The sequence below is a fragment of the Sphingobacterium sp. UBA5789 genome, from assembly GCF_002418355.1.
Classification (GTDB): domain Bacteria; phylum Bacteroidota; class Bacteroidia; order Sphingobacteriales; family Sphingobacteriaceae; genus Sphingobacterium.
The window spans coordinates 345-58,015 of sequence record NZ_DIDX01000005.1 but is presented as its reverse complement, the minus strand read 5'-3'; the positions used below and the strand labels follow the sequence as shown (position 1 = coordinate 58,015).

At 38.0% G+C, this 57,671-nt stretch carries 46 protein-coding genes (1 of these 46 only partly in view); 15 read left to right on the top strand and 31 right to left on the bottom strand.

Translation table 11 applies throughout. The features are described from left to right. Positions 1-475: the beginning of a SusC/RagA family TonB-linked outer membrane protein gene (locus B4B65_RS16115; protein WP_293916888.1), read on the bottom strand. It extends 2,591 nt beyond the left edge of the window; only the first 475 of its 3,066 coding nucleotides appear in the window; its start codon is at positions 473-475; its stop codon lies off the left edge, out of view. Positions 476-1,153: 678 nt separating this feature from the next. Here B4B65_RS16115 and B4B65_RS16110 point away from each other — a divergent pair. The 4 genes from B4B65_RS16110 (at position 1,154) to B4B65_RS16090 (ending at position 6,574) form a co-directional block, all read left to right on the top strand. Next, positions 1,154-3,502 carry a TonB-dependent receptor gene (locus tag B4B65_RS16110; protein WP_293916886.1) on the top strand — a complete coding sequence of 783 codons (2,349 nt, stop codon included), beginning with the start codon at positions 1,154-1,156 and terminating at the stop codon, positions 3,500-3,502. A gap of 2 nt (positions 3,503-3,504) precedes the next feature. After that, positions 3,505-4,686, top strand: coding sequence for a PepSY-associated TM helix domain-containing protein (locus B4B65_RS16105; RefSeq protein ID WP_293916883.1), 1,182 nt, complete (start codon positions 3,505-3,507; stop codon positions 4,684-4,686). 760 nt (positions 4,687-5,446) lie between these two features. Next, the gene (locus B4B65_RS16095) at positions 5,447-5,980 is read left to right on the top strand and encodes a Crp/Fnr family transcriptional regulator (protein WP_201679940.1); all 534 of its coding nucleotides are present in this window, start codon (positions 5,447-5,449) and stop codon (positions 5,978-5,980) included. A gap of 48 nt (positions 5,981-6,028) precedes the next feature. Beyond that, positions 6,029-6,574 (top strand): DinB family protein, encoded by a 546-nt coding sequence (locus B4B65_RS16090; protein ID WP_293916880.1) that lies wholly within the window; start codon positions 6,029-6,031, stop codon positions 6,572-6,574. 97 nt (positions 6,575-6,671) lie between these two features. Here B4B65_RS16090 and B4B65_RS16085 read toward each other — a convergent pair whose 3' ends face one another. The 13 genes from B4B65_RS16085 to mobA all read right to left on the bottom strand — a co-directional run bounded on the left by B4B65_RS16085 (position 6,672) and on the right by mobA (position 23,019). Beyond that, a complete protein-coding gene (locus B4B65_RS16085) occupies positions 6,672-7,481 on the bottom strand; it encodes an endonuclease/exonuclease/phosphatase family protein (protein WP_293916878.1) in 810 nt (269 codons plus the stop codon). Between the two features lie 2 nt (positions 7,482-7,483). After that, a complete protein-coding gene (locus B4B65_RS16080; RefSeq protein WP_293916876.1) occupies positions 7,484-8,353 on the bottom strand; it encodes an endonuclease/exonuclease/phosphatase family protein in 870 nt (289 codons plus the stop codon). Between the two features lies 1 nt (position 8,354). Then, positions 8,355-9,947, bottom strand: a complete 1,593-nt coding sequence (locus tag B4B65_RS16075; protein ID WP_293916874.1) for a RagB/SusD family nutrient uptake outer membrane protein — start codon at positions 9,945-9,947, stop codon at positions 8,355-8,357. A 14-nt stretch (positions 9,948-9,961) separates the two neighbouring features. Then, entirely contained in the window at positions 9,962-13,231 is a 3,270-nt protein-coding gene (locus B4B65_RS16070; RefSeq protein WP_293916873.1) for a TonB-dependent receptor, read from the bottom strand. A 74-nt stretch (positions 13,232-13,305) separates the two neighbouring features. Continuing rightward, a complete protein-coding gene (locus B4B65_RS16065; protein WP_293916871.1) occupies positions 13,306-14,355 on the bottom strand; it encodes a FecR family protein in 1,050 nt (349 codons plus the stop codon). 413 nt (positions 14,356-14,768) lie between these two features. Continuing rightward, positions 14,769-15,818, bottom strand: a complete 1,050-nt coding sequence (locus B4B65_RS16060) for a serine/threonine-protein kinase (protein ID WP_293916869.1) — start codon at positions 15,816-15,818, stop codon at positions 14,769-14,771. Between the two features lie 3 nt (positions 15,819-15,821). After that, complete coding sequence (locus B4B65_RS16055) at positions 15,822-16,289, bottom strand: hypothetical protein (protein WP_078679694.1); 468 nt, start codon at positions 16,287-16,289, stop codon at positions 15,822-15,824. 20 nt (positions 16,290-16,309) lie between these two features. Beyond that, positions 16,310-17,971, bottom strand: a complete 1,662-nt coding sequence (locus tag B4B65_RS16050) for an LlaJI family restriction endonuclease (RefSeq protein ID WP_293916863.1) — start codon at positions 17,969-17,971, stop codon at positions 16,310-16,312. Then, a complete protein-coding gene (locus tag B4B65_RS16045) occupies positions 17,968-19,647 on the bottom strand; it encodes an McrB family protein (protein WP_293916861.1) in 1,680 nt (559 codons plus the stop codon). The genes B4B65_RS16050 and B4B65_RS16045 overlap by 4 nt, the downstream gene beginning before the upstream one ends. Before the next feature lie 5 nt (positions 19,648-19,652). Further along, positions 19,653-20,957 carry a DNA (cytosine-5-)-methyltransferase gene (dcm, locus tag B4B65_RS16040; RefSeq protein ID WP_293916859.1) on the bottom strand — a complete coding sequence of 435 codons (1,305 nt, stop codon included), beginning with the start codon at positions 20,955-20,957 and terminating at the stop codon, positions 19,653-19,655. Positions 20,958-20,972: 15 nt separating this feature from the next. Beyond that, positions 20,973-21,191 (bottom strand): helix-turn-helix domain-containing protein, encoded by a 219-nt coding sequence (locus B4B65_RS16035; protein WP_143882971.1) that lies wholly within the window; start codon positions 21,189-21,191, stop codon positions 20,973-20,975. A 126-nt stretch (positions 21,192-21,317) separates the two neighbouring features. Then, the gene (mobB, locus tag B4B65_RS16030; RefSeq protein WP_293916855.1) at positions 21,318-22,580 is read right to left on the bottom strand and encodes a conjugal transfer protein MobB; all 1,263 of its coding nucleotides are present in this window, start codon (positions 22,578-22,580) and stop codon (positions 21,318-21,320) included. A 4-nt stretch (positions 22,581-22,584) separates the two neighbouring features. Further along, positions 22,585-23,019, bottom strand: coding sequence for a conjugal transfer protein MobA (gene mobA / locus B4B65_RS16025; RefSeq protein ID WP_293916853.1), 435 nt, complete (start codon positions 23,017-23,019; stop codon positions 22,585-22,587). Between the two features lie 548 nt (positions 23,020-23,567). Here mobA and B4B65_RS16020 point away from each other — a divergent pair. The 3 genes from B4B65_RS16020 (at position 23,568) to B4B65_RS16010 (ending at position 25,045) form a co-directional block, all read left to right on the top strand. After that, entirely contained in the window at positions 23,568-24,068 is a 501-nt protein-coding gene (locus B4B65_RS16020) for a DUF3408 domain-containing protein (protein WP_293916851.1), read from the top strand. Between the two features lie 384 nt (positions 24,069-24,452). Next, the gene (locus B4B65_RS16015) at positions 24,453-24,749 is read left to right on the top strand and encodes a helix-turn-helix domain-containing protein (RefSeq protein WP_293916848.1); all 297 of its coding nucleotides are present in this window, start codon (positions 24,453-24,455) and stop codon (positions 24,747-24,749) included. Further along, positions 24,746-25,045 carry a helix-turn-helix domain-containing protein gene (locus B4B65_RS16010; protein ID WP_254527230.1) on the top strand — a complete coding sequence of 100 codons (300 nt, stop codon included), beginning with the start codon at positions 24,746-24,748 and terminating at the stop codon, positions 25,043-25,045. Before B4B65_RS16015 ends, B4B65_RS16010 begins: the two co-directional genes overlap by 4 nt. A 147-nt stretch (positions 25,046-25,192) precedes the next feature. Here B4B65_RS16010 and B4B65_RS16005 read toward each other — a convergent pair whose 3' ends face one another. From B4B65_RS16005 to B4B65_RS15980, 6 genes are all read right to left on the bottom strand, one after another. After that, complete coding sequence (locus B4B65_RS16005) at positions 25,193-25,831, bottom strand: dual OB domain-containing protein (RefSeq protein ID WP_293916843.1); 639 nt, start codon at positions 25,829-25,831, stop codon at positions 25,193-25,195. Beyond that, entirely contained in the window at positions 25,828-26,295 is a 468-nt protein-coding gene (locus B4B65_RS16000) for a DUF488 family protein (RefSeq protein WP_254527233.1), read from the bottom strand. The genes B4B65_RS16005 and B4B65_RS16000 overlap by 4 nt, the downstream gene beginning before the upstream one ends. After that, positions 26,288-27,085, bottom strand: a complete 798-nt coding sequence (locus B4B65_RS15995; RefSeq protein WP_293916838.1) for a DUF488 family protein — start codon at positions 27,083-27,085, stop codon at positions 26,288-26,290. The genes B4B65_RS16000 and B4B65_RS15995 overlap by 8 nt, the downstream gene beginning before the upstream one ends. Next, the gene (locus B4B65_RS15990; RefSeq protein ID WP_293916836.1) at positions 27,072-28,526 is read right to left on the bottom strand and encodes an HAD-IIIC family phosphatase; all 1,455 of its coding nucleotides are present in this window, start codon (positions 28,524-28,526) and stop codon (positions 27,072-27,074) included. Before B4B65_RS15990 ends, B4B65_RS15995 begins: the two co-directional genes overlap by 14 nt. 208 nt (positions 28,527-28,734) lie before the next feature. After that, positions 28,735-29,985, bottom strand: coding sequence for a site-specific integrase (locus tag B4B65_RS15985; protein WP_293916834.1), 1,251 nt, complete (start codon positions 29,983-29,985; stop codon positions 28,735-28,737). A 258-nt stretch (positions 29,986-30,243) separates the two neighbouring features. Then, on the bottom strand, positions 30,244-30,801 hold the full coding sequence (locus tag B4B65_RS15980; RefSeq protein ID WP_201679949.1) for an RNA polymerase sigma factor: 558 nt from the start codon (positions 30,799-30,801) through the stop codon (positions 30,244-30,246). 369 nt (positions 30,802-31,170) lie between these two features. Here B4B65_RS15980 and B4B65_RS15975 point away from each other — a divergent pair, with 369 nt between their 5' ends. The 8 genes from B4B65_RS15975 to B4B65_RS15940 all read left to right on the top strand — a co-directional run bounded on the left by B4B65_RS15975 (position 31,171) and on the right by B4B65_RS15940 (position 42,648). Further along, entirely contained in the window at positions 31,171-32,217 is a 1,047-nt protein-coding gene (locus tag B4B65_RS15975; protein ID WP_293916831.1) for an NAD(P)-dependent alcohol dehydrogenase, read from the top strand. A 348-nt stretch (positions 32,218-32,565) separates the two neighbouring features. After that, on the top strand, positions 32,566-33,159 hold the full coding sequence (locus B4B65_RS15970) for an RNA polymerase sigma factor (RefSeq protein WP_293916829.1): 594 nt from the start codon (positions 32,566-32,568) through the stop codon (positions 33,157-33,159). A gap of 78 nt (positions 33,160-33,237) precedes the next feature. After that, complete coding sequence (locus B4B65_RS15965; RefSeq protein WP_293916827.1) at positions 33,238-34,443, top strand: FecR family protein; 1,206 nt, start codon at positions 33,238-33,240, stop codon at positions 34,441-34,443. A gap of 276 nt (positions 34,444-34,719) precedes the next feature. Then, the gene (locus B4B65_RS15960; protein WP_293916825.1) at positions 34,720-38,274 is read left to right on the top strand and encodes a SusC/RagA family TonB-linked outer membrane protein; all 3,555 of its coding nucleotides are present in this window, start codon (positions 34,720-34,722) and stop codon (positions 38,272-38,274) included. An 11-nt stretch (positions 38,275-38,285) separates the two neighbouring features. Further along, positions 38,286-39,734 (top strand): RagB/SusD family nutrient uptake outer membrane protein, encoded by a 1,449-nt coding sequence (locus B4B65_RS15955; RefSeq protein ID WP_293916823.1) that lies wholly within the window; start codon positions 38,286-38,288, stop codon positions 39,732-39,734. Between the two features lie 2 nt (positions 39,735-39,736). Further along, positions 39,737-40,606, top strand: a complete 870-nt coding sequence (locus B4B65_RS15950) for a putative zinc-binding metallopeptidase (RefSeq protein ID WP_293916821.1) — start codon at positions 39,737-39,739, stop codon at positions 40,604-40,606. Between the two features lie 10 nt (positions 40,607-40,616). Beyond that, on the top strand, positions 40,617-41,630 hold the full coding sequence (locus B4B65_RS15945) for a DUF4302 domain-containing protein (RefSeq protein ID WP_293916819.1): 1,014 nt from the start codon (positions 40,617-40,619) through the stop codon (positions 41,628-41,630). A gap of 202 nt (positions 41,631-41,832) precedes the next feature. Then, on the top strand, positions 41,833-42,648 hold the full coding sequence (locus B4B65_RS15940) for a hypothetical protein (RefSeq protein WP_293916817.1): 816 nt from the start codon (positions 41,833-41,835) through the stop codon (positions 42,646-42,648). A gap of 109 nt (positions 42,649-42,757) precedes the next feature. Here B4B65_RS15940 and B4B65_RS15935 read toward each other — a convergent pair whose 3' ends face one another. The 11 genes from B4B65_RS15935 to B4B65_RS15885 all read right to left on the bottom strand — a co-directional run. After that, a complete protein-coding gene (locus B4B65_RS15935; protein ID WP_293916815.1) occupies positions 42,758-44,167 on the bottom strand; it encodes a BT_3987 domain-containing protein in 1,410 nt (469 codons plus the stop codon). Between the two features lie 27 nt (positions 44,168-44,194). Beyond that, a complete protein-coding gene (locus B4B65_RS15930; RefSeq protein WP_293916813.1) occupies positions 44,195-45,346 on the bottom strand; it encodes a DUF1735 and LamG domain-containing protein in 1,152 nt (383 codons plus the stop codon). A gap of 7 nt (positions 45,347-45,353) precedes the next feature. Then, positions 45,354-46,409: a glycoside hydrolase family 18 gene (locus B4B65_RS15925; RefSeq protein ID WP_293916811.1), complete on the bottom strand. Its 1,056-nt coding sequence runs from the start codon at positions 46,407-46,409 to the stop codon at positions 45,354-45,356. A 12-nt stretch (positions 46,410-46,421) separates the two neighbouring features. Then, positions 46,422-47,999, bottom strand: coding sequence for a RagB/SusD family nutrient uptake outer membrane protein (locus B4B65_RS15920; RefSeq protein ID WP_293916809.1), 1,578 nt, complete (start codon positions 47,997-47,999; stop codon positions 46,422-46,424). A 17-nt stretch (positions 48,000-48,016) separates the two neighbouring features. After that, positions 48,017-51,367, bottom strand: a complete 3,351-nt coding sequence (locus tag B4B65_RS15915) for a SusC/RagA family TonB-linked outer membrane protein (protein ID WP_293916807.1) — start codon at positions 51,365-51,367, stop codon at positions 48,017-48,019. 84 nt (positions 51,368-51,451) lie between these two features. After that, the gene (locus tag B4B65_RS15910) at positions 51,452-52,555 is read right to left on the bottom strand and encodes a FecR family protein (protein ID WP_293916805.1); all 1,104 of its coding nucleotides are present in this window, start codon (positions 52,553-52,555) and stop codon (positions 51,452-51,454) included. Between the two features lie 62 nt (positions 52,556-52,617). Continuing rightward, positions 52,618-53,220: an RNA polymerase sigma factor gene (locus B4B65_RS15905; protein WP_293916802.1), complete on the bottom strand. Its 603-nt coding sequence runs from the start codon at positions 53,218-53,220 to the stop codon at positions 52,618-52,620. Between the two features lie 278 nt (positions 53,221-53,498). Next, a complete protein-coding gene (locus B4B65_RS15900) occupies positions 53,499-54,017 on the bottom strand; it encodes a hypothetical protein (RefSeq protein ID WP_293916800.1) in 519 nt (172 codons plus the stop codon). Positions 54,018-54,690: 673 nt separating this feature from the next. Next, positions 54,691-55,635 (bottom strand): gliding motility-associated C-terminal domain-containing protein, encoded by a 945-nt coding sequence (locus tag B4B65_RS15895; RefSeq protein ID WP_293916797.1) that lies wholly within the window; start codon positions 55,633-55,635, stop codon positions 54,691-54,693. A 20-nt stretch (positions 55,636-55,655) separates the two neighbouring features. After that, positions 55,656-56,732 carry a hypothetical protein gene (locus B4B65_RS15890; RefSeq protein WP_293916795.1) on the bottom strand — a complete coding sequence of 359 codons (1,077 nt, stop codon included), beginning with the start codon at positions 56,730-56,732 and terminating at the stop codon, positions 55,656-55,658. Between the two features lie 48 nt (positions 56,733-56,780). Next, the coding region (locus tag B4B65_RS15885) for an immunoglobulin domain-containing protein (RefSeq protein ID WP_422663655.1) at positions 56,781-57,671 on the bottom strand (891 nt) is incomplete at its 5' end.

Sequence of the window (57,671 nt, the reverse complement as noted above, 5' to 3'; positions counted from 1 at the left end):
CAAGCCCCTGTATCTTTTCACTTAGACTAACGCCTCCCTGAAATTCCAGAGCCTTGCCTTTAACCTCGGTGATTGCACCTGTTTCGGAAGAACGACGCTTTTGCGCATACCCGACAACAACGACCTCATCCAGTTGATCCTGATTTTGAGATAAGACAATAACTGCGGGTGAAGACCGAATCACTACTGTACGCTTAGTATATCCGACTACACTGACAATTACAGTTGCTGGAAGTTTCTGGCCTGTGACCAGTTTAAAATTTCCAAGTTCATCCGTCTGTACCTGATGCGTTACAGCCTCAAGCTGTACTGTAGCTCCCGGTATAGGATTGCGTGTCAGCGAATCAATCACCTTGCCGGCGATCGAAGCATTGATCAATGGAGTAGATTGACCATATGCAGTGACATGGATTCCACAAAGGAAAACCATGCAAAGAAGTGTACTAAAAACACGGTTTCTAGTATTATTTTTCATATTTTTGATTGGTTTTAATATAAAATTTCAATAACAAGCCACAACGCCAATTGAACACTTGTTGTTGATAAGAGACCATCAGGGAGGTAGTCAATACTTCCCTGATTTTTGAATATAGCTATCCAATGATGCCTCTGAAGACACCTTAGATCATTGCCAGTAAACGATGGAAAAAGTTAGTGCATTAACACATGCACATCGGGCTGCACATTCGCAATACAGGGTTAAGGAATAACGTAGAGAATGAGGTAAAGGTTTGTGTTTTCATGTTCTTAGATAAAGGTAAATTTTAATTCATTTTGCTGTGTCTTGAAATGTTACTGAACACTGCAGGCTTGAACTACAGGAGGTCAGAAACACTGTTCAATATTTAAATAGTCATAATACAAGTACAAACATACAATAAAATCTACTAAATCAATAGACTTTATTAATTATTTTTAATTAACCCTGTTTTCAGCGGTCTTTTGAGGACTTTTAGGGATTTGAAATTTTCTTGGAATAAGCTATATCCGACCTATATTCCTTTCAGATAAAAATCCGCTGTTAAAGAGCTTTTTACAGAAATATCTGACTTTCCATTCCTAATTATTTCAAAATTAATGTTGCAACATACTCCTTAATATCATACTTTTACAGCTTTATTTAAATTAAGTCCAAATAAGAACATATTTAAAAATGTCCCTTCCCCTATCCAAACTACAAGTCAGATTTTTCAGATACAGTCTGCTTTGCTTGGTGATCTTTCAACTAAATCACACTTTTGCTCAAGCACAATCCATACAACTTCTTCTCCGGGATGAAAGTAATCGTCCGCTTCCGCATGCCACAGTATACCTCAACAAAAAAGCCACAGGATCTACTGCCCGGGACGGCTCATTTAACATTCCTGTACAATCTTCCAATACACTTCAGCTGACCATCTCTTCGCTCGGATATCAAACTTATACAGGTATTTTACGCACAGATACACTTTCGAATCCTTTTATTGTCGTATTGAAAGACAGCAGATCACTCGATGAGGTAGTTGTCACTGCAGGTAGAAAAGCAGAAAGCATAGATGAAATACCATCTTCTGTATCTATTCTGACCCGTAAGGAAATAGAGACACAGATCAATATCACGTCCAATTTAGCTTCTATACTTGGCAATACGATACCGGGATTGGGAACATCCAACAACAAATCAACTAATTCGGGACAGACTCTGCGGGGACGCGCAGTATTGGTGCTGATTGACGGGATCCCTCAGTCTACTCCATTGATGAATGGCAGTCGAGATCTCCGAACCATAGATCCAAGTGTAATCGAGCGCATTGAAGTAATCAAGGGAGCAACCTCTATATATGGTAACGGATCCGGTGGAGGTATCATTAATTACATCACCAAGAAAAACACTGATAATGTACCTTTCTCCGGACAGACATTTGCAGGAACGTCCTTCAATCCGGTACATCCGGGTCAGACGATGGGCTATCGCTTTGCACAAATGTTTTCAGGCAGGAGCAACAAATTCAGTTATACAATAAGCGGATCTGCAGATTACACAGGCCTGCAAAGGGATGGAAAAGGCCTTCCTATCGGACAGCAGGATGGCATGTCTAATTCTTATCAGTACAATGCTTTTATAAAACTGGGATACGACCTGGACAGTAATACTTCTATAAGTGCACTCTACAATCTGTACAACAGTACACAACATACACGCTATATCAATCAGGCTGGTGTATACGGAGAATCTCCTGCCATCGGTGTACGTGGAGAAGAACCCGGTGAAAATGCCGGTACTCCATACAACCACAACATTATGGTGAACCTGACAAAGCGTAATATTTTCGGGCACACGCAACTGGATCTCAGCGGATATTACAATTCATTCAGCTCCATGAACAGATATGTACCTTCGGGAACAGCATGGTACGGACCGGGGCAGACAAAGATCAACTCCGAGAAAAAAGGAGTCCGAATTAATCTCAACACTCCTTTCCGTATCGGAAATATCCCGACAGAAGTAACATATGGACTGGATTTACTGAATGATGTCACAAATCAAAACCTGACAGATGGCAGAATTTATATTCCGGATATGAATATGGTTAACTTTGCACCATACGCACAATTGAAAATGGATGTACTGGAAAACCTGATTTTTAAAGGTGGGGTACGCTACGAAAATGCAACTGTCAAGGTAAAAGATTTCAATACTATTGCAACCGGGCCTGATGGTCAGGGAAGTATAGCTGTAGCAGGAGGAAAGATCCCCTACAAAGCGACTATGTTTAATGCCGGCCTCCGCTATACGAAATATGACATCTTTAATCCTTTTGTGAGTTTCTCTCAGGGTTTTGCTATCAATGAACTCGGGCGTATACTCCGTCGTGCAAAAGCAAATACATTAGATCAGCTGGAGACAGACCCTATTATCACGAATAACTATGAGGTAGGATTTTCAAGTCAGTATAACTGGCTTCATTTATCAGCGGCCTACTACATCAGTACATCCAAACTTGGAGTCAATCTGGTAGATGTGGGTGGTTTTCTGATGGCACAACGTGAACCTGAAAATGTAAAAGGATATGAACTTGCTGCAGAAGCAAGGCTTTCACCGCAATGGACACTGGGAGCAAACTATGCTTTTGTAGAAGGGAAAGCCAAATTTGACGACGGACGTAAAGTATATCTCAACGGATCTCGTATAGCTCCTCCCAAAGCCACAGCTTATGTATATTACAGACCGGCTTCACAATGGAATCTTCAACTCTTTTGGGTACACACTGGTTCGAGAGACCGCTTCCCTCTCAATGACAAAGGAAAATATAACAACAGTGAAGGCCTGATCAAACCTGTAGATTTATTCAATCTGTCCGCAGCATACACGATCAATACCAAATGGAGTTTGGGTATGGGTGTAGAAAATCTTTTCAACACGACTTATTACCCGACAGTCAGCCAATATCGCGCCATAGACGCCGAATATGCCAGAGGGAATGGTATGCAGGCAAATATTAATGTCCATTACAAATTTTAATTATGTTGCGTTCAGCAGTTCTGTGGATACATAAATGGATGGGAATTCTTAGTGGCATAGTGGTACTCTCTTTGGGTCTTACCGGATGCCTCTATGTCTTTCAGGAAGAATTGAAACTGCTTTTCTATCCACAGAAATATTTCTTAGAAAAGAAACATAATGATGCACCTATGCCACTGAGCACGCTTATTGCCCATGCTCAGGCGGCATTACCGCCATCACACCGTATCACGCGTGCGGATCTCTATCCTGATCCGTCCCGTACCTGGGTATTCAGAGCATCCAAAACAAATGAAAATGCATTTGGGCACTGGAATTATTACAGTTACTATGACCGTGTATTTGTGAATCCCTATACCGGAGCAGTCACAGCAGTAGAAGATTCGAAGAATGAATTCTTTCAGCTGGTTCTCCAAATGCACATGAATCTCTTACTCGGAAAAAAATATGGACATCCGATAGTTGGCTATGCTACCGCAGTATTTGTACTGTTGCTGATCAGCGGACTCATTCTGTGGTGGCCGAAAAGATGGAAAGGAAAAACATTAAAACGCAGCATATGGATAGACCGGAAGGCCAAATGGAAAAGACTGAACTATGATCTCCATAATGTACTTGGGTTTTACAGTCTTTTTATCGGGCTCATAATAGGTATAACAGGATTGGTATTTGCATTTCCAGCGTTTGAGAAATCCTATGTAAACTTTTTCAATCATCTGGGGAAGAATGAAATTAAACAGAATAAGCCAACTTATCCCCTTGTGTCCGGACCACAAGCCTCAGCAATGGATAAAGCTCTCTACTTTGCAATCAAAACATATCCAACTGCGGATATGATGTCTTTGCGTCTTCGTAATGAGGCAGACAAACCCGTGGACATACAGATCCGATTACAAAAAGATAAAACAAGCAAGTTCAAATGGTATTATTTTGATGCTGTGACAGCACAGATCGTCAATATAAAGAGTGATGACAATCTCTCGGGAGGAGAGAAACTGCGCTCCATGAATTATGATCTTCATGTGGGAAGCATAGGTGGTTTGCCAACTAAAATTCTGGCCTTCTTTATTTCTCTGTTCTGCGCTTCTTTACCTGTTACAGGATATATTCTTTGGTGGCAGAAATCATCTAAATCCAACAAAAAATCCAAACGCAAAACAACGAGACACAGACAACCTGCCTGACAGTTAGCTCAGGTACTCCTTCGGTTGAGCCGGCTCAATGTTTCCCGTGATACGCCCAGGTACTGAGCAATTAATATTTTGGAGACCCGTTGGAATAATTTAGGATATTCAGACAGTAAGAGATCATACTTTTCAGCAGCAAATGTTTACTGTGGTTAAGAGAACTGTAAACAGAATAACGGATTTAAAAAAAGTCTCGTATCGTTATTCTTTCTACAAAATTCCGAATAGCTTTTCAAATCAACATGTGACCTATATCACAACTTTTGATTGCTTATTTCCAAAATTATTGACCATAAATTGAAAAATACAAAAATTTAGAGACAAATACATCAAAAAAAACTATAAACCACACAATAAACACAAAAAAACAGAATAAAAAATCATAAAAAACCAAAAACAATGGATTTTAAATTTAAAAAAACATCAATTTTTATTAAAATCAATAAAAAATTCAAAATATTATTATTTTTTTGATGTAAAATTTGCAATTTAAAATATAATTACTACCTTTACAGCTCCTCATATTACAATTTATAATTGGTTATTAAAAGGTTTTCATTCTCCCCCGTTTGAAAACCTTTTTATTTTCGAAATAAAATAGCATATCCAGTTTAAAAAATACTAAAACACTAAAAAAAGAAATAGAATATATCCAGCACACATTCATTTAGCACAAAAATTAAATCAAAATCTCATTTTTTAATCTAATTGAATACTTTTACGTTATAAATACTTACTATTTCCAGCACTTTGGCACATGAAAGTAGATAACATAGCAAATAAACTGAAGAATGCTAATCTGTTTGATAAGACTGTTATTCTCCGGCGTCATGAATTTCTCTGCTTAAAAGACGCTATTGACCAGCATATATACTGGATAGACAGTGGCGGTCTGCGTATTTTTATGATGGATGGCGAAGAAGAGCGAAATATCAGATTTGGATATTCCGATAATTTAATTGTTTCATTAGATTCATTTTTATCGGGCAATCCGACCGATTTCTATATTCAGGCAATCCGAAAAACCACAGTCAGAATAGCAAACAAATCATCTTTACAACAGTTTATACAATCTGCCCCGGATAACTTCATCCTGTGGAATCAGATATTGGAAGATTTGATATTACAACAGGTAGAACGGGAAAAGGATATTCTGATCAGTTCTCCGCGGGAGCGATACGAGCGCATATTAAAAAGAAGTCCCCGTTTATTTCAGGAGATTCCGAACAAGTACATTGCCAACTATCTGCGCATGAGTCCGGAAACATTATCCAGACTTCAGAAATCTTGATTTCAGTCAAGATTTTTTTAATCCGAAAAGAGGAGCTTTGAACAAGATATGAAAATAGAATCCTCCACATTGATTAATGATCTGATTGAGCTCACCACTCAACATATAGCATTGGCGCAACAGCTGCAAGATAATTCTCCTGAGGAACTCAACAAACGACCCTATGAGGGATCCTGGAGTACGCTGGAATGCATAGAACACCTCAACAGGTATGCAGACTTTTACCTTCCGGAAATTGAACAACGCATAAAATCCAACACTGCCCCTTCCCGAAAAATTTTTCAAAGTGGTCTGCTTGGTAATTATTTCGCTAATACTATGCTGCCCAAAAGTAAACTCAATAAGATGAAGACTTTTAAACAAATGAATCCTATCGGAAGTCAGCTTACTGCAGATGTGATCCGTATATTTATCCTGCAACAGCAGCGTCTCATCCAAATTCTGAACACTGCAAGACAAGCTGATCTTCAAAAAATAAAAACAAGCATCAGCATTTCCCGATGGATTAAGATCAGACTCGGAGACACCTTCAGGGTACTGATCTACCACAATGAAAGACATATGCAACAGATCAAAAGAATTGGGATATTGTAAAAATACTCTTTGATCTGTCAAAAATAAAAAACAGAGTCTGTTCTTCAACAGACTCTGCCTTTTTTTAATATTATAAAGAATAATCTTTACCTTTTTCTTAGTAATTATATATCGCCACTACAGGAAGGTGATCTGAAGCATAACTCCCTGTAAGTGCAACTGCTGACAATAAACTATACTGCTGAACAGCAAGCTTGTTAGACGCAACAAAATCTATTGCCTTTGTCGGATTACGTACAGGAAAAGAATTGGGACAACCATTGACACAGGACAAGGTATATTGTTTACGCAATTCGGTCAATTCTACCGAATTACTTTCAGCGTTATAATCTCCGCCAATCATAATCGGTTTATTGAGCTGCACACTCAGTTCATTGAGAAAAGTTGCCTGTGCTGTACGGTTAGGAACATTCAGATCCAGATGAGTAGACGCAAACTCCAGCGTTTTTCCATTTCCCAGATCTATTGTTGCCATTGCCACGGTTCTTTTCTCTCCGGCAGTTGGCATAGGAAGTTCTAGTCTCCTTGTGTTTGAGATCGGAAATTTACTCAATATAGCAACTCCATATTCACCTCCGTTATAATCTAATGATTTAGAAAAATAATAGTTCATATTCAATAGCTCCGCTAATTTCTTTGCCTGATCTACTTTACCTGAACGAGGCACATTGACATCCACCTCCTGCAAAGCAACGAGATCCGGATTTTTCTGTTTGATGGTGTTTGCGATATTTTCCAGATTGACAACTTCCGAGTTTTCCGGTGCTCCATGATGGATGTTATACGTGATAACCGTCAGTTTACTTTTTTCTATTTTCGGCTCTGGGATTTCCTTCTGATCGCTGGAACAGGCCAGTGATGCAATACTGACAAAGCAGGTAAGCATCAAAATTTTAAGTTTATTCATAATTATTGTTCGATTTTTAGTTTAAAAGAAGCGGTCATCGGCAGGAAAGTATTTGCAGATTTCGGAAAGGCCAGATAGTTGGACAAAGCCAGTTTCCCGCCTGCACCTTTGAAAGTGATATAATCATATATACCAGTAGGACTGGCTTTCGGTGAATTCATCGGACAGCCTGCACCCAGACAGGCAAAAGTGAATGAGCCTTTTAAGTAGCTAAGCACTTGCCCGTTCGCACTCTCCTGCTCATTAAAATTACCCACCAGGATCACAGGTTCAGTAATCTTTTCTGTCATATTCAGGAGATCTACTACCTGCAGATTTCGGTTGTTCACGACAGAAGGATCCAGCTCTGTGCCTGCAAAATAAACATCATGACCTTTCTCTACTTCTACACGGATCATCACCGCACTACGCAGTTCCGCCGTATTACCATCTTCACGTCTCAGGATTTGTGCAACCTTTTCTTTGATCGGAAATTTGGAAAGAACTGCATTCCCGAACCCTCCGGTCTGGTAATCAAAGTTCTTTTTAAAAAACACTTCCATACCCAATGAATCTGCCATAACCTGAGGTCTGTTAACCTTCTCTACCCGTGTTGTCGCACTATCTATCTGCCTCAGAAACAACAGGTCCGGATTATACTCTTTGATATAGGTGATCATGGTCGCAAAGTCAGGAATCGTACTGAGACGCATATTGACAGACATCACTTTCAATGTTTTTGTCGGAGCATTACTTCCCGAATCTATAGGATTAGGGGTTTCTTTTTCCGGCAGAATATCCCAGTCTCCTGCACTGTAGGACTTACGACAGGAAGAAAGAGAAACTAATATAAAAAGGCTAAGTAAGCCATATAATATCGTGTTGCTTTTCATATTAATAATTTGGATTTTGAACTATATTAGGATTAGCAATAATTTCATTTTCAGGTATCGGCCACAGTCCTTCACGGGATCTGTTATACTTGCGGGTCTGTACTTTTACCAGCTCCCCGGTCGTAGGGTTGGTCGCTCCGTACACCTCACCATTCAATACTTCTGTATCAATATCCCATCTTCGGATATCAAAATAACGTCCCCCTTCAAATGCAAGTTCCGACTGTCTCTCTCTTCGGATAAGCTCTCTCATCCTGGCCTGCGAATTATAAAGTCCCGTATTGATCGCAGGCATAGCTGCTCTGGAGCGCACTTCATTGATGTATTTGGTAACATCAGCATGATTCCACTCGCCCGATTCAATAAGCGCTTCCGAATAATTCAATAAAATTTCAGCGTAGCGAATGATCATAAAATCCAGACTGCCACTCTTAGACTGTCTGTCGCGGGCGTCCACATATTTCTTAATCCAGTATCCTGTAGCCGTAGACTTGGTCTCTCCTATCTTATCACTCGGGTTATAAAACGGATCTAACGTATACTGCCCCTGAAAACTTTCATACGGCACAAATACAGAAGCACGCAACCTCGGATCTCTGTTATTATTAAAATTCGGATTCTTCTGATAGACCAGCATAGAATCACGACCTAATTCCTGAATAGTCTTTCCTTGTCTGGTCTCGTAGTTATCTATCACTTTATTTGTAGGTGAAAGATAGGTCTCACCCCCTATACCAAAAGGAGCAAATGTAGTCCATGCATTGCTGCATCCGTTCTCCTTAAAGAATATACGTTCATCATTAAGTTCGCCCGCATAGCTAAACAATTCACTATAGCTTGCCGATCTGTTTGTGTTATTAATCCAGAGCTTATAAACGCCCGATTCAATTACTTTTTTGGATGCTGTCTTTGCCAGTTCAAAATCCTTTTTGATCAACCCCAATCTGGAGAGCAGAGACCAGCAGACACCACTCGTCATACGCCAGCGGTCGGCATTGACATAAGAGGAAGGCAAATTTTCGGCACAGTATTTCAATTCACTGACGACAAATTCATAAACCTTTTGTTCTGCTGTACGGGGTTGGGTATTTTCTTCGGGAGTAAGCGAACGCTCCAGTAACGGAATATCTCCGAAAAGCAGCATCAGTTCCATATGATAATAAGCTCTCAGCGCTCTTGCTTCCAGTTTCATTCTATCTTTCAGTGTAGCGTCCATATATACACGGTCTACATTTTCAAGAAACCGATTTGCTCTTCTCACACAGATGTAGTCATCCTGCCAGATAGAATTGGCCACTCCCCATCTGCTGGTTGCCAGTCCACGGGTAAAACTGTCGTAATCTCCTTTAAAATCACCCCGATGCACGGCTTCATCCGTCAGACCGGCATAGTACATAATATTACGTCCGGATGATCCTCCCGGAATACCGACATATACGGAAGCTATAGCATTGTACGCATCGGTTTCTGTATTCCACCATTGCTCATCCGTCACACCCGTAGGGCTATCAATGGTCAGAAAACTTTCGCATGAAGCCTGCATCAAAGATAGAGACAACATGCTGTAAACTAAATATTTAATATTATTTTTCATTTCAGGTTTTCAGATTAAAAATTAACAGTTAGACCCAGAGAAAATGTTTTCATAATAGCATAGGTATAAGAACCTCCCTGAGATTCGGGATCCGCCATTTTTACATCTGTAAAAATAAACGGGTTCTGCACGTTCATATAGATACGGCTCGATTTGATACCATATTTATTCATAAAAGCAGGATTCAGTCTGTAACCTAGCTGAATGAATTTGACACGCATATACCGCGCATTGAATAACCAGAAATCACTGCGTAACACATTCGTAGCCGGATTGGCTAACAAACGCGGAAAGATGGCATCCTGATTATTTTCGCGCCAGGTATTGGCGGCTCTGTACGTTGTAGGAACCCCTCCGGAAGCACTCATATTAAGAGGATGCCATAAATATCCGGCAGACTTCCCTCCCAGATTGCCGGAATAATCATGATCACCGGTACCCTGTAGCAGAAATTCCAGATCCAGATTTTTATACCGGAAATTAAAATTTGCAAAATAATTGATACGCGGTGTCGGATCACCTATAATCTGCTGATCATTCTCATCGATGATACCATCACCGTTAAGATCAATATACTTGATATCTCCAGGTCCCTGCCCGGCAACAACAGGCACTTTGGCTGTTGTCTTGTCTGCTTCAAAGTCTGAATACTGTAGAATTCCATTGGAAGCATAGCCGTAATAACTTTTGATACTGGATCCTTTTTCATTGATCTCTATACCGCTGATATAAGGTCCGCCCAGCAGATCAGTGATCTTATTTTTATTATACGTAATACCGGGGCGGACTGAAAAGTCAAAATCCTGACTTAGCTTACCGTTATAATTCAATGAAAGCTCTAACCCCTTATTCGTTACCTCACCGGCATTCAGCGGAGCAGAACCTATAGCTCCTGAAGGTGCTACGGAAGGATACAGGATAACATCTGAAGTTTTCTTGTCGTAGTAATCAAAAGTCAGGCTTAGTTTATTCTGAAACAAAGCCATATCCAGACCGATATCCAGAATATTTACTTTCTCCCATGAAATATCCGGATTACCCCATACACTTTCTGTTCCGTTGCTGGTATTGATCAGGTTCTGATAGCGGTACAGCCCTATATTCTCGTTCCCAAGCTGACCATAAGAAGCTCTGATTTTAAAATTGCTGATCGCCTCTACATTGAAAAACGATTCATTGTGCACATTCCAGCCGAATGCAACAGAAGGGAAATAACCGTATTTATTTTTAGGACCGAATTTGGATGAGCCGTCTGCACGGAAAGAGGCTTCCAGCAGATAGCGATCTGCATAAGCATAGTTGACTTTAGCATAAGAAGATACCAAAGCTGAAGAATTCCAGTATCCGTTGTTGAATTTTTCCATAGAAAAACCACCCATCGCAAAAAGATTGTGTTTACCAAAATTTTTACTGTAATCTACGGCACCACTGAGGTAATAATAGGTGTCCCGTACTTCAGAATACGCATCACGCTGAACAGCCCAGGTCTGTACAAGTTGCTTGGTATAGTAATCAAAGAAATAATAATTATCCCTGTTTTGTTTATATACATCACTGTTGAGCCGGTAGCTGAATTGTCCCCTGATATTCAGATCATTAGTAATAGACCATTTAGGCTGAAGGTTGATCGTAGCCTGATCATACTGATAACCTATACTTCCCCCTACTTCCGAATAAGCTATCGGATTGACAATATCCGCATAGCGTCCATAAATAGTTGGCCAGCCTTCTTCCTGAGGATATTTAGGCAAGACTGTCGGCGGAAGTCTGTACAGATCATCCAGCAAACGGCTGCCCCCGTTCGAAATAGGCCGGTTAGGATACATCGTATTCCGACGGATCCCCAACACATCCAGATTAATAAGAAATCTTTTGGACAAGGATACAGACGTATTGGCACGTATATTAAAGCGGTCCATCTTATTCTGTGGGATCATCCCTTGCTGATTCATATAATTACCTGTCACCGCAAATCTTGCTACATCATTTCCTCCACTCACGGAGAGTGAATGTGACGTCAGCGGCGAATATTCATCTATCAGCTCCTTTGTCCAGTTGGTATTCGGATAATTGACGGGATCATCTCCGGCTTCTGTCTTCGCAATCTGATCGTCAGAATAAAATACCTGTCCGCCAGAGGCCACCTGTGCGTAGTTATACATGCGCATGTAGGTCGGAGCATCGACAAATTCAGGCAATACTGTTGGTGTCTGCATCCCCAGGTATCCGTCATATAAAATATTGATCTGACCAGCCTTACCCCGTTTGGTCGTTACCAGAATAACACCATTGGCTGCTCTTGCTCCATATATAGCTGCCGCCGCAGCATCTTTCAGAATAGTTACACTTTCAATAGTTACCGGATCGATATGGTTCATATCCATAGGCACTCCATCGACCAGCACCAGCGGATCGGAGTTATTCAAAGTAGAGATACCTCTGATCTTTATACTGGCTGCATCTCCTCCCGGAAGACCGGATCCTTGTTGGACCTGCAGCCCTGTCACACCACCTTGTAACGACTGAGAAAGATTGGTAATGGGCTTACCTTCAATACTGGACTTGATATCCAGGCTGGCGACAGAACTTGCAATATGCTTGCGCTGCATTTCTGTCATTCCCACCACCACTACTTCTTCCAGATCCGAGACATTCTCCGATAGAGAAATGGTCAGGTTATTTTCAGTCTTGTTGACAGGAACCTGTTTGCTATGGTATCCCACCATACTGAAGACTAAGGTCGCACCTTTAGGTACTTCCAGTTCATAGTATCCACCTTCATCGGTATGCACACCTTGACTTCCACCCAATACAGCGACAGAGACGGATGACAGGGCCTGCGGAGGTTCTCCGCTGTTAAATACACGGCCTTTGATCCGGATCATTTCTTGCGGCCGGCTTTCGGTTGCTACGGTGCGGTTTACAGCAGACGGAACCAGTGTAATCTGATTGCCACTGATTGTATAATCCAGGCCGTACTTGGGTAGTTCCCGTTTCAGGAGCTCCCGCAGATCTACCTGATTCGCCTGTACAGATATCCGCTTATTTTCGATAAGGTGATCGTTGTAGAGTAAAGCCACATTAGTCTGATCCTGAATAGATTGCAGAAAGACTTTAAAGGTAACATTACTCAGTTTTAAAGACACCCGCTGTGAATAGGCATTAGCGGCAAATGTCATAAAAAGTAAAGTAGTCAAGAGGGAGGTAACTTTCATATAATAGTAGAATTTGACATCAAAATGCCTCCACCCGGCCATTTGTTGCCAGGATTGCTTTTTTTTCATAATTTTAGTACGATTTTAACTGTTTAAGATCAATAAATATGATAAGGGGGAGTAGCAGCTCCTCCTTATTCTTCTTATTTAGTAGATTTAGGTTTTCTTATAGTCACCTCCTTTTCTTTTAATATTATCTGATAATCTCTGAGTTCGTAAATATTCTTCAATACAGCAACCACATCTTCCCGTAAATCCAGACGCCCGGAGTATGAAAGATCTATATTGTCCAGTATAGGATCAGCATCTATAGATACATTATACAGACGTTCTATTTTCCGGAAGAGATCCTGAAGTCTGATCTTGTTCAGTGATATTTGTTTTTTGGTCCAGAGAATATCCTGCGCCACACCTGATTTATCAATCACCACACGGCTTGGATTTTCATATGCAGCAATCCGCTGTCCCGGACTCATAGCTATTTTTTCAAAACCTTTGTTATTACTGTGAAACAAGACCTTTCCGGTGATCAGCTCCACAGTAGTCTGCTGATCTCGCTCATAACTATTTATGTTAAATGAAGTACCCACGACTTCTACCGTATGTGCTTTCATCTGCACAAAAAATGGTTTTCCTGTATGTGTCACATCAAAATAGGCTTCCCCGTTAAGGTAAACCCGACGTTCTTTACCGCTCATATTCTTATCCATTGTGAGGTAAGACCCGGCATTCAGCCAGACTTTGGTACCATCTGTCAATGTTACTTCCTGCCGGTGTCCGTTCGGAACATAAATCGTAGTGTAAGAAGCTGCTGACTCATCAGACAAATCCAGCATACTATCTGCTGCATAGGAAACATCTCCGGAAAGTAAACCGGCATCATTGGTAATGGGTGAAATGAAAATTTTAGATTTGACAATCTGAATCTGATCTGCAGACTCAAATTGCTTCTGATTAAATTCTGCAACCTTAGAGAGGTCGAACGAGCTGTCATTCGCCCGGGGATAGAAAATAAAAAGTGATCCGATTAATAAGACACAGGCTGCAGTGAGCATCAAGTATACCGAACGATGTCTCTTTTGCCGTCCGCGACGGATTACAGATGCCATTAATTCTGCTCTTTCCGGATCTGTTAGCTGTTCGCTTTCCGGCAGATCAAATATTTTCTTTAACTGATTTCTATGCTTTTCCAAATGCTGTATTTCCCCCCTTTATATACAAAGAGCAAAAAAGTACAGCTGCATAGACATTTTATTTTAAAAGTTTTCAGGAAAAAGCTGTATCGGTTGAATACTAAGCTTTTATAGAGATTATCAAAAAAGTCAGGTAACGATTTAGTAACGGTGCTTATTGCTTTGCTTTTCAACGTGTTTCCGTTAGCTCATAGCAAATATACAAATTTTTGAGTAATGAGTATATCACTGTTGTTGTATAGTGTAATACGATTTGTGTTACTTATTACCTTTCTTTACAACAGTCATATAGTGATTCTTTACCGTGATTTTTATGTTGTTTTTGTTTAAATCATTTTTAGGCATAACGAATTTAGGAGCTGTATTTTCAGCTCTTGTTAATCCGTTTTTATTATATTTTATTGCCTTGATTTTCACAATTTCAATGCCTGCTTGATTTTAGATAAAACGTTAGAAGTGGTCAAATTATTGTGACAATGAGCCGTTTCACGTTGTTCCCTAGCAGTAGAATTATTTACTTTTGTGGTAAGTATACTAATGTTTCTTGGGTTTGTCAAATCTACCACAACTTTATATGTATGGTTTCCATTATCTCGCTCCCAATGGTGAGATGTTGACGTTTGATTAAATCTCCAATCTAAATTTTCATCTATATCACTTAATTCATTTATTAATTCCAGAACAGTCTGATGTCTATCTACAATATTTACATTCATAGCTTTATTGACAACTCGTTGCAACTTTAAAGGGATATGCGGAAGATAATCTGCTCTATTAGGAAACGTTCCTGTAGTTATTGCATCTATGTAATCTGATTGATTACTAAAGCTATGCAATTGGCGATGAAAATATTCTTCTCCATTTAGTAATCTATATATAGTTAGTCCTGCTAAATAAATATCAAAATGAATAGTTTTATCCGAACTTGTAAAAGTTTCGGGAGGTACTTGTTTTTCATAAATTAATTCAGGTGAAGCAAAACCGAAGCTATTCATTGCTTTTGTCAATCCAAAATCAGACAAATGAGCTTCATCGCTATCGGAAATCAAAATATTATCAGGTTTAACGTCAAAATGAATTAACCCTTTTGAATGAATATGGTGTAATCCTGATAAGAACTGTATTGAATAACGAATAATTTCTCTAATTGTTAGGTTTTTTGTGGCAATAAGTGATTTAAGCGATCCATTCTTATAATATGGCATAGCTATATAAATATGGTCAGCATCTGAACAACCATAATTGACTTTTACAACATTACTATGTGAGGATGCGTAAAGCTTTTTCGCTTCTTCGTAATACTCCGTGGGATTAACAATTTTACTTTTATCAATTTTTTTAACAACAATTTCTCCGTCAAGTTGTTTGTCATGTGCTAAAAATACCTGTGAGTTTTTCCCTTCCTGACCTATCTCTTTTGTCGTTTCAAAATTTAGCTCCGTTGTATGTAGTCCTAATGGCATAATTTAAATATTTAAAGCACTAATTGCTGACATCAAACTCTCTCTTTGTTCTAATGAAAAACTTTGCCAGTTTTCTATTCCCATAAAATTATCTTTTCCCTCGGCAAATGGTTTGAAAGTGGCTCTTTCTATTCCAAGGTTGGCACTTATACTGGAAATTTGACCAACATAATATTTAACAATAGTTGAACTTGCAAATAATTCTTGAATAACCCCCTCTATATAAATTCTTGTAATATTTATTGATTGGGCATTTGATTCAGTAATTCGAATACAAGCATTGGTAATGCTAAATTCATTAATTATGTCACAAAGTGTATTTCTTAAAAATTTCAATTGTTCTGGAATATTTAGCGCTTTAGGATTGTTTATTTTATCCACCAATGTAATTTCCAATTCTTCATTTTCGTATGTGACAACTGAAAAGTACACAGTAGAAGGCGTTACCCTAATTCCTATTGATTTTCTCATAATTAATTGACTTGATTTTGTTAATTGAGTTTGTACTCAGCACTCTCTTCTAATTCAGCTTCAATTTTTGAAATTACTCCGTCAATGTCAGAGCCTTTTTCAAATGCTAAAATCAGTTGATTTTCAAGTTGTGATGGTTTGTAAACCTTACCATTTAGCAGTTTAAAATGTTTATAGATGAAATTCTCTTCAATCGGTTTGACTTTATAAAACTGATATTTTTCATTGATAAAAGCTACTAACTTTTCTCTGAATATTTTTTGCGTATCTTTTTTAAAATTGTTTTTCAAAGTTGAATTTCTTGATAGATAACCCGAAAGCACAAACAAGAAATTGATGTTGTATGATTGAACAAATAACGTATCCCTATCGAAAAGTCGGTTTTCGAAATGAAATTGCATTATTGGTTTTCCTGTCTCGTTCAAATATGATTTAGAAAAATCAAAATCTTTATTTACAAAGGCAGAAATGAAAAAATTCGGAGTGATGTTATATCCTTCCGTTTCGTTTTCTCTGTATCTTATTCTCTGGTCTAAATCTCCTTTATTAAATAAATCAATATTGTACTGGATTACATTTCTGGCATAAGTAAATTGTTTTGCCTTTGAATTTTTCCCTACGCTATTTTGAGGTTTATAATATTTACTGTCTCCAACAAAATAGATTTCATCTTCAATCAGAAGTGATTTATATTTGTAAATATGGTCAACCTGTTTTCCGTCAGCGTGATTTTTTAATTCGGAAAATAACGTACTATCTCCGATTAAATCATCAATCATATCCTCGAATACAATATTAAAATCCTTGATGAGAAGAATTTCTTCAATTTGTTTCTTAGATTGGGTTCTTTCACTTCGTTCAAAGTAGGTAAATAGCAAATTGTAAAGACAAATCATTTTGTCCGAAAAGTATTTGTACTTAATATTTTTCAATAATCTGCATCCTCTTCTTAAAACCGTCTCAAATTGATGCCCTTTAATTAGAGTATAATTTTGAGGGATTTGAAAATTAAACGCATACTTTTCTTTAATGTGATTTAGCGTTGAATAAAAAAGTATGAGTAGCTCTTCGTCATCATTTACTCTTTTTCTTGTTGTTGCTAAATCAACATAAATTGGCTGGTTATTATGAATAATTGGCTGTTTTTTGTTAATAGTTTTGTGCCAATTTATTTTGTTTTTTTGTGAGTGTGCGGTTTTTGCAATGAATGTGAATAAGTCCTGATTTTCCTTATGAAACCTCAATAAACTTAAAATAATGTCAAGCTCAGTACTTGAATTTTCATCCAAATTGGTTACAATTTGATTGATAAATTGATTTTCTGAAATCGAATTATAAAAATGTCTTTTGTTGAATTGCTGAATTGCCCGATATAACCAAGTTGAAATTTCAAAAATCAGCTTGTCTTTTCCTGTTTCGGTTAATCTTTGTGTTGTTTCAAATGTTGAATTGATTAAAGATTCTGGAGTAAACTCATCAAAAGCTAGATTATGTTCATTGATGAAAACTTTCGGAAATATGATTACAACATCGCCTTTTCCTTCATTTATCTGCGGATTGAAGTAATACCCAACAAAGTTTATTTTTGATTCAATACCATTAATAGGGAAATAGTACCTTTCAGTTAAAAATTTTGAAAGGTCTTCCGTTTTGTAATGATATTCTTCAAATAATATTATCATTGTTCAGGTTCTAATCCGTTAAATTTCAAAAATGCTTTTACAATATCTGTTGCATTGTTGTTGTAAAGTTCTCCAAATTGGAAATCTATTGGATTATTTTCTTCAAGTTCATATTTGAAAATTGAACTCTGAGTTCCAAATTCATCCTTGTAAACCTCTGACCATAAATAAAACAAGACTTTAGACCTGAATTGGTCAAACGTTATGTTTCTGTCTTTAGGATTTACAAAGCGGTTTCCAAGTTGTTTATCTTCACTACCTGTTAATTCTTTAATTTTCGGATTGATGTTCTCAATAAACTTACCCCAATTATATGTACTATCTCCGATAACGATGTTTAAAGAGTTCGCATCATCATAATTGATTGGTACAAACTCCCAATCCCAACGTCTTTTGAATGCACTATCCATAGGAAATAAAGATTGGTCAGACGTGTTCATCGTTGCCAAAATGTAAAGATTGTTTGGCAGAATAATTTTGTCAAAATCTTCTGTTTCGATTTTTGCTTTGTAATTTTCTACTGCTTCAACATTATTAGAACTTTCAAATACAGATTTTACATAGTTTGCTAAATCTTTATCGCAATTGATTTCATACTTTGAAAAGCCGTTATCATCCCTATCTAAACATTGAAATAAGTCTCCAAAAATTTGAGCACAATTTCCCCTATTTATTTCTTCAATGATTAGAAAATATGGCTGTTCAGGATTTAGCCAAGCATTACAATATGCTTTAGTAAACGCCTGAGGAACAAAATCGTATTTGATGTTGAGTCCGTCCATTACAGGCTTATAACTTCCTAAAAAAGAATGATAATCTGTTTCAGGGTGGAATGTTGTTCTTGTTCGATTATGACCATTTGTTCTCATTTCTATTTCTCTACTTTTTCCTGTTCCGGGAGAACCATAGAAAATGATTTGATGAGATAATGGAGTTTCACTACTGAAGTTATCCGCAACAGAATTTTCTGTTTTGCCTATTTTATAATATTCTGTGATATTAAAATTAGCTATTAATAAACATTTTAGATTTTCCTGTCCTGAATAAAGTGGCTGAATAAATGGACCTCTTGTTAATTCACCTGGATTCGCAGTAATAAGACTGCTATCAAATCCTAATGTAAATTTTGAATTATCTGTAATACTGAAATGATTTTTTAAATCTGAGAATAAAGAGTTTCTGTCCAATATAGAAGATGAAAACTCAATATTCACCTCATTTTCATTTGTAAAGAAAATATTAGTTACATCAGCTAGATGATAAATATTGAGAAATCTCTCAATTACATCTTGTTCGGAAAAATTATCGTCAAACTCCTCGTTCTGTAAACAAACGCAAGCGACATTTTTTAACGGAAGTTGATTATTTTTCAATAAGATTTGAAAAGTATTAGAAGCCCAATCATTTGGGAATATAATGTTTAGTGTATCTTGTGAAGCAAAATTCTTTTTGTTATTTTCATCAAAAAAGAATTTGTCTTGTAAGGAACTAGACAATTGACTAGAAAAGACATTATATTGATAATTTGATTCAACTGGATTTCCTGTTTCAATATTCAAATGTTTTAAAATTTCAAGTATTCCAAAGAATTTATTTAAAGAAGCTCGGCTTGTCTCCCCTTGCTCAATAATGCTTTTCCAAGATTCGAAAATCGTTGATTGTGATAAATACTTCATCCTTTCTATTTAATAGTTTCTAACATTTTTTTGATTATTGCTTCTAATACTGGAACTGCAACGGAATTGCCGAGTTGTTTATACGCTTGATTGTCCGAAACAGGGAATTTAAAGTTATCAGGATAGCCTTGTAAGCGTTGGGCTTCTAATACTGATAATTTCCTTTGTAAATCCCATAATTTAGGAACTCTATTAGCAATAATTGTAGGAGCATAGGTATCTTGACAAGCATAGAAAGCCTCTTGTATTTGTGTTTTAGCTACATCTCCAATATGAAATCTTAAAGCCCCATCAGGCTTTTGATATGAAAAAACACCGTGTTTCCCTTTTTTTGTATTGGGCTTATATTTTGAGTTATCGTGTTGAACACGCTCTTCATTTGATTTAAAGTGAAATTCTATTCGCTCAATCTCAAAGGGGGTTAATTTCAATTTATTATCTTTATTTGCTTCGGTGTCTATAATGGATTTAATTTTTGCACCTCTCTTATTTCCTTTAGGAAATTCAAAATTAACTTTATCTCTAAATCCTACACAATACCATCTTTCACGATATTGAGGTAATCCGAAATCATAGCTGTTTAGTATTTCCCATTTTATGGTATACCCTAATTCCGTAAGTGAGTTTTCAATTACTTTTAGTGTTTTTCCGCCATCGTGAGACTTAAGACCTTTAACATTCTCTAATAAAAACATTTTAGGAGTAGTATTTTTTAATATTTCTAAAATATCAAAAAATAGTGTTCCTCTTGTTTCGTCGAACCCTTGCTTTAGACCTGCGTAACTAAAAGGCTGACAGGGAAATCCAGCACATAAAAGTTCGTAATTTTTCGGAATAAACTTTTTAGTTTCACTTTTTGTTATATCTCCGAATGGAGATTCTCCAAAATTGGATTCATAAGTTTTTTGAGCAAATTCATCCCATTCACTCGAAAAAACACAATTTCCACCAAGATTTTGACTGGCTAATCTGAATCCACCAATTCCTGCAAACAAATCAATAAATCTAAATTTGGGTTCTTCAGGAGAAGGAAAAGGTATATCTTCAATCCTATAATTAAATAGCAAATACTGCATAGCATTTTCCGCAACAGTATTAGTGATTTCAACCTCAGGATATTTTAACTCTAATAAATGTTTTAAGTACAAATGTGCACTTTTTTTGTAGTATTTTGAGACTCCATTAGTGCTATTATGTAAATAATGCGTTAATGAGGCTTTCCCATAATCAAGGCTTTCAATTAACCTTATTTTATAGGTTTTGCCATTAATTTCCTCTAATGATATCTTTTCTACTAAATCTAATTCCATTCTCATTTCTACTATCTATGAAAGTTTTGCAGGAGTTTTACTTACTTTTATTTCTGTCAATAATTCTTTAGGCTCAACATCCAATATTTTTGCTATTTCAAATAGAATTTCCAATCTGGGTTGTTGTCTATTTTGAGTATAGGAATTTACCATATTATAACTCTTACCAAGTTGCTCGGCAAGCCATTTTTGTTTGATACCTTTTTCTTCCAAAACTTCTTTAATTCTATTCATAACTCTAAATAGTTCCAGTCGGCTAATTTAGTCTTTATATCATTAATATCTCATTTTTCGAGATAAAAAAATATAATAAGCTGATAGTGTTTAAGATATTTTGAAACACGAAAATAGAGAAGTATGTTACAGTTTTCTCCCTTTCTTCTTTTTCTTCATTTGTTTAGCAAACTGTTCTTCCTCGTAGTCTTCGCCTTGTGCATTGGGTAGCAAGCTGAATAATCCTAAATCGTAATTAGCCGAATGTTCATTTGAAAGAAATTCAAAAAGGTCGTTCGTTGGAGAATTGTCCAATGTACTTGTATTGAAAACAGGGTTATCCTGTATTTTCAGTTCGGGTTTATTTCCGTTGTTCCACCAATTGTTAAACATATTTGCCGACAGACTTCTATCTAATTGTGAACCGTTCCAAATACTTCGGCTTTCGTGGTCGATAAACGTGATACCGTAAATCCGTCCGCTTTCGTTTCTGCGGACAACCGTATTGATACCCTGCTCAATAAGTTGCTTTTTAAAATCTGTTTCATTGCTTGTGGTGTGTATCGCAAGCTCCACCGTGTTTTTCAGAACAGACCTTGCAGGATTGATTTTCATTTTCTCTTTGGACTGTTCAAAGTGCTTTTGCAGTTGAGCAACCCCAGCATCTTTTCCGAAAAGTGATGCTTTAAAAGGATTACTTATCTTGTTTCCATTCTCATCCAATGCGACATAAACCAATCCGTTTACAGGTTGACCCTCCCGTTCGCCTTTGACTTCTTCCGCTGTGATGTTGAATAGAGAAAGCAAAGCATTGTAACTACCCATAGTAGAAAAGTTATAATACTTTGGCAGATGCCTTACTACCGAAGCAATCTGACTTTTAATGTCGTCATTTTTATGATTTACAGGCTTGAAAACTTTATTCGTTTGTTTCTGCTCTTGTTCAGTTGCCTTTTGGAGGTTGTATTTCTGTTCCAAATTCCGACAAATAGCCATTGAACGTGGGTGATCGTAATCATCAGGGATTTTCTTGCCGTCAATACCTACGCAGGTCGAAACGATATGGATATGCGTTCGGTCAATGTCTGTATGTTTGAATACGATATAGGGTTGATTGCCATAGCCCATACGCTCCATATATTCCTGAGCCATATCCGTAAACTGCTCATCGCTGACCTTATCTGCAGGATCTGGGTTCAGCGATATATGCCGTACTGTCTTTTCTGTTTTGATATTGGCTGATAAATACGGTTCAAAGCATTTATTAAAATAAGCTACAGAATAAATGCCGTCCACCGTGTCGGGTATCTTGTTCAGCAATAAAACTGCTCCGTTTTCCTTATCCACTTTCTGTTGATTGTACAAAATTGCTCCATACATATTGCTTCCCTTTCCAATTTTTGCAATCATAACTTTACTCTTTTTTCAGATACTTCTCTTCAAATTCCTGTGTTAAACGGATGACTTCTTTAGTAACTTGTACCAATTCGATGGTGTCCTTTTCCAATCTAAAAAGGTATGTTCCTGCTTTTTTCTCCGAAAAATTGCGGTACAATATCTTCACAATCTGATTATAATTTGTTCCGATTGCTCGGAACTGGCTAAAAAATCGGGTCAACTTTTCGTGATATTCTATTGCATCCATATCAATTTTTACGGTCTTAACCGTCTTCTGAAAGATGCAGGCTGTAATAAAATGAGCAATTACTTTCATTTCTGATTGGTCAAAGAGGGCAAGAAATTTGGCATTGTCCTCTGCATTCAGGTTAATGGAATACCGATTGACCGCAGGGTCAATCTTTGGTTTTCTTCCTGTCTTTTTAATCTGACTTCTGTTTTTCTCTTCCATGATAAATCGATTTTAATTTTTAAACAAACGGGCGACTTCGGAGCCGTTTCCAGCCCCCTGCAAGGGCAAGTGCTCTTGAGGTACGGAAATTCATTTCGAGTACCTCAAAAGATAACTTGCTCTGAACAGGAGTTCAGAAAAATCCGTTTTGCAAACGGATTGGAGTTAACCGAAAAAACCAACCGTTTCCGTTACAAATTTCGATAAGACTATTTGAATAACAGTCATTTACAATAACGGCAAATAAAGCCAATGAACGCCAAATAGTGCCACCTCTATACGCATTGGGACTGCTTTTATTTTCTTTGTATATGGTTAGCTGGCTGATTGGTTATATCCTTAATTAAGTAAATGAATGGTAAAAAAATCGACAGTAAATCTGCGTGATTGAATGCAGACTAATTACATTTTTTTGAGTTAATGAACTAGCCAGTTAAGAGTATGCATGTGCATAGGTAGATAGTTGGTTACATAGATACAACTGTATATACAGCCGATTGCTTAGTTAACCAAACAGCTAATTGGATATAATATTAAAAACAAGCGATATGATAGATGAAGAAAACAAAAAACAGCAACTCAAGGAACAGAATTTTTCGATAGAAAATTTTATCGGCAATGAGAAGAAACAACCTTTGACAGAACAACAGGCAGTAACACATCGGGAAGATTTTGCTAAACCCGAAGTAGACGAGGAAGCACTGATGAACATAATAGCAGGGGAAGAACCTGCTGAAGTGGAAACAGAAATGGGACAAACCAAACCGTCTGTGAGAAATGTTCCAAAAATAACCTCAAAACCAAAGAAGCTGACCAAAGATGATTACTGCGGGCAGTTCTTTAAAATCCCCAACAGGATTGCAAGCAAAGGCAAATCAGTCTATGTACGGCAGGAACACCACGAAACATTTAACAGGCTTACCAATATTATGGGCATAGACAAGCTGACAATTTACGCGTATCTGGACAATATTATCGAATACCACTTTCAGGAGTTCGGTGAATTGATTAGCGAAATCTACAACGAAAAACACAAGCCGTTGTTTTGATAACCGTCCTTTGGTCAGGATGCGTAACTCCCTCTTAAAATTGTTTCCAAAACAAAAAAACAGAAAAAAAAGAAAGCCATTTTAACAAGGCGGACAAGGGGAAAAGCCAAAAGGAAACGGAATAAATCCCGAAGGGTGGCAGTGCAAACACAATAACTCGGCGAAGCTACCATATTTGCCCTGTCATTATGCCGTAAGCTTTTGGTTGGGTGGTGCGGTGGATGTCCGCCTTACCTTTGCTACCTTTTTGTTCTTTTTTAGATTTTTACCTCAAAAAAATCTTTGATAGTATTCTGCAACTGAAAGCCAAACGCTACCTCTGACGGCAACATTGGAATGACCTATGTAAACAGCTTTTATTTTCGAGGTTTAAATGATGTAGATATGGAAATAACAGTTTTAGACATTCAGAGTTTAAAGGCATTGCACAGGGAAGTAAAGGAAGTTTCTCTATTGATTTCGGAAATGACTGCACCCTACAAAGCATTGCAACAGGCAACGAAATGGCTCGACCAACAGGAAGCCTGCCAACTACTGAACATTAGCAAAAGAACATTGCAGACGTACAGGGCAAAAGGCATTCTTGGGGCAACGCAAATCAATCGGAAAACTTATTTCAGATTGTCCGAAGTGGAGTTACTGATGCAGGGAGAGCGACCATTAAAAAAGCAAAAGAAATGAAACACATTGGAAATTCAAACGAGGATATGCTTGCCTTGCTCGAAGCTGTGGTAGGTATCAAAAATGAACTGCTGTATATCAGGGAATATTTTCATCCACTCTTAAAAGGGGAAATTTATCTTTCGGGCGAACAGGTTTGCGAGATGTTGCATATCAGCAAACGGACGTTACAACAGTACAGAGATGACGGACTGATACCCTTTATCAAGCTCGAACGGAAAATCCTTTTCCGTGAAAGCGATATTATCAAGGTATTGGAAGATAACTATCAGCGTTGGGATAGTTTAGGAATTTAACGTTTTAGAAGCTTGGCGAAGTGGCGGGAATCGAAGCAAAAAATGTTCAGTTTTGTACAAAAGTTCAATCGAAGAACTACCCTTGAGTTCTGCACTAAACCCGCCATTTTGCCAAACTGCATGTTGTGTTCTCTGGTTTTTCTCACGTTAAATATTGAATATCTTACTTACAAATTTGTATGCTTGTTTTTCGCCTGTATTGGGATTAACCCATTCGTCAATTTCTTTCGGGATTGAAGTTATTATATACGCATTGTCAAAAGTAACTTCACCTTCACGAATCCTATCATAAAAGTCTTGGTCTGTCATTGAAACCCACTTAATTCTGAATCTTGCACCCGACCAATCAAAATCAATTTTTGCCTTATCATTATTGTTTTTGTAAATTTTTACATTTGAGACTTTCATAAATGATTCTGACGGTGCACTTACAGCAGCAAATTCGTCTTCATTTAAGTATGCTCTATAATTTCCCCAAAAACCCTTATAGCCGTATTGTTGATATGCCCATTCTAAAACATCTTCGGTTCTATTTCCAACTTTTCTGCAAGAATTATTATCAATCACCCAATTTTCCTGTTGTTTGCCTTGAGGCATTGGTCTTCCATCAAACTCAATAATATCAAGAGGTTTGGCAAAGTCAATTTCGTGACCTTGCACAGCACCTGCACGACCATCGTCTTTAACTATTCTTATCCATTGGCTTGGATTGTCCAAGTCAAGTCCTCCTGGACATAGACCACCGGTTTTACAGCTAACAGCTAATAGTAATACTTTTTTTTTCATTTCAAATGTTTACCAAATTTTATATTGTTGCTGAATTTATTAAGTAACATATCAGTTACTAATCTACGATGACACTTTTCTGTTGTATGTTCTGAACAAAGAAGTGCAACATTTTTAAAGGCTTTAAATTGTTCAACAAAATTATCAATTTTTGATTCTTTTTCTAAATACTTGTTGAACTCTACCTCAAATAATTTATAGTCTTTGCTCATTGCAGAACCTTTGGTTCTTACTTCTTTCAGTAATTCGTTTTGTGGTGCTAAATCCACTCTATGAGCATATTTGCAACCATTAGCCAACTTGTCTAAGAAAAAAGGCAAATCTTTTTCAAAGGCAAATCTTGATAATTGTCCATTTGGGTTTAACCTAACATCTATCAGGCAGTCAATATTGTTATTCTTTAATAATCCAAAAAAATCCTCTGCTGATTTTTGGGTAAAACCTATGCTAAATAAATTAATCATACTCGTTAAAATTATTGTTGTTCTTGTCTAATTTCCAACCGTGTAATAGATTCCAATATCTATCACAAAAGTCATTTTTTTTATCTTGTAACGTGTTGCCAAAGTAATTCTCAATTTTAGCTGATTCAAAAAAACTTGAATTTAAAACATCTAATTTTTTGATTTCAGTTTTATTGAATATCACTTCGGATAACTCTGTATTTATGTTTTCATTAGATACAGTTTCAATTTCTCCATTTTTGTTTTTAGTTATATGAAGAACTTCAATCCAATCTCCAAACTTCTCTTCAATCTTTTGGCTTACAAAAAAGAATCTATGACAATCTACAGGTCTTTTTTCACTACACATAAGTGCAACAGTATATTCATTTTCATATGCCTTTTCAATTCTTTTTATGCCTTCTGAGAAATACTCATCATTTCTGAATTTTTGAAAATCAACGATTTCTTCGTAATCAAAAAGTTCTGTTTTTTCAGGTCTATTACTTTTTGAAATTGGAAATATGTCTTCAAAAAATATATCAGAAGCTTTTGAAAAAACATCTTGCATCGGACTTGCCTTTGCTCCAAGTTCTGGCATATGACCATATGAAATTGAAAAATGTTTACTTGCTAATTTTAGGTTGTCTGCATTACATTGTGGAAATTGTTTTGAGTAAGGAACAGAACGGACATCTACTAAATGCGATACTTTGAAATCTTTCAAAGTATTGAGCATTTTTTCAATGTCTATCATATTTCCATTTTGAAACAATGTATAGCCTAATGTATATAATTTAAGTTTTTCCATTTTTAAATTCTATTATGTTTGTGTTAGTGGCTATTTGTTCTAAAATATTTGTTGTAAAAATGATTTCAATCACGTCATTTTTGTCGTTAGTTTTAAAAGCGTCTGAATATTTCAAAACAAGTTCATTAACCTTTTGGTTGTTTCCTGAATCTACATAATTAATAAAAACTTTGTTTTTATTAGCAATATTTTGTATAAAGTTTAATATAAACTCTTCAACTCCTATCTCAAAATATCTACAACTCAAAGCCCAATTAAGAATTTGCATAGTGCTATTGGTGATAATGTATGTTATTGCAGAGCAAACTCCTAAATTTTCACCATTTTCTCTAAGTATTTCAAAATAAACAGATTTTGCTCCTTTATGAAAATCATTGTCAATACTCGAAAATTTGAATTGGTTTGATTTGGAATATAATTTTATGGATTCAATATGTTTATTGTCGTTTATTATTTTAATTGATAATGTGGGTAAATAATTTTGATTGCGTTCCGTTTGAATTATTCTATATTCTTTCCGTCTATTTTGTGAACTTAAAGACAGTTCATTTCTTTCAAACAAACATCCTACAATTAATTGAGCGACTAATTCGTTGTGATTATTCCATTCGGGAACAAATACTTCGGGTAATTTGCTTTTAACTTCATCTCTGACTAATTGATTATCGTCAATAAATAGAATAGAACTTGGTAAAATAGATAGTTGATTAGCTATGATTTTGATGTTTTCACTTTTATCATTTTCATTTGTAATTATAAAATCTATTTGATTTTTTAGAGGAAAAATATCTTCGCTTAATTCATTTATAGCCGATTCAACTTCTTTAGAGTCATTTCTTGAACAGATTGCAATGAAAATACCTAATTCATTCCCAAGCGTTTTAACAAATTTCATAAATTCAATAAAAGAAACTCCCTTTTCAGTTTTCATATTCTTCATGATTTCATCAATCCCAATTTCAGATAGTGTACCAAACCATAAAGTATCATCTAAATCAAGTACTACAGCCTTGTATAGGGTTTTTATTTTGCAAATTATTTGTGCAACAATCTTGGTTATAATTATTCCAATTAGTGGTAAATCTGTTTTGCCTGAAAGTTCGATTAACGTTGGAATGTCTTGAATCTGATATTTGAAATTGTAAGATGAGTTCTTTGTGGCGTTTCTACAGTTAATTTGAATATCATTAGTATTTTTTTTATTGCCTACGTTTTCAATAGTAAATTTATTTTGTTTTAACTGTTCAAATAAGCGATTTAAAATAGTGTCATCTTGCGAAATGAAGCTATTTAGACCTGAAATCGTTATGACAAATTCATCTTCGTTATAGCTTCGAAATTTTCTGATATAGTCATTTATGTAAACACTCAGAAATGGGTTGTCAATTATTTGACTTCTTCGACAAAGTGAATTTATATTTTTCGTTTCTAATTTCGCCATTTTCTACGGTCAATTTAATTCAAATTTAGTGTCTTTATTTTCGCTTCTTGTTATGACGAGGGTTTCGTAACATACCACACAACTCTCGGGTGGGCGAGAGTTATTCGTTTTTAATTGTTTGTAAATATTTATTTGTTTCCTCAACAGCTAAAATACAAAAAAGCCAATACAAAAACTGTGTTGGCTTTCTATAATTGCTTTATATGTTTCAGAGTTGAGCTACAAAAGAGCTTTCCATACCCTTAAATTTGTGTGATACCTTTTGCATATCCTTTCCAACTTTCTCGTTAAGTATCTTGGCATAAATCTGTGTTGTGGCAATATTCTTATGCCCTAACATTTTGCTCAAACTTTCCAGCGGAACACCCTCACTCAAAAACAGCGTGGCAAACGTATGGCGTGCCAAATGAAAGGTTACTTTCTTTTCTTTCAGGCAGTCAATAAGTTGTGATATTCTCTTTAGGCTATCATTACAGACTGTATTTGAAGGTACAGGAAATACCTTTCCATCCTTTGAAAATCCCGCATATTTCTCAATAATCATTTTGGGAATATCCAACAGCATCACGTTTGACGATGTGGCTGTCTTTTTCCTACGTATGATAATCCATTGGTTACCGTCAAAAAAATCTTGAATATTACTATTCTTAAGTCCTTTTATATCTGAATAAGAAAGACCTGTAAAGCAACTGAAAATAAACAAGTCTTTAACTAATTCGTCTTTCTTTTTCTCGCAGTTAAAGGTTACGAGCGGTTCCAATTCATTCCGTAGCAGATACCCACGATCTTTGTCCTTTTTGGTATTCTTGTATTCGCTGAACGGGTTGAAAGCAAGATGTTTTCTACTCATTGCCAATCGGCAAAGCGTAGTAAATCCAATCATATACAGCCAAATGGTGTTGTGTGTCAAGCTTTGGTCGTCACGCAGGTAATAATCAAAGTCCTGTACAAAATCAGATGTAAGATCGTTGAATGATAAGTCAGAATATCCGTACTTTGTCAGTGCAAAATTACGCAGGTGCTTTAAAAGTGTTTTGTATTTACTGCGTGTACCATTTACCCGAAGTCCGTTATTGACCTTTTTCTCATAGTCCGAAAGGAACTGTTCATAGAATTTGAAAAAGGTCAGTTCTCCGCTTTCCATCCCAAGAACGGCATTTTTAAGTTTAGTACTGTTTACAGCTCCCTCATTCTTTAAAATTTTGGAATAGCATTCTTCGATACCCAAACGGATTTTGTCGAGTTTGCTGTTTGTGTCTTGTGCTTCTCGGCTTTTACCTAAAACCCTGCCGTACTTCAAATCCCAATTTGTTGCGGAAATATCCAGCTTTGTACTGAATGCAGACTGTTTTCCGTTTACGGTAATCCTGCACATAACCGTGACTTTTCCGTTTTTCTTTGGGGCGTTCTTTTTAAGGTAGAACAATACCTTAAATGTTGATTTTTTTGTCGTTTCCATACTCACAATTCTTAATGATAAAATTAAACCTATGTGAGCTACGGAACAATATGAAAAACTGTGCATAAAGCTGAAATACAGTATTTTAAAACAATTACTTCTGATATTTAAAAGTAACGTTTTAGTAACCTTACTTTTGCCTATCGTTGCTTTTTCCTGCTTTTTACCTCGTTACTAAAAAATCAAAAAACGATTGTAAAGCCTTTATTTACAATCGTTTTCCCTGTTATTAATCTTTGATGTATTTTTACTGAAAATTTATTTTAAAAAAATATAAATCAGGGCTGACATATATTCCAGTGGCCCCATATGAGATTTGAGCACACGAAATGCCCGGTAGGATAAGGTGCGACAGGACTCCACGCTGACATTCATTATGCTGGCAATCTCTTCGTAGGAAAATTCCATATAGTACTTAAGATACAATACTTCTTTCTGACGCTTGGGTAGCTTATCTATTTCCTGCTTGACCTTCTGCACATTGATATCCTGATTTTCCTTCAGAATAAGATCCAGTTCATGTGAACCGATAGCCCATACATTTTCCGGCAGACTCTCCAGAGGTTCATATACATCTGCTTTCTTACGTTTCAGAATTCTTCTTCTCAAAGCCGAGAACAGGTAATACTTAACATCCACATCCTTTGCAATACGCGGATTATCATAGAGATCCAGAAACAAGTCATGTATACAGTCAAGAACAGTTTCTCGGTCTGCATGAAACTTAAGTCCAAAGGCAAACAGATCCTCTATATATTGCTGATAGATAGATTCAAATGCCTTTGCATCACCATGTATAAAATTAGACCAGGACATTACTTCACTGTTGGGATTTTCACGGGTTGAATTAAGTCGCTAATTTGAACAAATGATGTTAAGCCTGTATATCTTTTATTTTAAATATGTGTAAAATAAGGATAAAGCCTAATTTATTCGATCAAAATCAGCCAGGTTTATAAAATGCTGTACTAAAGATAGTACTATCTCTTATAATATCCCAAATGAATCCGTAAATAAAGTAAGTGACTAATCAAATGTCAGCGGATACACATATCAGCTGTGTTCCGGATACAAACTCCGGATCTCATGCACAATTTTATTACAAAAAATAAACACAAACATCTCTTCCTGCATAAAACAAAAGCTGTACATTCATGTTAGCTTTAAAAAAACAAACAATATACTATGATTACAACAAAAGGATACGCAGCGCAAACTCCAACTTCGGATTTGGCCGAATGGGAATTTGAGCGTCGTGAAGTAGGTCCACATGATGTACAATTTGACATTCAGTACTGTGGCGTCTGTCATTCAGATCTTCATCAGATACGCAACGATTGGTTTCCGGGCATATTCCCAATGGTTCCGGGACACGAAATTGTAGGTAAAGTCATCAAAGTAGGTGAACACGTAACCCGTTTCAAAGTAGGTGATCTGGCTGGAACAGGATGTATGGTGGATTCCTGCAGAACCTGCCCCAACTGTCAGGAAGGACTGGAGCAATATTGCGATAATGGAAATATCCAGACGTACAACGGAATCAACAAGTATACGGACGGAGCTCCTACTTATGGAGGATATTCCAATACAATAGTTGTCAATGAAGATTTCGTATTGCATGTCCCTTCTTCTCTTTCTCTAGCTGCTACAGCACCTTTATTGTGTGCCGGCATTACCACTTATTCTCCCTTAAGACATTGGAAAGTAGGTAAAGGACATAAACTGGCGGTATTGGGACTGGGTGGACTGGGACATATGGCCGTTAAATTTGGTGTCGCATTCGGTGCAGAAGTAACGGTACTCAGTACTTCACCCAATAAAGAAGCTGATGCACGTAAATTAGGAGCACATCATTTCGTAGTTACTACGGATCCGGAACAAGTAGCAAAAGCTAAAAATTCATTTGATTTTATCCTGGATACTGTTAGTGCTGAGCATGATATGACCATGTATATGTCTCTTCTGAGAACAAATGGTGTACATATCATTGTAGGTGTACCTCCTGAAGCGCATAAAATACCGGCTTTCGCATTTATTGACGGACGCAAAAGTGTGGCAGGATCAGGAATCGGAGGCATTGCCGAGACTCAGGAAATGTTAGATTTCTGTGCGGAGCATCAGATTGTTTCGGATATCGAACTTATTGATATCAAAGATATTCAGACGGCTTATGATCGTATGATCAAAGGAGATGTAAGGTATCGTTTTGTTATTGACATGGCGACATTATAATCTCTGGTAAAATTTTAAACAGCTATCCGCCCGGGTAGCTGTTTTACTACTTATCCGAAAGATAAATTTCGGCTTTTGAGTAATAAAACTCACTCATATTCTTCTATTTAGCTACAGAAAATCAGCTGCTTTACTTATTTTTTATACATCATTAAACCCGGGAATATACAGATATGCTCAAAAAGGTTTATATTTACACTATAAGCAAGAATTTACTGGCCTGTTATGACTTTTATCCATACTTGTATATCAGATATCATGATGAATGACTATATGATAACAATCTTGTAAAAGGCTTACATCCAATAACTAACCTTACACTAAAAACACTATACTTGTTTTCGTCAAATGACTGCAACAGATTTAAATAAAGAAATCATTCTTCAGTTTTCAGGAGGAAGTGCGCAAGCATTTGAACATATCTATAAACGATATTCAAAAATCATTTATAAGCGACTTCTTTTCCTCCTCAAAGATCCTGAAACGGCAGATGAAATTCTTCAGAGTCTGTTTATCAAAATCTGGGATATGCGCGAGACTATAGATGCAGATAAACCTTTTTCAGCCTATATTCTTCGTATGGCAGATCATATGGCAATAGATGTATTCAGAAAACTGACACGGGACAAGAAGTTACAAAAGGAAATTTGGGAAAATTTTATTGAGTACAGTACTTCTCCTGATGAAGATTATATCTATAAAGAAAATCTGAATATACTTGAACAAGCTATCGAACAAATGCCTCCTCAGCGAAAGCTGATCTTCAGATTGTGCAAAATGGAAGGAAAATCTTATAAAGAAGTAAGTGAAGAGTTAAACATTTCGTATTCAACAATCAGTAATCAACTGGTAATGGCCATGAAATTCCTTAAAAAATATGCCATAGAACACGAGAACACATTAAAATCAGCTCTTATTTTAATGATTTTCAAAGATTTATAATTTTTTTTCTTTTCGAATAGTGAGTTTTTTGTTTTTGAACGTATTCATATCAGAACCGCGTCCAAAAGCCGACAATTCATGAAAAATACAACTGAGCTTAGCTTACTATTAAACAAGTATCTTACAAAAAGGATAGATAAAGAGGAATACGACATCTTATTCCTCAAACTTTCTGAGCTTAGTGACGATGAATTAAAAAAAATTGTACAGCAGGAGCTTGGTTCGGTTGATGCTGATACAGACTTAGCCGATGAACTGATTGACCAAAGACTGCTCAGTATTTACGGAAAGATTAATTCTACTATTGCCAGCAAATCAGCCTACAGCACTTCCTCCTATTCCAATAAAACCTCATCAGGGATATTCCGTACATGGAGCTGGATCGCTGCAGCGGCCAGTATTCTTATTGTTTGCGGACTGCTCTTATTTAACCGGTCTGAAACATTAGAGAACAATCCGGCGATTGCACACAAATATGACGATGTACATCCAGCCATATCCACCGCTACCCTGACTTTTGAAGATGGCAGAAAAATAAATCTCGATACGCCCATTACAGGTGTAATCTATGAAGAAAAAGGATTCCGGATTTTAAAAAGCAAAGATGGACAAATCTCATATGAATATGATAACAAACAGGAGATAAACACCAAAATTAATAGCATCGAAACACCAAAAGCTGCCTATACCATGGTAGTCCTTCCTGACGGATCCAAAGTACACCTGAATGCCATGTCTTCCATCCGGTACCCGGTCACATTCCAGGGCAATAAACGCGAAGTAACCCTAACCGGAGAAGGATTTTTTGAAGTAGTTAAGAATTCCAGACAACCTTTTATTGTTCATTCAGAAGGACAAGATGTGGAAGTGTTGGGAACAACATTCAACATCAACACATACGATGCAAAAAAAGGAGTTAGAACAACATTAGTAGAAGGAAAGGTCAGTATAACACTACCCAACAAGACCAGCATGATCCTGCATCCCGGAGAGCAGGCATTAGCAAAGGATATAATCGAGGTCAGTCATGTCAATGTTGAGGAGATCAGCGCCTGGAAAGAAGGCAAATTTCTATTTAACAACACCTCTCTGCTGTCGGTAATTGCCGAAATAGAGCGCTGGTATGATGTAGAGTTCGTATTTGCAGACAAGAATTTCAAAGACGAACCGTTGTCAGGTTCTATTTCCAGAGAGGTGATGTTATCCGATCTGCTGGATGTGATACAGATGAATACGAGTTACAAATTTAAAATCGAAGGAAGGAGGATAATGGTAAAACACTAAATCTAAAGAGATAAAAAAACTGGAGATGTTTGCACCATCCCCAGTCATATGCGGTCATATATACCTAATTGGCCAAAGAAAGTAACAAACTATTTTTTAAACCAACCTGTACAAATATACGTAAATCAGCGAGTTGATCAAACTGCTGTAGTGCGTTGTATATGTACACAACCAAATCTTATGAAAGAAAAAGTGTATGCATTTATATCCGGTTTTTGCATAATTGTGAAAACCAGGATACATGAATGCAGAATTTCCAAAAGCGTTATTCTAGCCATGAAACTAATCCCATTGCTATTGTTCGCCTTCATGATTCATGTAAATGCCCATTCTTACGGGCAAAACATTAACCTAAAAGTAAGGAATGAGCAACTTATTAATGTACTGAAAGAGATCCAGCGTCAAAGTGGGTATAACTTCTTGTTTAACTCTAATTTCGTTAAGATCTCCAAACCCGTATCTGTAGCTGTCGCCAATGAGAACATAAATGATGCACTGGCACTGATTTTCGAAAATCAACCTTTTGATTTTGTAATTTCAGACAAAATCATAACCGTAAAAGCTAAAGAGTCCATAGCAAAGGCTAACTCTGTAGCGAAGGTTCAGCAAAAGGTAATCTCAGGAAGAGTTGTAGATCAGAGAGGGCAGCCACTCTCCGGAGTGACTGTAACCGAATTGGAAACCAACAATTCTACAGCAACAAATAATGATGGTATATACAAGCTGACCTTGAGAAATAACAATGCTACTCTTCAGTTTAATCTACTGGGATTCGGGACGATACGCCGTAAGGCTACAGACGATGTACTTAATGTTTCCCTCGCACCGTCGGATATAGGTATGGATGAAGTCATTGTTACAGGTTTTCAGAAACTGGATAAACGCAAGTTTACAGGTTCAGTAAGCCAGGTAGACAAAAATATCATTGATCGTTCAGGAGCAATCGACGTTTCCAGAATGCTGCAGGGGGCAGCAGCAGGTGTAAGCGTACAAAATACTTCCGGAACTTTCGGGGCTACTCCTAAAATCAGGATTCGTGGTAACTCCTCCATCAGTGCCAATCAGGAACCCCTCTATGTCATCAACGGTGTTCCGATCACCTCTCCTTCCAATGTCGCTGTAAATCAGCTTTATTCCGGAGATCCGGCTTCTGTATTAGGGTCAGCTATCGCAGGATTGAATGCTCAGGATATAGAAGATATTGTGATCCTGAAAGACGGAGCTGCAACAGCCTTGTACGGAACGAGAGCAGCAAACGGTGTTATCTCCATAACAACTAAATCAGGATCCTACAATCAGCAGAATATCAACTTTTCTACGGCTTTATCCCTGGGTATCAAGCCGAATATCAAAAATTTCAACCTGATGAATTCACAGGAAGAGATGGGATTATATAAGCAAATGTACGATATGGGATATCTGTCCAATGCCAACTGGCCTACCTATACGGGAGCTTATACAGAGACATACAAACAACTGGCGTTTAGAAATATCAACCTTGATCAGGCTTATGCGGAATTGAATAAATCTACTATGGCCAATACAGATTGGTTTGATGTATTATTCCGCAACAATGTCGTTCAGGAACACTCTCTTTCCTTTAACGGAGGTTCCGATAAGAATACATATTACCTGTCTGGCAGTTATGCACATGATGACGGGCAGGCTATAGGCTATAATATGGATCGTTTTACGGTAGATGCACGTAATGTATTTAACATCACAAGCAAACTGAAACTGGACGCCAACCTTAACTGGTCATACCGCAATCAGTTTACACCCGGAACATATAATAGTTCAACCACATATTCGGATATCTCCAGAGATTTTGAGATCAATCCGTTCCTGTATGCTATGAATACCAGCCGTACCATGTATCCGTACAACGAGGACGGATCATACAAATACTACACTGAAAATCTGGCTCCTTTCAATATTATTGAAGAGTTAAAAGAAAACTTCAACCAAGTCAAATCTCAGGATATCAAACTGATTATCAGACCATCTTATCAAATCACCAAAGCATTACGCTACGACCTTACATTATCATTGCGAAAAACAAACAACAGCTATAACCATACGGTTACAGAAAGATCTAATGTGGCTAATGCTTACCGGGTAGATTACAATGATGTATTACGTGAAGAGAACACTTGGCTGTATCAGGATCCTGCAGATGCAAACGGATACAGAGAGACAATTCTGCCACGTGGTGGTTTTCTGTATGCACGCTCTAACTGGGGAAAAAATCTGTATATCAGAAATCAGTTGAACTTCAATCAGAAATGGTCCAAACATGCCGTGGACGCATTAGCAGGTATGGAGATCAGCAGTGATCGTATAGACCGTCAGTATACCAAAGGAATAGGCTACCTGTACTATGGAGGAAAGATCATCTCACCAAGCAACCTGGCGATGATCCATTCTGTAAATACGGATGACCGTGTCTACACCGAGTCTTTCGAGAACGAAAACAGAACAGGCTACTACGCCAATGTTCAATATTCATTTCTGGAAAGATACAATATTGAAGCCGGAGGGCGTATGGATGCCAGTAATATGTTTGGCCGCCTGACCCGTTCCAGGTTTCTACCCAACTACAGTTTCGGAGTTTCATGGAATATTGACCGCGAAGATTTCTTCAAAAATGGAGCAATCAGCAAGACTGTAGATTATTTAAAATTACGCGGTAGCTATGCATTGCGCGGGAATGCTTACCAGTCCTCCCCCCTGAGAAATGCTGCATTTATCAACAAAACCAGACTGGATGCTCAAAACAGTGATATAGGTGTGAATATAACTGCTCCTGAATTGTATAATCTGAACTGGGAGAAGGATTATATCAAAAACGTGGGTTTAGAATTTGGATTGTTTAATAAACTGACCTTTGTAGGAGAATATTATGACCGTCAAAACAAAGATCTGATTTCAAGTATCAATGTGGCACAGGAAGAAGGATTCGAGACCAAAACCGTCAACTTCGCCAGCATGACTAACCGTGGTGTGGATTTGACTATAGGGGTCAAAAATATCCTGAACAAGGAACATCTGAAATGGGATGCCAACTTTATATATGGATATGTAAAGAATAATGTAATCGGAGGAGAACTGGAATCTTCCTTGTTAACACAGATCACCCGTTCGACTGGCTATCCGCTTAATGGTAATCCATATGAAGGGTTGTACGCTTTCCGCTTTGCCGGTCTGAATGAAACTGGCCGACCTACATTCTGGAAAGGTGACCAACGTGTATCCGGTATTATTGCAAGTGAAAAAGACCGTTCGTTGATTGAATATATGGGTACAAGACAACCAATCGGTACAGGATCGCTTTCTAACTCCGTGCAGTACAAAGGTTTTGAGTTCCGCATATTCATTACTTATGCTTACGGTCACAAAGTATTTATGTCCCCTATCGCTGCACGTTCTTATGATGACAGTGGTTCCAAATCTGCAGATCTTAATTATCGCTGGCAGACCATAGGAGATGAAAACTATACCAATGTACCCGGACTGTTGAGTACCATACAACGATCATACCTGAGTACAATTTCCAATATTGATGAGGTAGCCTACAACAGAAGTGATTTCAGGGTTGCAGATGCCAGCGTAATCCGTCTTAATGAAATAATGGTTTCGTATGAATTAGGCCGTCTTGTCAAAAAGAAATACCCCTTTATAAAAAATGCCCGTATCATGCTTTCAGGAAATAATCTGTATTACAAAGCCAGTGACAAACTGAGAGGTGTAGATCCTGAACTATTATTGACAGGAGGTACATCGCTGCCTAACCCAAGATCATACTCACTAAGATTAACCGTAGGTTTTTAATTGAACAAACTATGAAAGCTTATATCATACTTTTACTAACAGTAATCTCCGCAGGATTTTCTACTTCATGTTCAAAATTCCTGGAGGAGCCTTATGACAATAGACTGGATCTGACGCAAGGGCTCGATATCCTCGAAGATGTACTAGTGAATGCATATCCCGAACGTCAGGATGTATTCACAGAAATATTAACAGACAATTACCATCACTATGCCAATACAATGCAGGCAAGCATGGGACCACGCTATATCCCCATATACCTGTATCAAGATGAATACGAAGAAACAGATGTTGCATCACCCGGAGCTGCATATGCACATTATTATAAAAAAATATATGATGCAAACTCGATAATCGAAGAATTAGCTTTAGCGCCAGGAGACGAAACACATAAGAAAGCTATCAAAGGAGAAGCTTTAATGATCCGATCCTATGCATATTTTTCCCTTGTGAATCTCTTCGGTCTGCATTACAATACGACGACTTCAGCCACAGATCTGGGTGTACCGCTTGTGTTGGAAGTACCTAAAGCTAATCGCCCATTGTTTCATCGTGCAACAGTCAAACAGGTGTACGATCAGATTGAAAAAGATATGAATGAAGGACTGGCACTACTAAAAGAAGGTCGTGAATTTATGCCCAATACACCGTATCGTTTCTCCATGGCTAGTATTTATGCATTTTTTTCCAGAGTCAGTCTGTACAAAGGAAACTGGGATGATGTAATCAGATACAGCGATCTGGCAGTAGCTGAAAAGGGTGCAATTGTGCGTAAGATGAGCGATGACGTAAACCGTAAAAGAACCACGAATGAGCAGTTCTGGGCGCAGGAGATAATGAACCCCAGCATTCATCCCAGCCTGTTGCTTACCTCACAGAGCAGCCAGTTTCTATGTCGTCCTATCGGGTTTCGTCTTTCCGGATTTTACCTCGCTCATGAAATCTTTTACAGCACACCGAATTCTGACCTTCGGAACCAGTCCTTTAGTTCTGGAGGTACAGTTATTGACAGTGTGGCTTTAGTTGTAAAATATGCCAATCAACCTAATAATCCAGCTGCTGAAGCTTCCAGATACGATTGCTTTACGATGGAAGAAGTGTTGCTAAACAGAGCTGAAGCGTATCTCAGGATTGCAAGTCCCAGTATTACAAAGGCAATGCAAGACATAGAGACTATTCGGAAGGAAAGAATCACACCTTATAGAGCCTTGCCTGTTCCGTCAACTACAGAGAATGCTTTAGTAGCGGTATTGAAGGAAAGACGTCTGGAACTAATCGGCCAGGGTTTCAGATGGTACGACATCAAACGTCTGGGACTGCGTATCGAACATCGTCTGGTCAGGACATCTGCCACACCCGACGTTGTACTGGAACCTAATGACAAAAGAACGGCTATACAGATCCCTATCACTGCACGTGTGGGTAATCCTTCATTAGAGAATCAATTAAATCCGAGATAATTATGAAAAGTACGATAACACTGCTGGTACTGTTTGCATTGCTCTCCTTTGCAGGTTGCGCTAAAGACAGTACCAAAATAAATCAGATCGACGAATCGACTGATTATTTCACAAAAAAAGAGAAAAAACCAAAATCAGCATGGAATGAACTGGATTATCTGGCAGATTCGATCCAAAAAGCCTATGGTGTAGAGATTATTTATGAATTTTCACCGCGCACTATCACAGGAAGTACATTTTTTGTACCGGCCAGGTATGATCAGGCGCTGGAATATACAAAAGTGATACTGGACAAAATATGGCTGAAGACACTTAAAGAACGTTTTCCGAAATTCTTTAATACAGAGACACCTATAGAATTTATCATAGTGGGAGGATTTGTACACTTCAATGATATTACCGTATCGGCATCAGCTGCCGGAGCAGGACTTAATGCGCAGTTTTACAGATTAGGTATGGGAGGGGTCAACAACTTCAGCAAGACGAATAAAAACTGGTTAAGATCACATATATCGACCTTATTTCACGAGCATGCACATCAGATTGATCACAAAATAGGTCGTGGTCATATCTATGATCGTATATCCCAGGGAGAATACTACGGACTTACCTATGGAAGCCGTAGCGACGCACAAGCAAACGATGATGGCTTTTTTACAGCATATGGCGGATATGCCCCGGAGGAAGATTTTGCAACTACAGTAGAAAGTATTACCCTGAAACCTAAAAGTGAGATTCAGACTATCATAAGTAAGAATCCCAAGCTGGAAACCAAATATAAAATGGTATATCAGAAGTATCTGGATATGGGTATAGATTTGCATGAACTGCAACCCATATTAGACTCACTCGTCTATCAAGTTAACTATTAATAAGTACGTTATGATTAAGAAATTATATATATTGGGTTTGGCGGTTATCGGATTACTCTCCTCTTGTGAGAAGGATACGATTACAAACTCCTACTTTGATGATAATCCGGAAAGAACAGCCAAACTGACACAAGAATTTAAACAGTCGCTCCAGAATTCCAAAAACGGATGGGTGATGATGGTCAAGTCAAGCCTGAGTAACAATGTCTACTCTCCGGTTGTCCTGAAGTTTGATACGGTAACCAATAAAGTGAATATAACAACAATTTATGGATACACAGATCCTACGGATTCATACTTCAATATTTCTGCAGGTATAGGTAGTCCCCAGATTACGTTTACAACCGGGTCGGTAATGACTTCTTTATTCCGTATCGGAGCACAGGCATCCGACATTACAGACCATGTATACAATGTCGTAAAGGTATCTGCCGATACACTGGAGATCCGCGGATACCGCAGCGGACGTGTCTATACCAAAGAAGGCGGGGTGATTTACAAGATGTTCAAAAGACCTGACAACTGGACCTGGGCAGATGCTGATCGTTATTTTGATCTTACAACTGCTACAGGTCGGACTGACTTGGTCAACAGAAGTGGTGACCTCGTTGTCAGATATGCAGATGGGTCTCCCGGAAAAACGTTTTTATTCCGTATAGGAGTATGGAATGATGCATCGATTGCTAACTATAGGACAGAAGATCCTTTTGTAACAAATATTTCAGCAAAGGGATTTCTACCGATGTACACTCCGTTGATTGATTATTATGAAAAAATACCGGGATCAACGAATACAACTTTACTGAGATTCACATGTACGTTTGGACAAAATGCGTTTTCCTTTTATCCATTTGATTTCAACGCAAATACAAATCAGAATGTTATAGCTTTCAAAGATAAAATCAAAACACATTATCTGATTGCCAAAGAAGTCAGAAAAAACGGGAGAAATGTAGACATCGATTTTGTAGCATATGATCAGAAAGGGAATGAAGCGGTAACTGCTACATATACACTTCGATAATAAAAATACTGTAACCTCAGATTCTTTAACCACCGAGAGGGTGTCTTGAAAATGTATGCTGTGGTCTGTGAAATCTGGATAAAAGAGTTGAATCAACAAAGATTGTAAATTCATTTTTTTTAAGACCAAACAGATCTGTGTTATGCTTTTCAAACACCCTCTTTATTTATAAATATCTCATAGAAAAAGTAGTTTCTCCAACATGAAAAAATTAGCATTCATCGCCATATTCCAGCTACTCTATATATTCCTGAGCTGTAAACAGGACGATCAGAAAGTAACTTTAATATTTAGTAACCCGATCATAGATTCCTGCACGGTAGACATCTATCACTATATCAGCGGAGAAAAGCTGTACAGTACTTCTTTTACCAATTTGACAGGCTCCTGGGTACTCGACTCGTTACCAACGGATATGTATGTATTAAGTATTTCCTGGCAAAGAAGGTATATCCCTCATCAGATGTACAGATCGAGCCGTAATAAACAAGATCTGAATGAACAATTTATACTGACTAAAAATCTATATCTGAATCCGGATCAGGAGACTGTTTATAAAGTGAGTCTGCATCCTTCACTCTATGACAGGGAGAAGATAGAACTGACAGAACAACCGACCATGCTGATCCTACCTAATAATTGTAAAGACTGTGTCTTGTCAGAGAAGTATTGGCATCTATATGAAAAGGATAAGAAGGCTAGAAAAAACCACGTAGATTCCTTGCAGAGCAAAATGTCTGAAGCTGTAAATAATTCAGACTATACACATGCCGGAGAGCTCAATAAACAGATACAAGCAGAGAGTCAATCCCGCGGTAACAGTTCGATTATGGAGCAAAGTCTGAAGCAGATGATACAACAAAATAACGAAAGCCCTGTAACGACATTCTTCGTTTTCCATGAGTTATACCTCTACAGAGATTTTGCAGCATACAAGTCAAGTTTTGATAACCTGGCAGCAAATGCAAGGAATAGTAAATATTACAATATGATACGTAAACAGTATGAAAAACTGTAAATATTAAAAAAGCCCAACCCTTTCGGGTTGAGCCTAAACTAACTAAACAATAAAACAATATATCCAAGAAAGCTTTTAAATCTGACCGGAATAAAGAATTTATAATTCTTTACCAATCCTTTTTATATATTTTACCATCGAAGACGAGTTCTTCATCAAACAATGTTTTTGCAATATCACTCATTTGTCTTTGCTGTCTTTGAAAATTACTCCGATTCGGATCCATCGCAAAGATCATATGTGCGCCATATCCTCCGTCGCGCAACCTTTTCAGATTAGCTGCAGTTGTATAATAACCTCTCGCAAATTCTTGCGAATACAATGCCATTCCTTTTTTAGACATCCCGGGATAATTTCCGGAAAGATCGGATGATCCTCCGTAATCATGAAGTCCATAATCTACAAACTGCCCTGGCTGTACTCCATCCACAGCATTAAAAGAGCGTGTTGAACTGTATACATATGCCAGTGTAAGTTTATTCGGCATTACTTTTTTTGTTTCATAAAAAAGTCTGGCTGCTGCATCAGAAGATGGATACACAAAACCGGGAGGCGGAGGGTATATTTCTTTAGAATATTCATCATCAAAAAATACACCATCCAGATCATAAGCATCACATACTGCTTTAAGCTCTTTTGCGAATTCACGTGCAGTATTATCAGATAAATTAGCGACACCTGCACGGTCATGATTCCCCAGTATGCTGAGCACGACTTTAATACCACGATCTTTCAGCGGTTTTAGATATTTCATTCGATTATCCAACAGATGCTGCACATTCGGATTGTGATATACATACACCTTACCCGTTTCCTCATTGTAGTTAATATTGGAAGAAAAAAGGATGACCATATCAATCAAGGGCTTACCACTGTCTTTTAATGTAAAACTCAAGTTATTCAATGGATTAGTGTCATTTACCTCCATACAACTGATAATTTCAATACCGGTAGATTTGGCTGCACTTGGAATCTTTGAAAGATCCTTAACGAAGACAAGGTAGTCTGATTCCTGTGCTGACAGTAATGCATTCCCGCTATTTATAGTGGTTCTTACCGGAATAACATAGGATACATCACTGCTTAGAGAAGCTCCGGTTTTCACCTGAACTTCTATTTGTGTGGACTTATTTTCACCCTTTGCGATTTGTAATACTCCATTATTACCCAATGTCAGTAACTCTTTTGGAAACAAGGCATGAGTTGTCCCATTTTGCTTATTATAGTTATCCAATACAGCTTCATTATATGCAATAGATGCGGTGACAGCATCAGAAGCAGCTTTGGAAAGATTGAGTTGAAGTGTTGTCGTCCCACTGTTTCGGAATTCGAGACTGCCTGTATTTATTTTGCCTTCTCCATTAGTAATAAATGCTAACGCATCTTTACTACTCTGGAAGCCCGCTTCATCAACTGTTGCCACTTTGACCAGCTCCTGTTTACAGGAAGTCATCCCTCCTATCGTGATCAGAGATAAGATCACAAACAGACAGATTTTATTATAGCTGTGATTTTTCATTACCTTATAATTTTTAGATTAACAATTTTATTTTTTTGCCGGCAGGGATACGGGAGTCCATTTGATATCCTTACCTGATTTTGACGTCAGGTTATTACCATTTCCTGTATAATCCTGTACTGTATTTCCGGCTCCTTCATTACATTTCCAATAGGCTACCAAACCATTACTTTTGGGATCTACCTCATATGGACTACCGGCAATTTCCTCTTCAGTGCGGACAACATTCCATATTCTGCATTCTGCAAATTCACCTGCAAAGAACCGGTCATCAGCATAAGACCGGCCTATATAGAATCCATCCTGTCCATTCACACCCAGCGAGATAGGTGCCAGTGATAATGTTCCTTCAGACTGGACTTTGCCATTGACGTATATTTTGATAGCTCTGCTCGTCCGGCTGTATGTAACTGCTATATGTACCCATTCATTTGAAGGCAATCCTTTATTGGAATCTCCCCCCGGAAAATTACCTGAACTTGTAGCTATCTGGATCTGATTGGATGGAAAACCGGCATCTCCAAGACGAATTAAAAAACGACCCTCAATACCCATTACAGAACTGATCATCCTGTCATAATTACGGGCTCTGACCAGTGTTTCTATTGTAATCTCTGACAGATTATTGACCACTCCGGGATTAGCCCACTGGTTAATATGCAGATAGTTTTCTTCCAGATCTGCCACCACATTGATAAGTGCAGCACCTTTCAACACATAGTAAGTGGTGCGGGCACTTTGTAAAATATCGATATCTGCACTGGAAATAGTCACAGGCAATACATAGATCTGTTCGCGATCCAACATATTTATTTTATCAAAGTAAACGGTCACATCATTCGATTTTACACTTCCGGCTGGAATCTGTGCAGATGCCTGAGGTAACCGGTAATTCTCTTTTGGCAACATGATCGCTTTATCGTAGTAGGCGGCATTATATTTCTCAACCAATGATGCATCTACATTATAGGCAATGTTAACATCTCTGGTCTCCGGTCTGGCTATAGATGCCTGCAATTTACGCTCATCTGAAATCAACGTTGATTTGATAAGAAGATTTTCAACCTTAGGAACAGCATTAAATACATTGTTTGAGAAGATTTCTTCATTTTTACAACTGACAGCGAAAGTCAGGATTGAAAAAAGCGCTATCTGGATGTATATATATAAACTTTTCATATTTTAATCATTTAATTATAGACGGATTTAGAGTATAAATAGCCTCACGGGTGTACTGATATACTTTATAGGTATTAAAATAATCATTGTTCATATTGTATATACCCAGTCCCGAAACCGTATATCCGCTATGTGTCGCTGCAGCCCAACCGGCAGTTACACCCAGCGCACGAGAACCATCCGAAAATATTCCGGTCTTGGTATCCGTTTTATCCAGAGAAACAGTAGAAGCTGTAACAATAAAACGATCTGTAGGTACACCTTCCACATTTGTCATAAGGATATTATATGACAACCTATCCTTACCCTTTACATCCAGATCAGGAAGTATTATATGTAAGCAGGAAGCAAGAATAGTTTTATCTGTCAGATTCTGCGGATATCCTTCAAATACAAGGACTTTACCTTTATTGGCATTATACCACTTGCTAACAAGATCCATATAGATCTTTTCCCGTTTACTGTAAACCTCCTTATCACTGTCTGTCATATGTGCGGTACTTTTCCCTCTGTAGCCTGCTATAATTCCGTCATATTTATACTTGTCGATTAATTGCAGAGTATACTGTAAAGTATCCGATAGATAGGTTTCAAAATCCTTTTCAGAACCGGTTAATTTACCAGCCTTTTTGAGTTCGTCCATTCGGAGATCATAAGCCAGTTTAGTACCGTCATAATCGAATCCGAAGATCACTTTTGTACCCTTTTCATTTCTAAGAGCATCCATCTGCTGCAATTCGCGATCTATCAGTTTATCGGGTGATTTCAACACCACAAAATCTACACTATCCGGTACATTTTCAATATGTTGCCCTCTGTTAATCGGTGTTTTCACATGATTATCAAACCAACCATAAATAACCTTATGCTTTGAATTCTTGTATGCTTTCAAATTAGCAAGATAAGCAGCATAGAGCTCAGGGTTTTGCGTCCTGATGTCCGGATCTTCTATTTTGACAGTCTCTGTTTCCGTCCATTTTTCACAGGAAACCAATATAAGGGTCAGTGCCCACAGACAACATGTGGAGAAGACCAGTCTTTTCAAATTAATTTTTCTTTTCATAATCCTCTTATATTACTTTTTTGCCCACCATAAATCAGTTCCCATTTCATCCAATCCTTTCAGATACGAACTCACGGCATTTTGCACATTAGCAGCATTTTCGGTGTATTCGTCTTGTGGATAAGGAAGTCTGCGTGCCATACGTTGAGAGTTTACGCGTCCGCCACTGTTATTCTGCAATACACTCATCAGTTTAGGATATCCCGTACGACGGTATTCCGTCCATGCTTCAATACCTAATGGGAAGTTTGCAATCCATTTTTGGGTAATAATACGTTCGAGATTCTGTTCCATATCAGATGCTGAATTCCATTTAATGGTAATCATACTGGTAGAACCGGTATTCGAAGATGCTCCTAAAGGATCTATATAAGATACCGGAACGCTTCTGCTGTCATCTATATATGCAGTTGCACCCGCAGCACCCCATTGATTAAAGGACAGATTAATACCCGTTTTATAGAACCCTTCTGCCGGAGTAGATCCTGTCATAGCTGCTGTACCCATGTTCCAGCCTCGCAGTGCTCCCTCAGCTCTTAAAAATGCTACCTCTGCAGCATTCATCCAGAGTACCTTATCTGTATTACCTACATTCATATTGGTATATCTCTTCACGTTTTCACCACTGGGAATAGAAATTCCTGAACGCAACCCTATATATCCGTTTGTAATATTTCCGGTAAATGTGGATACGGTAAAATATTTTTCACGTCTAGGATCTTTGTATCCATTCATATAAGAAGTAATATCTGCCGAAATACGGGAATCTCCATTGTTATATTCATACATCACTACCCTGAACGGATTTTTAGTAACAGGCTGTGCAAATGCATTATCATCATTTGAGACCATAGGACCTATTTCATGCTGTACTGCTTCCTCAGCCTTAGTTTTTGCCAGCGTTGGGTTAGCAGACAGAATGCGCATAGCCAGTCTTAACTTTAAGGAGTTTGCTAATTTGACCCACTTAATCACATTTCCTCCAAAAACAATATCAGCCTTAGGTGTAAAATTCTCGGTACGGCGTAGTGTTAATACAGCAATCGCGGCATCCAGTTCAGCAAACATTTTCGTATAAACCTCTTCCTCGGAATCGTAAGGAGCATTCAATGCACCCTCCGCACCTATTTTTGAATATGGAATAGGGCCATATATACTGGAAACTCTTGAAATAGATAGTACCTTAATAATATCAGCTACCGCTGCAGGAATAGGATCCTGAGTCACACTTTTTACCTTTACATTCCGAATAAAAATATTTGGAATTACATCGTTGAACGGTACTCTAAGCCAGTTTTCTTCCGGATTATAGGTTGCAAAATTTTTGCCGTTAAAGCCATTATTGGAGTCTGAAAGATACCCTCCGTAAGAACCGCCAAGCAGGCATTCGGTAAACTGGCAGGTATTTACATCCAATGGCACTACCCAGGCCTGCATACCTGTCAACGCTGAGGCAAGGATATAGCCATCGCGTTCTACTTCTTCCTGAGTCGAACCTTTCGGATCGGTATTGTACTTTTCAAAACTCTTGGTGCAGGATTGAAGGACCAGCATGGCACCAATGAGATATATTGTGAGTGATTTATTCATTTTCATATCCATCTCTTTTAAAATTTAAGTCTGACATTAACTCCAACATTCCTTGTACTTGGCGTCATAAAATTGTCAATACCCTGATAATAATTTCCTGTACTTGCCGTAGATTCAGGATCATATGGTGCCTTGTTATAAATCATCCAAAGATTACGTCCTACCAGTGTAAGTGATACTTCACCAAGATTCCAAAAACGATTTTTAGGGATAGTATAACCAATACTTGCTTCCTGCAATCTCACATTTGTTGCACTATATGCATAGTATTGCGGCAATCCGCTTTTACCTCCGATGGTTGTATACCAGGTCTCTGCATCTACCAAATCGCCACCATTAAGCATGACACCACCGTTTTCTCTTGCCAGAGCAGATGCTTCAGATACTCCATACTGATCCAAGGCAGCTTGTGTCGCAGAATAAACGATTCCTCCCAGACGCGCCGAGAACATAAATCCGGCTCTGAAATTTTTCCATGAGAAATCATTTCTCCAGGCCATATTGGCTTTCGGAAAAATACTACCTAATTTGATATCACCAGCTTTGTTGTTTATCGCTACTCTTCCATCCTGATCGATATAAATATCCCCATTGCTATCCCGTTGAAGATCTGACAACGAATACATATCACCAAGTGTGCCTCCTTCTTTCAATATAAAGCGTGCCTGAGAAAGACCTCCTACATCCAGCCGGTCCTTATTAATAATAGCTCCGGTCTCCGGATGCTGGTAGTTACGTACCAGTTCCAGAATCTTATTTCTGTTGGCACTGAAGGTATAATTGGAAGCCCAATTTACATCACCCCACTGTTTTTGATATCCCAATCCCAGCTCTATCCCTCTGTTTCTCACACTTCCGGTCTGTACATACAATGTAGTGTACATAGAAGACACGGAGATTTTAGGGTCAAAAGTCTGGTTGTAAGTCTTCGTATCATATACACTCAGATCAAGATTAAAACCTTTGAGAAAACGGGTAGAAATACCCAATTCCCAGGAATCTGTCCGTTCAGGTTTCAGATCCGTCATAGGATAGTTAGTCTTATCCTTATACTGCTGGATTGTTTCATCCCAATCATATACAGGGTTGGCAATAAAGCGTGGAAAAGGTAAACCAATAGAAGCAAATGAACCCCGTAATTTCAGGTATTCGATTTCCTCCGGCATAGAAAATATCTCGGAAAGAATGATTGAAGTTCCGACAGATGGATAGAAAAATGAAGTTGCCTTAGATTTAGGACCGGCAAGCTGTGAAGCCCAGTCATTTCTTCCGGTCAATGTCAGATAATATGCCCCTTTATACCCCAGTTCAGCACTCGCAAAGATAGACTGTGTCTGATCCCGCCATCCTTCATCCCGATGTTTGGTATTTTCATAATCTAACTGTGCTATATTAAATTTGTTCGGAATACCGTTTGGCCGTATAGGACCCCGGTTCTGAATAAAATTCTGACGGGCATCAGTCAAAATAGCCCCCACATTGGCCTGCAAAGAAAAGTCATTGAATGTCTTATTGATGTTGGCCATAAAATCAGTGTACAACTGCTTGTCTTTTATTTCTTTTATACCATACAAGCCATTTTCAGATCCTTCAGCAAGTGTTGTATTTGTAGAAGCGTATAATCTTTCAGAATATTCAGTATCTGCGTTATCGATGCGTACACGCGCTGCAAGACTCAGCCAGTCTAACACTTTATACTCCAGATTTGCATTAAGCATATATCTGTCCTTACTATTATTGCGCAGATTACGGTAATTAATCCAGTATGGATTTTGTCCTGTAAATTCATTCAGTCCCTGTGGCCAGTATTGGGTATATATCTTACGCTGAGTATCATACCGTTCATACATTTTGATATCATTCCAATCGTCGCCGCGAGGAAAAAGATAAGCCGTCACAAGAGGATTCGAATAGGTCCCCTGATTAGTCATATTCTGATCTTGCTGCTTGATATAGCTCCCTCCTACATCCAATGTCATCTTATCATTTAAAAACTTTGAAGTATTACGGAATGTAAAATTGTAACGGTCATACTTGTTATTCGGAATTATACCTTCCGAGTTGACTGCCGCAGCAGATACATAGGTTTGATTTTTTTCATTTCCGGTAGAAAATGAAATATTCTCGGTCGCAATAACTCCTGTTTTGAAATAGTCCTTATCGGGAGAATAACCCATAAAGTTAGAGGAATTGAGCGGTTTACCCCAGCTTCTATCATTTGTATTCTGAAACAAGCCGCTTCCCGTACCAAATCTGTTCTGGAATTTAGGTAACACAAAAGCATCTAATATTTCCGTATTCTGGGACAGAGAAAGTGTAGTTTTACCTATTTTCCCCTTTTTAGTATTGATGACTATTGCACCGTTGGCAGCACGACTTCCGTATAAAGCTGCGGCAGCGGCTCCCGTCAGTACAGACATGGATTCAATATCTTCCGGATTGATGTCCGCAATAGATTCTGATGTCCCTGATGAGCTGAATTCTTTGCCTTCTTCCCCACTGTAGTTGTGAATAGGAATACCATCAATTACATATAATGTATTATTGGTCTGATCGATAGCCTTTGATCCGCGCATAACCACTTTGCTGGCACCTCCGATACCGGAAGAGCTACTGTTTATCGTTACACCTGCTACTTTTCCTGAAAGCGCATTGATGAAGTTTACATCTTTAACACGTGTCAGATCGTCTTCCTTGACCTGTTGAACATTGTAACTCAAGGCCTTTTCCGACCGCTTTATACCTAAGGCAGTCACGACCACGGCATCCAGCATATTATCTTCTGCTGCGAGGGACAATTCTATAGGTTGAGCTGTAGAGGTAATGGTATAACTTTTGGCCTGATAACCTACAAAACGTATCTCAAGTACATCATTCACTTTGGCCTGAGCCAACGTAAAACGACCTTCTGCATCCGTAGATATCCCGATGTTAGTTCCTTTTATAGACACTGAAGCTCCCTGTAAAGGCTCTCCCTTATCATCCGAAATTTTTCCGGATACCCCTTGCTGAAACGAATTAGCATTTTTAAGTGAAGAAGCTTCTTCCGTCTGAGTAATTTGGTTAATCAGGATAGTATTATCTTTGATCTTATATTGAAGACCGGATTGATCAAGCAGAGTATTCATTACTTTATGAATATCTGCCTCATCAAATTCTACATTAAGTATTTTTTTATCATTAAAGATCTGATTAGAGTATAAGATATTATATCCAGTCTGCTTATTAATAATTTTAATAAGTTCTGATGCTCGTATTTTTTGCTTTTTAAGGGTCACTACACCTTGTCCGGCAGCCGAAATAGAGCAATAGGTGACCATTAAAGCCACGCACGTAGCCCGGGCTAGTTTAAAAAAATTTAACCTCATGATTTTTAAGAAGTAATTTAAATTGGTTATTTAAAGAGTATAATTGCGGTGAAATCTGGTAATTAGTCTATCAGTCCATAAGCGTTAATTTTGGTTTACAATAATTGTTCGGTTTATAATTTTGAATTTCAATGTACTTGTACTCTGCAGTAGTTCAAGTACTTTTTCTACTTCAGCGTATCTGGATATTTTACCGCTGAATGTGATGTACCTGCTCCCCTCCTTAGCATATTGTACATCTACATTGTACCATCTGGACACTCTGTTCAGAATAGATTGTAACGATTCATCCCGGAATACGAATTCATTATTTTTCCAGTCAACAAAGTCTTCTGCATCAACCTGACTGATAAAGATATCCTTGCCTTTGACATGTGCCTGTTGACCTGGTGTAAGTATTTTTTGATTATTGATCTGAATTCTACCTTCCAGTAAGGTTGTGATATTATTAGACAGATCATAGGTATTGACATTAAAGACTGTCCCCAGAACTTTGATTTCCTGTCCGTTACTCTGAACAATAAAAGGACGCTTTTTATCTTTTGCGACAGCAAAATAGCCTTCTCCTTTAAGCTCTACTTTCCGGAGATCGCCATCAGACATATCTGTCGGAAACCGAAGCGAGGACGCCGCATTGAGTGTCACTTCTGAACCATCTGAAAGCTCAATCAGGAATTGCCCTCCTCTAGGTGTCTCAATTACATTATATTCGCCTCCTGTTACACCTCTCTGTACTACATATTTTAATTGACCGTCGGCAGTTTTCTGAATAGTTATGCCTGAAGCCAGTGTCGAATGTTCAGTTGTGAGTTCGATTTTACGTCCGTCAGCAAGTGTCAATGTAGCCTGATCCGATCCGGGTACAACCTTATCTGCTATTTTCACCGGTGTTTCCTGTTGTCCGGTTTGCGTCTGCCATACAAAAAGTGTGGTCATACTCATGATAAGAACTGCCGCCGCATATGGCAGATAACGCTTCAGACTTCTGTATATAGATTTATTGCTGGTAGAAGAAGATATTTTAGCATCCAGTTGTTCCCATAGAAATTGCTTTTTTTCTGCAGACAGCACAACTTTATCCGTTTCGGGAAGCGCCTCTATCCATAACTCTAACAGCATTCTCTCCTGTTCAGAGCATGTATTATTTGCATACTTCTCTACTAATATATCTATAGTATTATCATTCATAATTGGCGAACTAACACAATGATGTTGCACAAGTATGCCTTAGGGAGTAGAAAAAAATAAAATTATTTTTCGGATAGCAGATAACTGATAATTACGATCACTTCAGCCTGTCTCGGACTGATCTTAGAGCGAAAGATTTTCAGGACATTATTAATCTGCTTCTTAACCGTTTTTTCTGATAACTGAAGTTCTTCTGCAATTTCTTTGTGTGAGAGGAAATCCTGTCTGCTCATCCGAAAGATCTGTTGCATCTTAGGCGGCAGCTTAGCGGTTTCTCTTTCGATAAAATCCCGAACTTGTTTTTCCTGAATAACATCCAGAACAGGATCATAAAAGGGATTGAGATAGGTCGCTAAATTTTCGATGTATTTGTCTCTCGTTTTTTGTTTCCGAAGGCTATATAGCATCTGCTTGCGTACAGACATATACAACCAGGCTAGAGGTGTATCCAGGCGCAGATCATGTCTGCGCATCCACAAGGAAGCAAATACTTCCTGTACAAAATCATTAGCCTCCTCTTCATCCGTATGAAGACGTCTGGCATACTGTATGAGCTCCTGAATATGCCGCAGGTACAAGGCTGTAAAACCGGCATAATCATCCTGACCAATTAAAATCATTAATTGTTGATCTGAAAGCAGGTTATAATCAGTTTCCTTTGGCATAATAATAAACACAATACAATCTGTGCATGGAATCCAAAGATATAAATATTTTATAATTTGAAAAAAGAAGCATGGGGAAGGAAAAAATCTTTTACAATTTAAATAAAGAAGGGAAAAGGAGGGGGACACCTCCTCTTCATTTACCTTCTCTATGTTCTGTGCCACCTGTTCACCTTTACATACGTGGTCAGAACACTCAACTATAAACCACCATAAAACTCGTTATAAAATAATAATGCCACCACAACCTGTGGTTATAATTTAAAAAAATTAATCATTCAGGCTTTTTCCAGCTTTACCTTCCCGGCTACCAGAGGTTTACGGTTCACAAATTCCTGGTGAAACAAGATAATGCCTTTGAGATGATGGAAGAGTATCAGTGTTTTTTTATCCCGTGTAAAAAGCTTGATGTATCCCAATACTGGATTATAAGTTGCATCAATAATATCATCCCAATGTGCTATCTGCATCTTACCCAGATTACTGTAACACATAATATATACATGATTATATTGCACCTTATGGAAATAATACAGAGAAAGGCTATGAACACCACATACACCAAAGATCAAAAGCAGAATGACTGCAAAGGTCATCTCGGTCATATCCATACGGCCATAATCATATACTGCCCCTCCTACAATTCCGGCACACATCATCAGACAAAAATACCCCAGATATACATGTACAGGATGAACACGCATCACAAAACTACCATCTTCCATACTTTCCATTACAGAAGATGACTTATTAATAAATCGATACAGGAAATAACAAATAATTCCTGTTATACTCATGGTAAGAATGCTTTGCATATCGATTACATAATGGTCCCAGATAGTCGGAATTAATAATTGCTTACAGATTTAAAAAATACAAATACCATATTTTCAATCTGTTGTTAAAAAAGAGGGGAAAAAGAGGAGGCTATTCTCCCCTTTCTTATCCCTCCATTTTTTAAAGTCCTGAATTGCGTATCCACCCAAAGAATGCACATGATTGAAATCAATATCATCAAAATGACTATTGACATACTATAACATATCAGAACATTTTATAAACACTACAAAATTCGACATTAATAATGATGTCCACCACAACCTCAGGTTATAATTTAAAAAAGATAAGTACGGAAAGCTGAAAAGAAAAGTCAGCCATAATGAAGCATTTTATAAGCAGAAGGAGGAGTTATCTCTACTCCTTCTGCTATTTCCTAAATCGATTCTGTGCGGTTTATGCACCGAGGAAGCACAGACGTAGGACAAAAACCAACGCACCGAGATTATGACTATTCTTAATGTGACGATGGTCAGAACATTTTATAAACATAGCAAACATCGCTATTAAAATTGACCTCCGCCACAACCACAGGTTGTATTTTCAAAAAGATGAATATAAATTTCATATCGAAAAATCCGATGCGATATAAGGAATAAAATTAAGATTCTGAACAGGCCGTATTAAGAGGAATTAATACCTTATCACAGTGATATAGCCTTTATTGACATGTACTTTCCCGCTCGGCAATTCTACCTCCAGGATATAGAAATAGGTGCCCTGATTGAGCCCTACAGCACTCCAGTCATTCTGATACTGATGAGAACGGTAAACTTCATTACCCATTCTGTTGAAAACAGTCAGTTTATTTCTTGCATTAGTATCCAATCCTTTGATAACAAAGAAATCATTCTTACCATCACCATTAGGGGTGATAATATTAGGTATATTCAGGAATACAATATTAACCGTTGAGCTGGCCTGATTATCTTCAATCGCTGTATCCCTCTCGCGGGAGGTGACTTTACTCATAGTAATAGCATTTCCTTCAGAAATAGCTTCTACATTTATCCAGAGAGAAGCAGACCCTCCGGCTTCCATCTCACTTATTTTCCATATCAGCTGCCTGCTGCTTGCCTGATAAAACAATTCTCCCGGATAGGTACCGGTTGGACCTACATATTCAATTTCACGTGGTATATTAAATGTGATGGTCAATTCATGTGCAGCTTTATTTCCATTATTCAGCACCATAAGCTGATAATTATAATTACGTCCTACCATTACGGTATTTGCATCAGGAAGATTACGTATTTCGAGATTTACCTCCACATCTTCTCCAAACGGATCAACAATGATTTCAACCGGATCAGAAAGATCCGAATTACAGCCTTCACCCAAAGCAATAACCGTATAAATTCCCGCTTCTGTTACAATAATTCGCTGATCATGGAATCCATTAAGAGGTTCATTGTTCTTAAACCAGATATAAGAAAGCGCATGTTCGGCATCGGCCCGTAAAGTAACTTTCTTCCCTTTGACAATATGCAAAGTCTGTCCCTGTTGCGCCGTTGCTTCTGAAAAGAGAAGCAACAGGGCAACTAGAAAAGATAAAATATATCCGGACAGACGTAGCATCTTGTATTAATTTATATCGGTTAGTCTGTGACTGCCTCGATAGTAATATGTGGTTTACCTGGTGTAGGTGTTACCGTAATAATCAGATCGCTTGCTCCGTTTACCGCAAAATCCCTGTAGATTACATAAGGTCTGTTACGGTTAGCCGGATCATCAGCAGAAAGTCCGTTACTTCTATCCTTAATGGCATACTCCGCCTCTACGAGAATTTTGTACTTTCCGAAAGCTGATATCTGCGGAAAAATAGAATTAGCAGTACCGGTCAATGCAGTTACCCCCGTTAAAGTACTTGGGTCGAATTTAGCATCATCAATACTTGCACCAGCCAAAGGAGCATTGGCAGCATCTACTTTAACTGCATACCAACGGTAGTTAATGGTAAAATCAGTTACAGCCGGAGTAAGTCCGCTGGTCACAAAAGAAGGTGTAGCCGTCACCTGCACTTTGGCTTGTGTATTAGAGCCAGAAGTTTCAGATTCACAAAAGGCAAAATCTGTAGCTCCGCCAGCTAATACCCCAGCAGAAGCAATATTCAATTGAGGCAATACATATACTACAAAGACCTCTTCCTGCGGTGTACAAAGCGCACCTACAGGAGCATTATCAGGGTTTACAACACCTTGAACTTTAAAGTAGTGATACCCCTCTGTCAAACCGGTCAACGGTAATCTGTTGTTATCCGTACTTGCATCTTGTGCCACAGAATAACCTCCGGCAACTAAACTTGGATTAAATGCAGCACCTGAAGCTGCTGCTGCACCTGAAGTACCCATATAATACCAGGTGTAATTCGTAAATCTTAATGCGGTACGAGGTGTAGGCAACACACTCACATCTTCATTCAGCGCAGCTACCAGTGTCAGAGACGGACCATTGGTTGCCGGATTATAAAACAAGACAGAGTTGACAGTTTCGTAAGCCGAAGTACCATTGGTCAGTACCGGAGTGATGGCCGTAACACGACCTGCATCTGTTACAGAAGTGGAAGGTCCTACATTTAAAGGCGGGTTACTGATACTTTGCCCCCATACGACTGTTCCTGAACATAAAAGCAAAGCGATCACGCCGGCTCTTATTTTTTGAATTTTTCTTTTCATATTGATTACTTAATTGATGTTAATATTTTGTTGATTTTCCATAGTTATTTAATTGACAATATTTTGAATAGTTAAATGCGGCTTACCCTGAGCGGGATATATATTGATACTAAAAGACTGTAATGATCCTTCGCAACCATTTACCGAATTGTAAATGGACACCTTACCTGTATAGACACCATATGAAGCATTTGCCGGAACATTGACCGTGATAGCACTTCCAGTAAGATTTGTCCAGCTGGTTACATTTTGGAAAGAAACAGGTGTACCCGGATCCCAGGTGATTTTATATTGATTACCGCCATTGGCGACCACATAAGGCAGGGATGCATGGATATCTCCTTCACAAATTCTCGGAGAAGGAGACAATGTTATAGATGGTAAAGGATTGATTGTCAATGTCACAGCAGTACGGGTAGAACTCGCACAACCTGTTGTTTCATTAAAAGCTTCGACATAATAAGTAGTCGTAACAGTAGGATTAGAAATAATATAATTAGGTCCCGTATTCAATACCGTACCCCCGCCAGCTGAAGAATACCAGCGATAGGTAATTCCGGCCACCGGAGAACTTACAGACAGCAGCACTGACGTGCCTGAACAGGTCGCTGTATTCGGCACTGTTGGTGCTACAGGTAAAGGATTGACGGTCAATGTGACAGCCGTACGTGAAGTACTCACACAGCTGGCATTTGAGGCTTCTACATAATACGTCACCGTAACTGTAGGATTAGTAATCGTATAATCCGTCCCCGTGAAGAAAGAAGATCCACCTGTAGAAGTTGTATACCAGCGATAGGTCGCCCCTGCTACCGGAGACGAGACAGATAACGTCGCTGCAGTTCCGAGACAAGTAGCTTTCCCCGGCACTGTAGGAGCTGCTGGCAGCGGATTCACAGTCAAGGTCACTGCCGTACGTGCACTCACACAGCCGGTAGT

Coding starts and splice junctions, on each gene's coding strand:
- mobA (WP_293916853.1), bottom strand. CDS start 23,019: ATGGAAGAGAAAAACAGAAGTCAGATTAAAAAGACAGGAAGAAAACCA.
- B4B65_RS15930 (WP_293916813.1), bottom strand. CDS start 45,346: ATGAAAAGTTTATATATATACATCCAGATAGCGCTTTTTTCAATCCTG.
- B4B65_RS15975 (WP_293916831.1), top strand. CDS start 31,171: ATGATTACAACAAAAGGATACGCAGCGCAAACTCCAACTTCGGATTTG.
- B4B65_RS15970 (WP_293916829.1), top strand. CDS start 32,566: ATGACTGCAACAGATTTAAATAAAGAAATCATTCTTCAGTTTTCAGGA.
- B4B65_RS16055 (WP_078679694.1), bottom strand. CDS start 16,289: ATGAGAAAATCAATAGGAATTAGGGTAACGCCTTCTACTGTGTACTTT.
- B4B65_RS15920 (WP_293916809.1), bottom strand. CDS start 47,999: ATGAATAAATCACTCACAATATATCTCATTGGTGCCATGCTGGTCCTT.
- B4B65_RS15995 (WP_293916838.1), bottom strand. CDS start 27,085: ATGGAAAAACTTAAATTATATACATTAGGCTATACATTGTTTCAAAAT.
- B4B65_RS16035 (WP_143882971.1), bottom strand. CDS start 21,191: ATGAATAGAATTAAAGAAGTTTTGGAAGAAAAAGGTATCAAACAAAAA.
- B4B65_RS15990 (WP_293916836.1), bottom strand. CDS start 28,526: ATGGCGAAATTAGAAACGAAAAATATAAATTCACTTTGTCGAAGAAGT.
- dcm (WP_293916859.1), bottom strand. CDS start 20,957: ATGGAATTAGATTTAGTAGAAAAGATATCATTAGAGGAAATTAATGGC.
- B4B65_RS15935 (WP_293916815.1), bottom strand. CDS start 44,167: ATGAAAAATCACAGCTATAATAAAATCTGTCTGTTTGTGATCTTATCT.
- B4B65_RS15890 (WP_293916795.1), bottom strand. CDS start 56,732: ATGAAAAGAAAAATTCAAAAAATAAGAGCCGGCGTGATCGCTTTGCTT.
- mobB (WP_293916855.1), bottom strand. CDS start 22,580: ATGATTGCAAAAATTGGAAAGGGAAGCAATATGTATGGAGCAATTTTG.
- B4B65_RS16010 (WP_254527230.1), top strand. CDS start 24,746: ATGAAACACATTGGAAATTCAAACGAGGATATGCTTGCCTTGCTCGAA.
- B4B65_RS16095 (WP_201679940.1), top strand. CDS start 5,447: ATGAAAGTAGATAACATAGCAAATAAACTGAAGAATGCTAATCTGTTT.
- B4B65_RS16045 (WP_293916861.1), bottom strand. CDS start 19,647: ATGAAGTATTTATCACAATCAACGATTTTCGAATCTTGGAAAAGCATT.
- B4B65_RS15895 (WP_293916797.1), bottom strand. CDS start 55,635: ATGCTACGTCTGTCCGGATATATTTTATCTTTTCTAGTTGCCCTGTTG.
- B4B65_RS15905 (WP_293916802.1), bottom strand. CDS start 53,220: ATGCCAAAGGAAACTGATTATAACCTGCTTTCAGATCAACAATTAATG.
- B4B65_RS15965 (WP_293916827.1), top strand. CDS start 33,238: ATGAAAAATACAACTGAGCTTAGCTTACTATTAAACAAGTATCTTACA.
- B4B65_RS15900 (WP_293916800.1), bottom strand. CDS start 54,017: ATGAGTATAACAGGAATTATTTGTTATTTCCTGTATCGATTTATTAAT.
- B4B65_RS16075 (WP_293916874.1), bottom strand. CDS start 9,947: ATGAAAAATAATATTAAATATTTAGTTTACAGCATGTTGTCTCTATCT.
- B4B65_RS15955 (WP_293916823.1), top strand. CDS start 38,286: ATGAAAGCTTATATCATACTTTTACTAACAGTAATCTCCGCAGGATTT.
- B4B65_RS15980 (WP_201679949.1), bottom strand. CDS start 30,801: ATGTCCTGGTCTAATTTTATACATGGTGATGCAAAGGCATTTGAATCT.
- B4B65_RS16090 (WP_293916880.1), top strand. CDS start 6,029: ATGAAAATAGAATCCTCCACATTGATTAATGATCTGATTGAGCTCACC.
- B4B65_RS16070 (WP_293916873.1), bottom strand. CDS start 13,231: ATGAAAAAAAAGCAATCCTGGCAACAAATGGCCGGGTGGAGGCATTTT.
- B4B65_RS15950 (WP_293916821.1), top strand. CDS start 39,737: ATGAAAAGTACGATAACACTGCTGGTACTGTTTGCATTGCTCTCCTTT.
- B4B65_RS15985 (WP_293916834.1), bottom strand. CDS start 29,985: ATGGAAACGACAAAAAAATCAACATTTAAGGTATTGTTCTACCTTAAA.
- B4B65_RS15910 (WP_293916805.1), bottom strand. CDS start 52,555: ATGAATGATAATACTATAGATATATTAGTAGAGAAGTATGCAAATAAT.
- B4B65_RS16110 (WP_293916886.1), top strand. CDS start 1,154: ATGTCCCTTCCCCTATCCAAACTACAAGTCAGATTTTTCAGATACAGT.
- B4B65_RS16080 (WP_293916876.1), bottom strand. CDS start 8,353: ATGAAAAGCAACACGATATTATATGGCTTACTTAGCCTTTTTATATTA.
- B4B65_RS16060 (WP_293916869.1), bottom strand. CDS start 15,818: ATGCCATTAGGACTACATACAACGGAGCTAAATTTTGAAACGACAAAA.
- B4B65_RS16015 (WP_293916848.1), top strand. CDS start 24,453: ATGGAAATAACAGTTTTAGACATTCAGAGTTTAAAGGCATTGCACAGG.
- B4B65_RS16105 (WP_293916883.1), top strand. CDS start 3,505: ATGTTGCGTTCAGCAGTTCTGTGGATACATAAATGGATGGGAATTCTT.
- B4B65_RS16000 (WP_254527233.1), bottom strand. CDS start 26,295: ATGATTAATTTATTTAGCATAGGTTTTACCCAAAAATCAGCAGAGGAT.
- B4B65_RS15945 (WP_293916819.1), top strand. CDS start 40,617: ATGATTAAGAAATTATATATATTGGGTTTGGCGGTTATCGGATTACTC.
- B4B65_RS15925 (WP_293916811.1), bottom strand. CDS start 46,409: ATGAAAAGAAAAATTAATTTGAAAAGACTGGTCTTCTCCACATGTTGT.
- B4B65_RS15960 (WP_293916825.1), top strand. CDS start 34,720: ATGAAACTAATCCCATTGCTATTGTTCGCCTTCATGATTCATGTAAAT.
- B4B65_RS15940 (WP_293916817.1), top strand. CDS start 41,833: ATGAAAAAATTAGCATTCATCGCCATATTCCAGCTACTCTATATATTC.
- B4B65_RS16005 (WP_293916843.1), bottom strand. CDS start 25,831: ATGAAAAAAAAAGTATTACTATTAGCTGTTAGCTGTAAAACCGGTGGT.
- B4B65_RS15915 (WP_293916807.1), bottom strand. CDS start 51,367: ATGAGGTTAAATTTTTTTAAACTAGCCCGGGCTACGTGCGTGGCTTTA.
- B4B65_RS16020 (WP_293916851.1), top strand. CDS start 23,568: ATGATAGATGAAGAAAACAAAAAACAGCAACTCAAGGAACAGAATTTT.
- B4B65_RS16050 (WP_293916863.1), bottom strand. CDS start 17,971: ATGATAATATTATTTGAAGAATATCATTACAAAACGGAAGACCTTTCA.
- B4B65_RS16085 (WP_293916878.1), bottom strand. CDS start 7,481: ATGAATAAACTTAAAATTTTGATGCTTACCTGCTTTGTCAGTATTGCA.